Genomic DNA, 46490 nt, shown 5'->3' with positions numbered 1-46490 from the left:
GGCCGCGCCGCCGGCCCCGCCCGAGCCGGCCGCCGAACCGCGTCCCGAGCCGCGCGCCCTGCCGCCGCGACCGCTCCCGCCGCGCCCCCCGGCCGCCGAGATGCGCGCCGAGCCCGTCCGCCCCGTCACGCCGCGCGGCACGACCGTGCCGGAGGAGGCCCTCGTCGCCGCCTTCGAGGGCGAGGGGCTCGAGGTGCATCTCCAGCCCGTCGTGACGCTGCCCCAGCGCAAGGTCGTCGCCTACGAGGCCCTGGCGCGGCTGCGCGCGGGGGCCGACCTCTTGGAGCCCGAGGCCTTCCTGCCCGTGCTGGAGCGGCACGGCCGCACCACGGAGCTCGACCGGCGCATGCTGCAGCGGGTGCTGACCATCGCGCGGCATCTCGGCGGGCGTGGCAGCGAGGCGAGCATCACCTACGGCCTGTCGCCGCTCTCCCTGTTCGAGCCGGGCTTCCTGCGCTGGCTCGCCCGGCTGCTCGGCGACGAGACGGGGCTGGGCGGCCGCATCGTCCTCGCCTTGCCGCAGGCGAGCTGGCGCGGCCTCGATGCCGAGCAGGCCGCCGCGCTCGCGGGGCTGCGCGGCCGGGTCGGCTTCACCCTCGACCGGCCGGGCGACCTGCGCTTCGACGCCGCCGCGCTCGCCGCCCGCGGCGTCGGGCAGGTCAAGGTTCCGGCGGGCCTGCTCCTGCGGCCCTCCCGCGCGGATCTCGCCGACATCGCGCCGGAGGATCTCGTCACCGCGCTCGCCCGTTCCGGCATCCGGCTGGTCGCCTGCGGCGTCGAGGCCGAGGCGGACGTGCCGGACCTGATCGACCTCGACGTGGCGCTGGCGCAGGGGGCGGTCTTCGCCGCGCCGCGGCCCGTGCGCGCCGAGGTGCTGGCGAGCCCGGTCTCCGAGCCGGGCCCGGACACCGACCCCGAGCCGCCGCAGCGCAAGCCCTTCCGCTCCTTCCTGCGGCGGGCGGTCTGAGCGACGCCCTCGATCCGGCCCCCGGGCCGCCGGGCGGATTCGGCAGGCGCCCCGGGGCGTTGCCTTCGCCGCCGCCTCCGCCTAGAGCCGTGCCCGATCGCGTTGCAATCGAGATCGGCTCTCAGTCTTTGTTTTGACGCGCTCTCTTTCGCCGAACCGGTGTCCACGTCGGCGGAGCGCGCTCCAGGCTCTTGATGGCGCGCTCCTTTGCGCCGAACCGGTAACCCCTTCGGCGGGGAGCGCTCTAACCCGGCGCGCGACGCCGCGCAGGACCCCGCATGACCTCTGACCACGCCTCGATCCCCACGCTAACCGGCATCAGCGGGATCGCCGACGCCTACGACGTGATCCTCTGCGACGTCTGGGGCGTCCTGCACGACGGGTCCAAGGCCCATCCGGGCGCGGGCGACGCGCTGATCCGCTTCCGCGGCCTGCCGGCGGCCGGGCGCCCGCGCCGGGTCGTGCTGGTCTCGAACGCGCCGCGGCCGGGCGCGGGCGTGCAGCGCATCCTCGACCGGCTCGGCGTGCCGCGGGAGGCTTACGACGCCATCGTCACCTCCGGCGACCTCACCCGTGCCCTCGTGGCCGAGACGCCCGGCATCCGCATGTACCATCTCGGGCCGGAGCGCGATTCCGGCATCTTCGAGGGGCTCGACGTGGCGCTCGCCGGCCCGGAGGACGCCGATCTCGTGCTCAATACCGGCCTGTTCGACGACCGCACCGAGACGGCCGAGGATTACCGCGGGACGCTGGCCACCTTGCGCGAGCGCGCCGTGCCGATGATCTGCGCCAATCCCGACCTCGTGGTGGAGTTCGACGGCCGGCTCATCCCCTGCGCGGGCCTGCTCGCTGCGGCCTACGAGGAGCTCGGCGGCTCGGTCGTCTATGCGGGCAAGCCGCACCGACCGGTCTACGAGGCCGCCCTCGCGCGGGCCGGCGCCCTCGACGGCCTGCCCCCGCCCGACCGGACCCGCGTGCTCGCGGTGGGCGATGCCATCCGCACCGACGTGGCGGGCGCCCGCGGCGTCGGCATCGCGAGCCTGTTCGTCGCCCGCGGCATCCACGCGGAGGAACTCGGCCTCACCGCCGAGCATCACCGCATCGGCGAGATCGCGGCGTGGCTCTCCGCCCAGGCCGTGCACCCCGACGCGGTGATCGAGCGGCTGGTCTGGTAGGAATTCGGGAGCCAGAAACGGGAGGATCCCGCGACGTCTCCCGTGCTCTCCTGACGGCCTGCAGGGGAGGTCCGTCATGCCCGCCATCCTTCGGTCCGCGGCCGCCGGCCTCGTGCTGGCCTGTGCGCCCGCGGCCGCCTTCGAGGGCGGCGCCTACGCCGTCGCGGTGCGGCTCGAATTGCCGCATCTGGAGGAGGCCGCCACCGCCCGGCAGGTCGATCTCTGCCTCGACCCGGCGCGGGAGGGCTACGGCCTCGCCGTGCTCAGCGCCAACAACCCGCTCGCCCGCTGCCCGCTCTCGGAGATCCGCCAGGAGGGCGAGGCCCTGACCTTCGCGATCCGCTGCCCGGGCCGCAACGCCGCCGAGGCGAGCGCCGTCTACCGCCTCGGCCCTTCCGGCTTCACCGGCCGCATCGCCATGCGCATGGGGGCTAAGAACATGACCATGACCGAGGTCCAGACCGGCCGCCGCACCGGCCCCTGCGGTCCGGGCGAGGCGCCGCGGCCCTGACGCGAAGCGGGGACGGTCGTGCCGCGGGATTCGGGAGCAAGGCTCGGGATGCGGCGGCGGGCGGCCAGGACGAGGATGCCGGCGACGGGAGGCGAGCTCCCAGAGCCGACGAGGAACGCCATGTTCATCCCCATGACCGAATCCTTCCGCCCGGACGCGGCACTTCTCGCCGCCGTCGTCGCCCGCGATGCGGCGGCGGATGGCCGCTTCGTCTACGCCGTGCGCTCGACCGGCGTGTATTGCCGCCCGAGCTGCCCCTCGCGGGCGGCGCGGCCGGAGAACCTGCGCTTCTTCGCCACCTGTGCCGAGGCCGAGGAGGCGGGCTTCCGGCCCTGCCGCCGCTGCCGCCCGAACGAGCCGGGCCTCGAGGAGCGCCGCCGCGCGGCGGTCGCCCGCGCCTGCCGGCTGATCGACGCGTCCGAGGACCCGCCCGGCCTCGAAGCGCTCGCCGACGCCGCGGGGATGAGCCCCCACCACTTCCACCGGATCTTCCGGACCGTCACCGGGATCACGCCCAAAGCCTACGCAGAAGCCAAGCGCGCGGCGCGGGTCGCCGAGACGTTGCGTGCGGCGGGCTCCGTCACCGAGGCGATTTTTGACGCCGGCTACAACGCGTCGAGCCGCTTCTATGCGGGCGCGGCCGAGCGGCTCGGCATGAGCCCGGACACCTATCGCCGCGGCGCCCCCGGCACCCGGATCCGCTTCGCGGTGGGCGCCTGCTCCCTCGGCGCGGTCCTGGTCGCGGCGACCGGGCGGGGCGTCTGCGCGATCCTGCTCGGTGACGATCCCGACGCCCTCGTGCGCGACCTGCAGGACCGCTTCCCGAAGGCCGAGTTCGAGGGCGGGGATCCGGATTTCGAGACGCTGGTCGCCCGCGTGGTCGGCCTCGTTGAGGCGCCGGCCGAGGGCTTCGACCTACCCCTCGACATCGGCGGCACCGCCTTCCAGCAGCGGGTCTGGGAGGCGCTGCGGGCGATCCCGCCCGGCCGCACCGCGAGCTACGCGGACATCGCCCGGGCGGTCGGGGCGCCGGCCGCCGTGCGCGCCGTGGCCCAGGCCTGCGGCGCCAACGCGCTTGCCGTGGCGATCCCCTGCCACCGGGTCGTGCGCTCCGACGGCGCGCTCTCGGGCTATCGATGGGGCGTCGAACGCAAGCGCGTCCTGCTCGACCGGGAAGGGGCCTGATACGGCGTCCGGTTGATCAGACCGGACGCGGTCTCGGCCAAGCCCGCGCGGCGCCTGAGCGAAGACGACATCCGCCATCCCGAAGGGATCACCCGGATGTCGTATGAGATCGGGTTTCCAAAGGCCTCAGGCCTTTGGCGGGTCCAGGGCGGAGCCCTGGTCGGCGAAGCCACCCTCAGGGCTTCGCCCCGAGACCCCACCAAAGGGATGATCCCTTTGGAATCCTCTCAGTCCACCGCCAGGCGGTAGCCGACGCCGCGGACCGTCTGGAGCAGGAGGGGGTTGGCCGGGTCGACCTCGATCTTGCGGCGCAGGCGGTTGATCTGCACGTCCACCGCCCGCTCGGCCGCTAGGCCGCCGCTGCCGGCGAGCTGCTCGCGCTCCACGTTGGCCCCCCCGGCGCCGGCCAGGATCGTCAGGATCTCGCGCTCGCGCTCGGTGATGCGGATGACCTCCTCGCCGCGGCGCAATTCGCCCCGGTCGGCCCGGAAGGCGAAGGGCCCGAAGGTCACGGCCTCGGGCGCGTCGGGCCGCGCGGGAGCCGCCCGCTTGATGATGTTGGTGAGCCGGAGCGTCAGCTCGCGCGGCTCGAAGGGCTTGGGCAGGTAGTCGTCCGCCCCGATCTCGAGCCCCATCACCCGGTCGTTGGTGTTGGAGCGCGCGGTGAGCATCAGGATCGGCACGCGCGAGGTCTCGCGCACGCTGCGGGCGTAGTCGAAGCCGCTCTCGCCCGGCATCATCACGTCGAGCACCATCGCGTCGAACAGGATGCTCTGGGCCTTGGCCCGGGCCTCCGCCGCGCAGGCGGCGCTGGTCACGCGAAAGCCTTGCTCGGTGAGGTAGCGCGAGAGCAGCTCGCGCAGGCGCCGGTCGTCGTCCACCACGAGGACGTGCGGCGCCGTGTCGGGCAGGTCCGCGCGGAGCGCCGGCGCGGCGGCCATCAGGCGGCGCCCTGCTGGCCGCGCCGGGCCATGAGCCGGCTCACCGCCGCGCGCTCGTCAGGCTCGATCATCGCGAGGAGGAAGTTCTCCGGGGAGGCGGCGGCGGCGGGCGCGGCGAGCGCCCGGGTCAGGCGCCGGGTCTGCACCCGGGTCAGGTCTCCGGCGAGCGCGGCCCCGGTCTGCGTGCAGTAGAGGAGCCGTTGGCGCCGGTCGCTCGTGCCGGTCTTCTGCGCGATGTAGCCCTGCTCGATCAGGTCCTTCAGCACGCGGTTGAGGCTCTGCTTGGTGATGCGCAGGATGTCGAGCAGCTCGGCGATGGTCAGGCCCGGATAGCGGTCGACGAAGTGCAGGACGCGGTGATGCGCCCGTCCGAAGCCGTACTCGGCCAGGATCCGGTCCGGATCGCCGACGAAGTCGCGGTAGGCGAAGAACAGGAGCTCGATCAGGTCGTCGCTGCTGCAGGGCGGGGCACCGGCCCCCTCGGCGAGCATGTCGGGGGAGGGCAGGGTGCGTGCGGCGGGGCGCGCGGCGGAGCGGGGCACGTCTGCGGTCGATCCCGATTACGTCAGTTTCGTTGACATATTTCAGCCCGGTTGGTACCCGTCAACCCTCCTGGGCGGCCCCTTGACGGCCGCCCCGGCGAGGCGCACCCCCGCGCCCTTCACGACCAAGCCCGCCTCCGGCCGGAGGCGCCACCGGAAAGATTCGAGCGATGTCCGTCATCCCGTTCGACCAGCGCGAAGGCACCATCTGGTTCGATGGCGCCATGGTGCCGTGGCGGGAGGCGAAGATCCATGTACTCAGCCACGGTCTCCACTACGGATCCTCGGTGTTCGAGGGCGAGCGGGCCTATGGCGGGCGCATCTTCAAGAGCCTGGAGCACACCAAGCGCCTGCACCGCTCGGCGGAACTCCTCGACTTCAAGATCCCCTTCACGGTTGAGGAGATCGAGGCGGCCAAGGAGCTCGTCCTGAAGACGAGCGGTCTGCAGGACGCCTATCTGCGCCCCGTCGCCTGGCGCGGCTCGGAGATGATGGGCGTCTCGGCGCAGGGCAACACCATCCATCTCGCCATCGCCGCCTGGGAATGGCCGAGCTATTTCGACGCGGCCACCAAGATGAAGGGCATCCGCCTCGACATGGCCGAGTACCGCCGGCCCGACCCAGCGACCGCCCCCTGCGCCTCGAAGGCGGCGGGCCTGTACATGATCTGCACGATCTCGAAGCACCGGGCCGAGAACAAGGGCTATGCCGACGCCCTGATGCTCGACTTCGAGGGCAACGTCGCCGAGTGCACCGGCGCCAACGTGTTCTTCATCAAGGACGGGGTGATCCACACGCCGATCGCCGACCGCTTCCTCAACGGCATCACCCGCCAGACCGTGATCGAGCTGGCCCGCCGCCGCGGGGTCGAGGTGGTCGAGCGCCGCATCCACCCCGAGGAGATGACGGATTTCTCCGAGTGCTTCATCACCGGCTCGGCCGCGGAGGTGACCCCGGTCTCGGAGATCGGGCCCTACCGCTTCACGCCCGCGAGCCTGACCAAGACGCTGATGGACGACTACCTCGCCGAGGTGCAGCCCAAGGCCCAGGCCGCCTGAGCCCGTTTCCCGCCCCGCCGGTTTCCGCCGGCGGGGAATCCCGGCACGGCCGGATGTCCATGGGAACTGCCGCCGGGGCCGGGCGTTGAAAGGAACATTTCAAGAACGAAAGGTTCCGTCATGGCGAAGGCAGCCGCGAAGCGCGACGGCGCGAATCCGAAGGTCGATCCGAAGGAGTCCTCGAACCGGATCAAGGATCCGGATCAGTGGACCACCGGCGACGAGCCGATGACCGGCGCGCAGGCCTCCTACCTCAAGACCCTGGCCGAGGAGACGAAGGAGCCGAAGGCCTTCGATCCCGATCTCGACAAGGCCGAGGCCTCGAAGCGGATCGACGCCCTGCGCAAGGAGGCGGGCCGGGACTGATCCCGGCACCCGCCCCGGCTGCGAAGCGGATCTTAAACCATCCTGAAGGGAATGCCGCCTATACAGGCTTCCGCTGCCATGTCGGCGGGAATACGGTCACCATGGCGTTCACCGAAGACAGGAAACCGGCCGAGCGACGGCCCTCCGCCCTGCGGCGCTTCCTCGGCGATGCGCGCGGCAGCACGGCGATGGAATACGCGATGATCGGCGCGCTGATCTTCGCGGTCGCCGCCGGGACGATCCGCCTCTACGGCTCGAAGATGAACGACGTCTACGCCCGCATCGGCAGCGCCGCGGCGCAGATCAACTGATCGAACCCCGGGGCGGCCGGGCTGGCCCGGTCATCCGCGGCTCTTGCGTTCGCCCCGTGCCTCGGGCGACACAGCGTCCTGTCCGGCGGCCGGGATCTCGGCGGCCTTGTCGGCGTCGCGGCCGCTCTCCTTGCCGGCCTCGGTCCAGAACGCGTCGAACAGGCCCTGCATCGCCTTCACGTTCTGCTCCTGGACCTCGGCACCCGTCTTGAGGAGCTGCTGTAGCATCTCCCGCCCGGCGTTGGCCTGCGGCTCGGTGGCCTGCGTCTTGGGGCGCGCTTGACCGGCCGGCGCGCTCCGGCCGGCGGCCCCGGGCTTGGCGGCCTGGGGCGCCTCCGGGGGCAGGAACAGCTTCATCATCTCGACCCAGGCCGGGCTGAACGGGAAGGCGCCGGCCGCCGGCTGCGCGGGCTCGACCGGGGGCGGCGGGTTCAGGAGCATGTGGACGATGCTCGCCACCACCGCGCCGGCCATGGCGGGCAGCATCTGGCGCAGCACCTGGGCGCCCACGCCGCTCGTCATCGCGGCCTGCTGCAGCACCGCCTGCGTCAGCATCGGCGAGCCGAAGAGCTGGCTGAGCCCGGTCGGGTCGGTGGGGGTGTTGCGCTGGAGCCCGATGGCGAAGGCCGGCAGCAGCGCCTCCATCGCGCGGCGCGTCTGCTCCGGGCTGAGGCCGAATTGCTGGGCCATGGTCTGCATTCCGGCGCCGCCCTGCGCTTGCAGCATGTCGATCGGGTTGAACATGGCCGGGGCCTCACGCGCGTCGATGGGATCCGAGGATCCGCTCCGGTGGCCCGAGAGCTCCGCCGGAGGTGCAAGTCTGCCCTCTCACAGGGAAAATGACCAGTTCCGGCCCTTGCATTGCGGGACGATCGGTCGATTTCCGGTGCGTAGGGCGGCGCGGGCGCTCACACGAGGGCGCTGGAGCGGGCCGGGGCCGTCTCCAGGCCCGCGCCCGCCTCGGCCGCCGCACGGACCCGCTCGGCGGCCGGGCTCGCGGCCGCCTCCCGCTCGAGCCGGCCGACCGCCCGGAAGGCCAGGACGAGGCCGAGGCCGCCGAACAGCACCGAGCCGAGCCCGGCCCCGGCGATCACCCCGGGCGGCCCGTAGAGCGCCGCCCCGAGGAGGGCGGGCGGCACGGTGCCGAGCGTCGCCCGGCCCCAGTTGAGCAACGTCGAGCGGAAGGGGAAGCCGAGGTTGTTGAAGGCGGCGTTGCCGAGGAACAGCAGGCCGTTGAACAGCCAGATCGCCCCGCTCGCGAGGCAGAAGAAGCCGAACAGCTCGGCCGCGACGCCGTCGAGCTCGAACAGCCGCGTCAGCGGCGCCCGGCAGAGCGCCAGCGCCAGCCAGACGACGAGGACGTAGAGGAGCGCCACGCGGGCGCCGTCGCGCAGCACCAGCCGCATCCGGTCGAACCGGCCCGCGCCCCAGTTCTGGCCGAGGATCGGGCCGATCGCGCCCGACAGGGCGAACAGGCCGCCGAAGGCCACCGGCGTCAGCCGGTCGATCACGGCGTTGCCCGCGACCGCGGCGGCGCCGTAGCGCGCGAGCAGATGGGTGGTGATCGCGCTCGCCACGGAGGGGGCGAGGTTGGTGAGCACGGCCGGCACGGCGATGCGGATCAGGGCGGGCGCGTCGGCGAGCACCGCCGCCGGGTCCGGGCGCCCGAGGAGGCGCAGGCGGTGCACCCCGTGCCAGCCGATGGCGAGGAAGGTGGCCCGCGCGACGCAGGTGGCGATCGCCGCGCCGTCGACGCCGAGGCCTGCGCCGAAGATCAGGAGCGGGTCGAGCCCCACCGTGACGAGGGCGCCGCCCAGCGTCACCCACATGGCCCGGCGCGCATCGCCCGCCGCCCGCAGGATGCCTGAGAACAGCATGCCCGGCGCCATGAACAGGTTCGAGGGCAGGGCGATCCAGACGAAGCGGTCGGCGACGCGCAACGCCTCGCCGGACGCCCCGATCAGCCGGAGCAGGGGGTCGGAGAGCGGCAGCAGCGCGGCCACGAGCAGGGCCGCGGCGGCGAGCCCGAGCACCGTCGCCGAGGCGGCGAGCCGGCGCGCGCCCGGACGGTCCCCGGCGCCGAGCGCCCGCGAGACCACGGCGCCCGCCGCGATCATCAGCCCGATATTGATGGCGATGGCGAAGAACTGGACGATCGCCGCGAAGCCCACCGCCGCCGTGAGCGCGGGGTCGCCGAGCTTCGACACGTAGAGGAGCGAGAGCAGGTCCACCACGAAGACCGCCATCAGCCCGACCGAGCCGGTGGCGCTCATCACCACGACGTGGCGCAGGATCGAGCCGCTGACGAAGCGGCCGGCATCCGGGCCCTCAGCCATGCCTTCAGCCATTCGCGGCGTCCGCCCGCCGCCCGGCGGCCGGCTGCACCGTCTCGTCGGTCTCCTCCTCGTCCGCCGCCTCCGCCGCATCCTCCTCCGGCTCGGCGGCGGGGGTCGCGAGCAGGCGCTCGGCCGCCTCGCGGCGGTCGTGGCCGATGATGTCGCGGGTCTCGGCGCTGAGCGCCCGGGCGGGGCGCTGGGGGGCGGTCAGCGGCTCGGGCTTCAGCTCGGGCTGCACGCTGCGCAGCCAGCCGGCCTCGGGCGCCGCGCCCGCCTGCTGCAGGACGAGGCGGGCGACGTCGCGCTTGCGCACGTCCGCGATCCGGGCGGCGGCGGCCTCCGGCGCGAAGCCGAGCCCCTCCAGGGTGGCGCGGCCGAACTGGAGGGCCGATTCCGAGGTCTCGCGGAGCTGGAAGTCCACGTCCCGGTTCATCAGCTCGACGGCATGCATGCGGTCGTAGGCGCGCACATAGGTGCGCACGGCCGAGAATTCCTCGTGCACGATGTCGACGATCTTGAGCGCGGCCTCCGCGTCGTCGACGCAGATGCAGACGAGCTCGACCCGGCCGATGCCGGCGGCGCGCAGCACGTCGAGGCGGGTGCCGTCGCCGTAATAGATCCGGAAGCCGAAGCGCGAGGCGGCGCGGATCTGCTCCACGTCCTTGTCGATCACGGTGACGGGGATGCCCTCGGCCAGCAGCACCTGGGTCAGGATCTGGCCGAAGCGGCCGAAGCCGATCACCAGGACGCGGGCCTCGGCGCTCTCCACCACGTCGGTCGCGGGCTCCTCGGCCACGTCCTCACGGGCGCGGCGCGCCTCCAGGAGCTTGTCGAGGCCCTTGGCGGCGACGGGGCCGACCAGCATGGTCAGCGCCGCGAGCGCGATGGCGAAGCGCGTGCTCGTCGCGTCGGTGAGGCCGAGCCCCTCCGCCTGGGGCAGCAGCACGAAGGCGAACTCGCCGGCCGGCGCCAGCACCGCGGCGCCGCGCAACGCGTCGAGGGTGCCGGAGCCGAACAGGCGGAACAGGGCGGCCACCAGCGCGACCTTCACGAGGATCGCCGCCACGGTGGCCCCGAACAGCGCCGGCCAGACCGCCTTCACCAGGCCGCCGTCGATCGACATGCCGACGCTCATGAAGAACAGGCCGAGCAGCATGCCGCGGAAGGGCTCGATATCGGCCTCGAGCTGGTGGCGGAAGTTCGATTCGGCGAGGAGGATGCCGGCGAGGAAGGCGCCCATCGCCATGGACAGGCCGACCTCCTGCATGGTCAGCGCGGTGCCGAGCACCACGAGGAGGGCGGCGGCCGTCATCACCTCGCGGGCGCCCGAGGCCGCGAGCAGGCGGAAGAACGGGTTGAGGCCGTAGCGGCCGACCAGCACCACCGCGACGATGGCGCCGAGCGCCTTGGCGGTGGAGGCGGCGGCCTGGCCGAGCCAGGGCGCGTCGCCCCCGCCGCCGGCCGAGGCCATCAGCGGCATCAGGGCGAGGATGCCGACCACCGAGAGGTCCTGGAACAGCAGCACCGCGAAGGCGCGGCTGCCGTAGGGCGTGCCGAGGTCGCCGCGCTCCTCCAGAAGCTGCAGGGCGACCGCGGTGGCCGAGAGCGCCAGCGCGATGCCGATCACGGCGCTCGCCGCGAGCCCGGTCCCGAACAGGATGCCCGCGCCGCCGAGCAGGAGGGAGCAGAGGACGAGCTGCGCCGTGCCGAGGCCGAAGATGTCGCGCCGCATCGAGACGAGCTGCGACAGGTGCAATTCGAGCCCGACGATGAACAGGAGCAGCACCACGCCGATCTCGGCGACGCTCGCCGCGGTCTCGGGCTCGGCGATGAGCGAGAGGCCGGAGGGGCCGATCAGCACGCCCGCCACGAGATAGCCGAGCACGGCGCTCTGCCCGGCGAGGCGGAACAGGGGCACGCCGATCACCGCGGCCGACAGGAAGGTCAGGACGGGCGGCAGGAAGCTCGCATGTTCGGCAGGCGTGGCCATGGCCGGCGGGAGACCTCGGAGCTGGCTCGGAACGCCTTCCCCCTTAGCCCGCCGCAGCCGTCAGCGCGAGCGCCGGGCGCGTGCCGTTCGGCACGCCGGAGGACGGCCCGTCCTCAGCCCAGCCGGAAGGCGACGAGGGTCATGTCGTCCCGGCGCGGCTGGCCGCCGCGATAGGCGGCGAGGTCCCGCTCCAGCCCGGCGACCTGCTCGGCCAGGGGCTCTCCGGCGCGGGCGGCGAGGCGCTCGGTGACGCCGCGCTGGCCGAGGAGGCGGGGGCGCTGCCCGGGGGCGGGCTCGCCCATCTGGTCGGTGACGCCGTCGGTCATCAGGTAGAAGGTGGTGCCGGGCTCCACCGGCACGAAGCTGTCGGCCTCCGGCGGGGCCTCGCGGCCGGTGCGGGGATAGCCGAGGCCGCGCCGGCTGCCGCGGACGCGGGCCACGGCCCCGTCGCGGATCGCGGTGAGCGAGAGGCCGGCCCCGGCGAAGCGCAGGCTGCGGTGCCCGGGGTCCCAGACGCAGATGCCGCAATCGAGTCCGTCGTCGGATTCCGCGCCGCGTCCGTCCTGGCGCAGCTGCGTGCGCACCATCGCGTCGAGCCCGGCGAGGATGGCGGCCGGCGAGCGCAGACCCCGCTCGTGCAGCAGCCGGTCGAGCGCGGTGGCGACGATGAGCGTGAGGAAGGCGCCCGGCACGCCGTGGCCGGTGCAATCGGCCACCACGATCACGGACAGGCCGTCGATCTCCTCCAGCCAGTAATAGTCGCCGCCGACGAGATGGAGCGGCTCCCAGAGCACCGCGAGGTCGACCCCCGCGGGCGTGAGCGCCGCCGGGTCCGGCAGGACGGAGGCCTGGATGCGGCGGGCATAGCCGATGCTCTCGATCACCTGGCGGTTGGCGGTCTCCAGCTCGGCATGCGCCCGCTCCAGGGCCTGGAGGAGCTGCTTGGCCTCGTCGCCCGAGCGCAGGCCCTCGACCATGCTGTTGAAGGCCTGCGAGATCGCGTCGATCTCGTTGCTCGGGCGGTAGGCGCCGCCGAGATCGACCGTGGTCCAGTGCTTGTGCTCGACCTTGCGCATGGCGACGAGCAGGCGCTGGACCGGCGCCACCACGTGGCGGCGCAGGTTGAGGTGCAGGGTCGCCACGAAGGCCAGCATCAGGACGACGCTGGTGCCGAGCGCGAGCAGCGCCTGGCTGCCGGCATTGTCGCGCAGCTCCTCCGCCGAGAGCACGAGCGCGAGCGTGCCGGGGCTGCCGGCGGATTCGAGGGCCGCGCTCACCTGCACGAGGTCCCAGGGCTTTCCGCGCGGCGTCTCGCCGGCCGTGCCGACGATCCGGCCCTGGCCGTCCTTCAGCGCCGCGTAGCGGAAGGCGGGGTCGCGCGCGAGCGCCTGGAGCTGCGGCCCGAAGGTCCCGGCCGCCCGCTCCCAGCCCGGCCGGTCGATGGCCGAGGCGGTCAGCGCGGCGAGAAGGTTCGCCCGCTCGGTGTAGAGGCGGAGCTGGTCGGCATAGTTCACCCAGGCGATGCCGGCCTGGGTGAGCAGGACGACGATGGCGATGACCGGGTAGATCCGCAGGAACAGGGTGCGGGTCAGGCTGTCGAGGTCGCGCCCCCGGGCCGCGCCGCGCAGCGCCCCGGGCTTCATGATCCGGTCCGTCTCCGCGGCCTCGGCGAAGGGGGCTGCGGCGCGCAGGTCCTCCCGGCGCATCGGCCCGGCGCCGCGCAGCGATCCGCCGCGCCGGGGGGCGGCCGGCTCGGCGACCTCCTCGAAGCCGAGGCCGGCCACGAGGGGCTCGCTCCCCGGGCCGGCTCCCGTCGGAGCGTCGTCCTGCCGGATCGCCACAAGCGTGGTCTCGGCTCCGCTCATCACGTCGCTCCTGCCTTGGTTCCGGCTTCCGGCCGCGTCAGGCGCCATCCGTCTCCGGGCTCGACACGCGGTTGCGGCCGACCGTCTTGGCCTCGTAGAGCGCCGCGTCCGCGCGCCGGAGCGCCACGGCCAGGGGCTCCCCCGCCCGGGAGGCGGCGAGCCCGATGCTGACCGAGATCGACAGGCTGCCCCTCTCCAGGGGAACCGGGGCCTCGGCCACAGCCCGGCGCAGGGTCTCGGCGAGGGCGCGGCCCGCCGCCGCATCGGTCTCCGGCAGGAAGGCGGCGAATTCCTCGCCGCCCATGCGGCCGAAGGCGTCGCACGGGCGCAGGCTGGCGCGGCAGACGGCGGCGAAGACGACGAGGGCGGCGTCTCCCGCCGCGTGGCCATGGCCGTCGTTGACGTGCTTGAAATGGTCGAGGTCGAGCATCAGCAGGCAGGCCGGCCCGCGGGCCCAGATCCGCTCGCCGATCTCCAGCAGGCGCCGCCGGGTCAGCGAGCCGGTGAGGTGGTCGGTATCGGCGAGGCGGCGCAGCTCCGCCTCCAGGCGGGTGCGGTGCTCGATCTCGCCGGAGAGCGCCTCGTTGAGCGTCTGCAGCTCGCGCTGCTGCTCGGCCATGCGCTGGTTCACCCGCTGCAATTCAAACTGCATGCGGTCGCTCATGCGCACCAGCCGGCGCTGCTCGCGCGTGCCGCGGCGATAGGCGCCGGCCAGCTCCTGCACGCCCTCCGCGACCTCCGAGAGACGCGCCAGCATCACGTCGGTGCGCCCGATGATCGCCTCCTCGGCGTCGAACAGGCTGAAACTGTCCTCGGCGGCGCGCTTGATGCCCGTGGCGGTGCGATGCGGCATCAGGCGTGCCCCTCCGCCACCAGCTCGAAGCGGGCGTGGTCGAAATCGGCCGCGAAGTCCTCGCCCGCCTCCGCGATGGTCTCGTCGCCCTCCGCGTAGAGCCAGCGGATGGTGACGGGGCGCCCCTCGGCGGCCGCGTCCTCCAGGGGCATGAACAGGTTCATCAGCGCCTTGGCGCTCGACGAGTTGAAATAGGCGAGGCCCACCTCGAAGGTGATCGCCTCCGGCTCGGAGGCGCCGAGATGGCCGCGCAGCGCCTGCAGCAGCGGCCCGAAGAAGGCGGCGGCGTCCTCGGGGTAGGATTCGCCGCGCAGGCACAGGCGCCCGCTCGCGAAATCGAAATCCACCAGCGGGGAGCGCTCGGTGGCGGCAATCTGGATGCGGCTCATCGGGCGGCTCTCAGATATAGGCCTTGAGGCAGAACAGGCTGCGCTCGGCGGCGATCTCCTTGAAATCGTACTCGACCGGCGCGCTGGAGCGCCGCGCGATCTCGATCAGGCCGATGCTCCCGCCGAGGCTGCCCTCGTCCGGCGGCTGGCGCAGCTTCTCCCGGTAGTGCCGCTTCAGCTCCTCGCTCGACAGGCCGGCGAGGTGGTCGAGGCGCTCGCGCAGGCGGGGCACCTCGTCACGGCCGACCTCGTTGCCGCAGACCACGAAGAAGCGCCCGCCCTCGGTGCCCACCACGATCATGCCGCTGCTGAGGCGGGCGCTGTCGGGCTTGCCCTCCGGCACGATGCGGTCGGCGGAGTAGCGGATCACGTTCTGGGCCTGCTCGACGAAGATCGAGAACACGCGCTTGGCCACGCCCGCGTCGGTCTCGTCCTTCTGCATGCGCATCTTCAGGACCTCGCCCAGCGAGTAGAGCACGCTCTCGGAGAGGTCGCCGCCGAAGGAGAGGATCACGCCGTTCCGCCGGGACGCCTCGCGGAATGCCATGAAGTCGTGCGCGAGCAAGGACGCCTCCCGTGGACCCGGCCCGGGCAGGTATCCCGGGCACCGCCGAACGGATGAGTCGGTCTTTAAGTCCGGGCCCTCAACAGAGTCTTACCGGGCGCTGCGCGAGCCCGAGAAATCTCGATCCATGAAGGGGTTACCGCATCCGTGAATCGCCCAAGCGGCAGGCAGGATGCACAGTTTGGAGGCGATTCCGGCTGCGCATCCCGGCCTCGAGCGCCGTCTCGCGCGAGAGCAAGCCAAACGCGCGCAAGTGTGTTATGCGAAAGCACCGCACAGTCGGTTTCGACCACGCGCCCTGTTGACAGGGCGGGCCCGCCCTCGCCACATCCGCCCCCATGAGCGCCGACATCACGAATCCCGTCGTCTCCGACGCCGCCCCGGCTGCCGATCGGAAACCCCCGCTCGAGATCCTGCTCGCGGCACCCCGCGGCTTCTGCGCCGGCGTGGTGCGCGCCATCGACGTGGTCGAGCGGGCGTTGGCGATCTACGGACCCCCGGTCTACGTCCGCCACGAGATCGTCCACAACAAGTACGTGGTCGAGAGCCTGAAGCGGAAGGGCGCCGTGTTCGTGCGCGAGCTCGACGAGGTGCCCGACAGCGGCGCGCCCGTCATCTTCTCCGCCCACGGCGTCGCCAAGACGGTGCCGGCCAACGCCGTCGAGCGCGGGCTCACCACCATCGACGCCACCTGCCCGCTGGTGACCAAGGTCCACCGCGAGGCCGAGATCCACCACAAGCGCGGGCGCCACGTCCTGCTCGTCGGCCATTCGGGGCATCCCGAGGTGGTCGGCACGATGGGCCAGCTCCCCAAGGGCTCGATCACGCTGGTCGAGGACCTCGACCAGATCGCCGCCCTCGAGCCCGAGAACCCGAACAACCTCGCCTGGGTGACGCAGACCACGCTGTCGGTGGACGATACCCGCCACATCGTGGAGGCGCTCAAGCGGAAGTTCCCGAACATCACCGGGCCGCACAAGGACGACATCTGCTACGCCACCACCAATCGCCAGGAGTCGGTGAAGCAGATCGCGCCGCTGGTCGACGCGCTGATCGTGGTGGGCTCCTCGAACTCCTCGAACTCGCAGCGCCTGCGCGAGGTCGCCGAGCGCGTCGGCTGCCCGATCACCCGCCTGGTGCTGCGCGCCGAGGAGATCGACTGGCCGGCCTTCGCGGGCGTGCGCAAGCTCGGCCTCACCGCCGGCGCCTCCGCGCCCGAGGTGCTGGTCGAGGAGATCATCGACGCCTTCGCGGCCCGCTACGACGTCACGGTCGACACCGTCTCGACGGTGGTCGAGGACATGGTCTTCCCGCTGCCGCGGGAGCTGCGCAACGAGGCCGCCGAGTAGGGGCGGTTCCGGCCCGAAGGCTTCCGGCCGGGCCTGGAAATCGCTAGACCGTGTTTCCCGAAGGGGCGCCCGACCGGCGCCCCTTGACGCATCAGCTTCAGATCCGAGCGCGACACGTGGCCGTCTACACCGAGGTTCCCGATTCGGCCCTGAGCGCCTTCCTCGACGCCTACGATCTCGGCACGCTGCTCTCCTACAAGGGCATCGCCGAGGGGGTCGAGAACACCAACTTCTTCCTGCACACGGCGGCGGGCAACTTCATCCTCACCCTCTACGAGAAGCGGGTGAACGAGGCGGACCTGCCCTTCTTCCTCAACCTGATGGAGCATCTGGCCCGGCGCGGCCTCGCCTGCCCGCAGCCGGTGCGGAACCGGCAGGGCGAGGCCCTCGGCCGCCTGTGCGACCGGCCGGCGGTGATCGTGAGCTTCCTGGAGGGCGTCTCGGTGAAGGTGCCGGGCGTCGACCATTGCCGGGCGCTGGGCGGCGCGCTCGCCGCGCTGCACGCGGCGGGCCGCGACTTCGGCATAACCCGCGAGAACAGCCTCTCGGTCTCCGCCTGGCGCCCGCTCTTCGCGCAGGCCGAGCACCAGGCCGATTCGGTCTCGCCGGGCCTGGCCGAGCGCACCCGCGCCGACCTCGACCTGCTCGAATCCGCCTGGCCGACCGGGCTGCCGGGGGGCGTGATCCACGCCGACCTCTTCACCGACAACGTGTTCTTCATCGGCGATGCGCTGTCGGGCCTGATCGACTTCTACTTCGCCTGCACCGACGCCTTCGCCTACGACCTCGCGATCTGCCTCAACGCCTGGTGCTTCTCGCCCGACGGCAGCTTCCACCGCGACAGGGCGGCGGCCATGATCGCCGGCTACGAGGCGGTGCGCCCGCTGGAGGCGGCCGAGGTCGAGGCCCTGCCGATCCTCGCCCGCGGGGCGGCGCTCCGCTTCATGCTCACCCGCCTCGTCGACTGGCTGAACGTGCCGCCCGGCGCCCTGGTGCAGCCGAAGGACCCGCGCGAGTACGACCGCCGGCTCGCCTTCCACCGCCAGGCCCGCGACGCCCGCGATTACGGGCGCGCCTGAGATGGCGGCGGCGCCCGTGAGCGTCCGCATCTACACGGACGGCGCCTGCTCGGGGAATCCGGGCCCGGGCGGCTGGGGCGCCATCCTGCTCTACGGCGACACGGAGCGGGAGCTCTCCGGCGGCGAGGGCTTCACCACCAACAACCGGATGGAGCTGCTCGCGGCGATCGAGGCGCTGGAAGCGCTGAAGCGGCCCTGCCGCGTCGACCTGTTCACGGATTCCCAGTACCTGCGCCAGGGCGTCACCGCCTGGATCCATAACTGGAAGGCCCGCGGCTGGCTCACCGCGGACAGGAAGCCCGTGAAGAACGAGGACCTGTGGCGGCGCATCGATGCCGCGCGCCAGCGCCACGACGTGACCTGGCACTGGGTGAAGGGCCATGCCAGCGACCCGCTCAACAACCGGGTCGACGCCCTCGCGGTCGCCGCGATGGCCCCCTTCCGCAAGCGCCGCTAATCCGGGATCCTAAAGGGATCATCCCTTTGGCGGGGTGCCGGGGCAGAGCCCTGGCCTGAAAGCCCCAGGGCTCTGCCCTGGCACCCCGCGAGAGGGATGGATCCCTCTCGACACCCGGACTCAGCCCAGGGGGCCGGGGATTGCGGCCTCGGCCTGGGCGAGGAGCCGCGCCTCGTGGCGGCGCACGAACAGCCAGAGGGCGAGGCCGCCGAAGATCACGACGGCGAGCAGCGCGAGGCCGACGGGCCCGGCGATCTTCTCGATGGAGCGGCCGCAAAAATACGAGCCGAGCCCCATGCTGCCGGCCCAGGCGAGGCCGCCGAGTCCGTTGAACAGCAGGAAGCGGCGCGCATCGAGACGGTTCACGCCGGCGAGGAGCGCCGCGTAGGCGCGCAGCATCGCGGTGAAGCGGCCGAAGAAGACGATCTTGCCGCCGTGCTCGCGGAACAGGTACTGGCCGAGCTTCAGCCGGCCGTGGTCGAGGGCGATCAGGTGGCCGTGGCGCAGGAGCAGCGGCATGCCCCAGCGGCGCCCGGCCCAGTAGCCGAGATTGTCGCCGAGGATCGCGGCCGAGGCCGCCGCGGCGATGATCAGCCCGATGTTCAGCTCGCCCGTGCTGCCGGCATAGACGGCCGAGGAGATCAGCGCCGTCTCGCCGGGCATCGGCACGCCGGCGCTCTCCAGGGTGATGATCAGGAAGATCGCGAGGTAGCCGTAATGGGCGATCAGGTCCGCGATCGGCAGGTCGTGGAGAAAGGACAAGCGGTCGATCCTTGGCCGTGAAGGTTCGACCGCACGTCGCATCGCGAACGTGGCCGGAGAAGGGCGACCCGGTGGCGGCCGGGTGCCCGAGACGGGTCCGGCCCGTGCCGGGGCGCGCCCTCGCCGGCGAAGGCGCTTAGATCACCTTCAGAAGGGCCTCGGCGCCCGACGCTTCCGCCTTCGAGGGCGATTCCTCGACGTTGAGCACGCGCACCACGCCGTCCTCGACGAGCATGGAATAGCGCTTCGAGCGGGTGCCGAGGCCGAAGCCCGTCCCGTCCATGTCGAGGCCGATCGCCTTGGCGAAGTCGGCATTGCCGTCGGCCAGGAACTCGATGCCCTCGGCGCCGCTCGCCTTGGCCCAGGCGTCCAGCACGAAGACGTCGTTGACCGCGGTCACCGCGATCGCGTCGATGCCGCGGGCCAGGATCTGCTCGCGGTTGGCGACGAAGCCCGGCAGGTGGTTGCGGTGGCAGCTCGGGGTGAAGGCGCCGGGCACGCCGATCAGCACCACGCGCCGGCCCTTGAACACGTCGTCCGTGGTCCTGGCCTGGGGGCCGTCGGGGCCGTTCACGCGGAACGTCGCCTGGGGCAGGTGGTCGCCGACCTGAATCATCGCCGTCTCCGTCGTCACGCGACGCCGTTCGCGGCGCCGCCGGCCTGGAAGTCGTCTTACGGAACCGCCACGCTTGTGCGGCCCGCCGTTCAACTAGGGCCTGCCGCCGGGGCTGTCGAGCGGGGCCCCTGTCACCCCGTCGCGACCCGACGGCGCCCGTCACCGTCCGCGCGCTTTGTCCGCTGGACAAAGGCCGGACGCGGCGTAGCATGGCGCCATGCAGATGCCTCCGTCCGGCGACCCCTCCTATCTCGACGGCCAGTTCCTCGTGGCGATGCCGGGGATGGCGGACGAACGTTTTGCCCGCTCCGTGATCTATGTCTGTGCCCATTCGGCGGATGGGGCGATGGGCATCATCGTCAACAAGCCGGTCACCGACCTCTCGATGCCCGACCTGCTGCTGCAGCTGGACGTGGCGCAGGAGGCCGACGCCATCCGCCTGCGCGAGCGCGTCGGGCACATGCCGGTGCTGATGGGCGGGCCCGTGGAGGGGCGGCGCGGCTTCGTGCTGCACACCGACGACTTCCACATCGACCAGTCGACGCTGATCATCGACGACGGCATCTGCCTTACCGCCACGGTCGAGATCCTGCGCGCCATCGCGAGCGGGGAGGGGCCGGCGAGCGCGGTGCTGGCCCTGGGCTATGCCGGCTGGCAGGCGGGCCAACTCGAGAGCGAGATCATGGCCAATGGCTGGCTGAACTGCCCGGCTGACCCGGCGCTGATCTTCCACGCCGACCTCGACGCCAAGTACGAGCGCGCGCTGCGGGGCATCGGCATCGACCCCGCCATGCTCTCGGGGAGCGTCGGGCGGGCCTGACATCGCCTGTGCTTGGTCATGTCCGATTGACGCTGATCCTCTCTCCCCGCGTGCGGGGAGAGGGCTTCATGCCCCCTTGCCGGGGCATGAAGCGAGGCGGCGATTCCGAAGGAGCCTCTTCCTGAGGCACCCCCTCACCTCCGCTTCGGCTTCGCCTGCGCTTCCCGCAGGCACGGCAGGGTGCCTGCGGGCCTCTCCCCGCCCGGCGGGGAGAGGGGGTGTGTCCGGTTTCAGCTCTTCTTGCGGAACGCGTCGAGGCTGACCACCTCGGCGCCGGTCTCCTCGCCCTCGCCGTCCTTGCGGGGCGCGCGGGCGGCCTTGTCCTCGGCCTTCGCAGCCTGCGTGGCCGGGGCGGGCAGCACCTTCGGCGTGCCGCCGGGCGAGAGGGCGGCGAGGCCGGTGCCCTTCGGCTTGATCTCGCTCGGCTCGGAGGCGGCGCCGCGCGGCCCGGCCTTGAGGCCGGGCTGGTCCTCGCCGGTGACCTCGGCCTCGGCGCCCTCGCTGAGATCGAACTTCAGGCCGAACTGCACGGAGGGGTCGAAGAAGCCGCTGAGCGCGTCGAAGGGCACGAGCAGCCGTTCGGGCACGCCCGAGAAGGACAGGCCGACCTCGAAGGCGTGCTCGGTGACGCCGAGATCCCAGAATTGATGCTGGAGGACGATGGTCATGTCCTGCGGGTACTTCTCGCGAAGCGCCTGCGACATGCGCACGCCCGGGGCCTCGGTGCGGAACGAGACGTAGAAATGGTGCTCGCCCACCAGCCCGTCCCGGGCCGCGTCGGTCAGCACCTTGCGCACGACGCCTCGGAGCGCTTCCTGCACGAGGAGGTCGTAGCGGATCAGGTCGTCTGCCATCTGCGGTCGTTCTGTCCGGTCTGTCCGACGTCACCTGCCCGATAGACCTGACCGCGGAAACGTCACGGACGGGGTCCTTGGGGGAAATTCGAGTGGAGGCTTCTGTTGCCAGGTGCCTCCGAACCCCGCCTATGCGGTGCTACCCGCTAGGACTTTAGGTCGGTATTGGGGACCGCTTACGCGGCCACCGCCACCGGAGCAAAGTTGTCGTTGGCAACTATTGCAATGGCCCGATAACGGCGGAACCATGCCGAGCGAAAGCTCAACCTTTACGCCCTCGTCGATCCTATTTCGCCCCCGCCGAAGCCCAGTCTGCACGTCACGCGCCTTGCGGCAGCATGTCCTGGGCTCGGGTGGAGGCGCCGGGTACCGCCCCCGGGTCCGATAGGTTTATTCCGAAGAACGTTTATCGCCATAGCCGGCCTTGCGACCGGCAAGGGGAATATAGTGGGGATCGCCCCGGTTTTGAAGCCCGATCCTGAGGCTACCGCACCGGAGCCCGAGGCTGTTGCCGGAAGCGCGCAGCCCCCGCGCCGGACCGGGCCCCGCCGGGCGGGTGCGGTGGCGCTCCACCTCGCGGGCCTCGCCGCCCTCGTCCTGCTCTATCTCGGTGCGGCGAGCCTGATGGCGCTGGCGGCGGTGCGGGTGGGCGCCGACCTCCTGGCCGGGATCGACCCCTTCCTGCCGCCGTCCCGCCGGCCCTTCGTCGGGGCGGTGGCGCTGGCCCGGCGGGAACTCGCCGTCGACATCCTGCGCCAGGTCTTCCTCGCGGGCCTCCTGCTCGCCACGGCGGCGTGGTGGGGCGGGACTGGCTGGCGCAGCCGCCTCGCCCTCGACCGCGCCGAGCCCAACGGGATGCGGGCGCGTGATCTCCTCCTCGTCCTCCTGCTCTGGCCGGTCGTGCACATCGCCTGGGTCAGCCTCACCGCGGACCTGTTCGGCGCGAGCTTCGGCCAGGGCACCCGGCTCTCGCCGCTGCTCACGCCGGGCGCGGTCGCGGCCTGGCTCGCCTACGTGGTGGTGCTGGCGCCCGCCGCCGAGGAGCTGCTGATGCGCGGCGAGGTGTTTTGCCGCGCCCGCGCCGTGCTCGGCCCCCTCGCCACGATCCTGGTCACGGCCTTGCTCTTCTGCGCCGTCCACGTCACGGGCTGGGGCCTCGCCCGGCCGGTCTCGCTGCTGCCCCTGGCCCTCGCCCTCGGCACCCTGCGCTGGCGCACCGGCCGCCTCTGGCCCTGCATCGCCCTGCACGGCTGGAGCAATCTCGCGCTGATCGCCTACGTGCTCTGGCCGCGGTGAGGCGCTCATCGCTGAGGCGCTCATCCAGACCTGTCCACACCCAGGCCCCGTGCGTTCGGGGGCAGCCTGCTTATGATCACGCCGCGAGAGAGGGACCGTGCACGCCTAACACGACCTGCTGCGCTGCATCCTCGACGAGGGCACGCCGAAGGACTGCACCGGCACCCTCTCGGTGTTCGGCCACCAGATGGGGTTCGATCTGGCCGAAGGCTTCCCCCCTCGTCACCCCCCTAGCGCCTGCACCTGCGCGCGATCATCCACGAGCTGCTCTGGTTCCTCGCCGGCGACACCAACATGCGGGCGCGGCGCGAGAATGGCATCACCATCCGGGACGAGTGGGCCGACGCGAACGGCGATCTCGGCGCCGTCCACGGCAAGCAGTGGCGCTCCTGGGAGAAGCCCTCGGCGGCACCGTCGACCCGATCGCCTGGGTCGTGGACGAGATCCGCCGCAACCCGGATTCCCGCAGCCTCATCGTCTCGGCCTGGAACCCGGCCGATCTCGACCGGATGGCGCTCGCGCCGTGCCACTGCCTGTTCCCGTTCTCCGTGGCGGAGGGGCGGCTCTCCTGCCAGCTCTATCAGCGCTCGGCCGACGCCTTCCTCGGCATGCCGTAATTTTTCGGCACAGCACTCGGCTTCGCGCCAGGATCTCCGACCAGCTGAGCTATTTGCAGAGCCACACGTCCCATAGCGCTATGATGGATGATCGAGCGAATTTCGGTGCACTCTCCGCTTGGCATCCCCGTGAGCCGCACGTCCCAAGGCCTCCAGCGGAAGCGATGGTGGTGCGACATCGTGACGCTTAACGGGGCGGAAAACTCTTTGCTTCATGAGGGAGAAAGAGGCTGTAGCGAGCTGCCGCAACCTAGGCCGACCGGGGTATGTCTTGGCACGATCGTCGAGAAAACCGCCAGACTCGCCTCGATAGCTGCGGCAACTCGTTTCGGAGAAGCGCGCGATGATCCGCCTAGGTGAGTACCAGTACCTTGAGCTTCTTGACTATGTTCTCACACACGGTGACGAGCGAGTCGATCGGACCGGGGTTGGGACCCGCTCGATCTTCGGATCCATGCTTCGTTTCGATCTATCAGACGGAAACGTACCAGTATTAACCACAAAACGAGTATACTGGAAAACAGCCGTCAAGGAAATGCTCTGGTTCCTTACAGGCGAAACCAATATCCAGACATTGCTTCGCTCGAACGTCACAATATGGACTGATTGGCCGCTTGCTAGATATCGCAACGCAACGGGCGAGCAAGTAACGCAGAAGGACTTCGAGCAGAGAATAATAAACGACGATGCTTTCGCTCAGCAATGGGGCGATCTCGGCCCGGTCTATGGCAAACAATGGCGACGGTGGGCTGGACCGGATGGAAAGCAGTACGACCAAATCGCCGGGTTGATCGAAACACTGAAGCTCAATCCAACCAGCCGTCGGATGTTGTTCCACGGCTGGAACGTAGCTGATATTGGTGACATGGCGCTACCGCCATGTCATATGGTTTATCAATATCATGTAACTTCCCAGAACCGACTCAACTGCTTGCTGTATCAACGATCCGCTGACTTATTGCTGGGAGCTCCGTTCAATTTTGTAGGAGCGTCCGCGCTCCAGCTGATGATCGCACAGCAGACAGGCCTCAGCCCAGGAGAGCTCGTATGGGTAGGGGGAGATGTGCATCTATATCGCAACCATTTCGACCAAGCTCGGCAACAGCTAGAACGCGAGCCGCAGCATCCGCCACAGATGAAGCTTGTGCGCCATCCTGGTAGCATAGATGAGTACCATATAGACGATTTTGTTCTTGAGAACTACGCGTCACATCCTGCCATCAGGGCAGAAGTAGCGGTCTGATGTCATATGCCGCGTCGTACAGCCTCCGAAAGCGACCTAAGAAACCTGCTTGAGCGAGATCGGGTGAACCCATGCATCATCGCTGAAAGAGGGAGGAAGGTCAGACGGACTCGCTACGCAAAGCTTCTAGGATTTCACAAATCAGCGCTCAATCGATTCAAGGATGTATTTTTTGAATACGAACAAGCGCTTGAGATGGTGTCTGCACCTCCTCGGCATCGTCCAGCAGGCCGACTGTGGCTTTCAACATCCATAGAATCGGGTACTCTCATAGTCTGCAACGGTAAGATCGCAGGGCTAGGTTAGAAGAACATCTCGGCTGTAATGTTGAGATATTTGTAAGGCTATACGTGTAGCATCGAGATTTGTTTCGAGAGACGGCGCGCTGGGTGTGCGAGCAGGCCCACCCGCAGCTCAAGGAGGAACGTGGCCTCGACCACTTCGAGGGCCGCTCCTGGACCGGCCTCCACTGGCACGCGCTGATGGCGTGCATCGCCTGCGCTTGGCCGGGCTCGACCGGACGGGTCGGGGAAAAGGTGGCCGGCCTACCGGGGCCCTCGCCGTCTCCGAGCCTGCCAGCCGTGCGTCAGGCCATCATCGGCCGGCTGTTCGCGACGCTTATCCCGCCCGTGCGATGTCCGCACTGTCGGTGCCGCTTCCGGCTGCCATCTGACCTCAAAGTGCCCAGGTAGTGATAGGTTAAGAGGCCTCGGGATCTGGCCGACGAAGCAAGGCTCGGAGCTGCCGGGCAGGGACGACACGCCGGCCCTTCCGTGCACGATTTGTCTGCGCCCGGTGGCTGCAGCGGCAAAAGCAGAGCTATAATGCATAAGGCGCCGCTTGAGGACGATTGCGATGTTCCCGAACGTCGTGCGCGAATTCGATTTCGGCCTCGGCGAAGCTGCCGATGCCGTTCGGAGCAGTGCGCGGGCATTCGCGAGCAGCCGGATAGCGCCCCGTGCGGACCAGATCGATCGTAGCAACGCCTTCCCAAGGGACCTATGGCCCGAAATGGGCGCACTCGGTCTCCATGGAATGACCGTGGAGGAAGAGTTCGGAGGGCTTGGTCTCGGCTATCTCGAGCATTGTGTCGCGATGGAGGAAGTCTCGCGTGCCTCTGGCGCGGTCGGTCTTTCGTATGGTGCACACGCGAACCTGTGCATCAACCAGATTCGCCGCAACGGCACCCCCGCACAGAAGCACCGATACCTGCCGCCGCTGATCTCCGGAGATCACGTCGGGGCGCTCGCCATGTCCGAGCACGAGGCCGGATCGGATGTCGTGAGCATGCGCATGCGGGCCGAGAAGCACGGCGATCGATTCAGGCTCAACGGCTCCAAGATGTGGATCACGAACGGACCCGTCGCAGACGTCGTCGTCGTCTACGCGAAGACCGATCCGCAGGCCGGCCCGCGCGGGATAACGGCGTTCCTGGTCGAAAAGGGCTTTCCCGGCTTCTCGACGGGACCGAAGCTCGACAAGCTCGGCATGCGGGGATCGGACACCTGCGAGCTGATCTTCGCGGATTGCTGGGTTCCTGAGGAGAACGTCCTCGGCGCGGTGGGCGGCGGCGTCGGCGTCCTGATGTCGGGCCTGGATTACGAGCGCGTCGTCCTGGCGGCCGGCCCGCTCGGCATCCTGCAGGCCTGCCTCGACGTGGTGACACCCTATGTGCGCGAGCGACAGCAGTTCGGCCAGTCGATCGGCGCATTCCAGCTCGTCCAGGCCAAGCTCGCCGATCTCTACGTGACGGGCAATGCCGCGCGCGCCTACGTCTATGCGGTGGCTCGGGCGTGCGACGCCGGAAAGACCACCCGCGAGGATGCCGCAGGCGCGATCCTGTTCGCGGCAGAGCAGGCCACGCGTGGCGCGCTCGACGCCATCCAGCTCCTGGGCGGTAACGGCTACACCAACGACTACCCGTCCGGTCGCCTTCTGCGCGACGCCAAGCTCTACGAGATCGGAGCGGGCACGAGCGAGATCCGGCGCATGCTGATCGGACGCGAGGTGTTCGCCCGGGCCTCGGGCTGAGGCGGCCCATGGCGGTCCTGCGCACGAGCGCCGATCTCTTCTCCGAGGCAGCCACCGAGAACCGTGCGGCCTGGGCCGCGCTGCGCGACACGCTGAGGGCTCGACGCGCGGCTGCGGCCGCGGGCGGCTCCGAGAAGGCCCGCGCCCGGCACCTTGAGCGGGGTAAATTGCTGCCGCGCGATCGGGTGGTCCAGCTGCTCGATCCGGGCTCGCCCTTCCTGGAGATCGGGGCTCTCGCCGCCTACGACCTCTATGGTGGCGACATCCACGCGGCCGGGATGATTGCCGGGATCGGTCGGGTCCGCGGCCGCGAGGTCATGGTCGTCTGCAACGACGCAACCATCAAGGGCGGCACCTATTTCCCGTTGACGGTCAAGAAGCACCTGCGGGCGCAGGAGATCGCGGGCGAGAACCGCCTGCCCTGCCTCTATCTCGTCGATTCGGGCGGAGCGAACCTGCCCCAGCAGGCCGAGGTCTTTCCTGACCGCGACCACTTCGGCCGCATCTTCTACAACCAAGCCCGGCTCTCGGCGGCCGGCATTCCCCAGATCAGCTGCGTGATGGGCTCGTGCACGGCCGGGGGCGCCTACGTGCCGGCCATGTCGGACGAGAGCGTGATCGTGCGCGGCCAGGGCACGATTTTCCTCGGCGGCCCTCCGCTCGTGAAGGCGGCGACCGGCGAGATCGTGACGGCCGAAGACCTCGGCGGCGCGGAGATCCATACCCGGCATTCCGGGGTCGCCGACCACGAGGCCGCCGACGACGCGCACGCGCTCGCCATCCTGCGCCGCATCGTCGGCACCCTGAACACGCGCAAGCAGCCGGACCTCGACATCCTGGCGCCCGTCGAGCCTCGCCTCGATCCAGGCGATCTCGACGCGATCGTGCCGGTCGACCTGCGCAAGCAGTACGATGCGCGGGAGTTGATCGCCCGGATCGTCGACGGGTCGGAATTCGACGAGTTCAAGCGGCTCTACGGCACCACGCTCGTCTGCGGCTTCGCGCGCCTCTGGGGCATGCCGGTGGGGATCCTGGCCAATAACGGAATCCTCTACTCGGAGAGCGCGCTGAAGGGTGCGCATTTCATCGAGCTGTGCTGCCAGCGGCGCATTCCCTTGATCTTCCTGCAGAACATCGTCGGCTTCATGGTTGGGCGAGAGGCCGAGGCCGGCGGGATCGCGCGCAACGGCGCGAAGCTCGTCACGGCGGTGGCGAATGCCGCGGTTCCGAAGCTGACGCTCCTCGTCGGCGGGTCCTACGGCGCCGGCAATTACGGCATGTGCGGACGCGCCTACGCGCCCCGCTTCCTCTTCTCCTGGCCGAACGCACGCATCTCGGTGATGGGGGCGGAGCAGGCAGCGAGCGTGCTCGCCACGGTGCGGCGGGACAATATCGAGGCCTCCGGCGACACGTGGGATGCTGCGGACGAGGAGGCGTTCAGGCAGCCGATCCGCGCGGCGTTCGAGGGGGAAGGCTCACCCTACTACGCGACGGCCCGGCTCTGGGACGACGGCCTCATCCTGCCCGAGGAGACCCGGCGGGTGCTTGGGCTGGCCTTGTCGGCCTGCCTCAACGCACCGATCGGCGAGACGCGCTTCGGCGTGTTCCGGATGTAGGAGGCCCATCGATGATCCGGCGCCTCGATTCCGTCCTCGTCGCCAATCGCGGCGAGATCGCCTGCCGGATCATGCGCACGGCGCGGCGCCTCGGGATGCGCACGGTCGCGGTTTATTCGGAGGCCGACCGCACCGCGCTGCACGTGGCGCTCGCCGACGAGGCCTACCCGATCGGGCCGGCGCCGGCCGCCGAGTCCTACTTGCGGATCGACCGCATCGTCGAGGCCGCAGCGCGGGCCGGGGTCGATTGCCTCCATCCGGGATACGGCTTCCTGTCCGAGCATCCGGGCCTCGCCGAGGCTTGCGCGCAGGCCGGAATCGTCTTCGTCGGGCCGCCCGCTGCCGCGATTCAGGCCATGGGCCTCAAGCACCGCGCCAAGGCGCTCGTGGCGGCAGCCGGCGTGCCCGTCATCCCTGGCTATCAGGGCGAGGACCAAGGGAGCGATCACCTGCGCGCCGCGGCTGAAACCGTCGGCTATCCGCTGCTGATCAAGGCGGTGGCCGGCGGGGGCGGGAAGGGGATCCGGCGCGTCGATGCGCCGGCGGCGTTCACGGAAGCACTCGAAAGCGCACGGCGCGAGGCCGCGAGCGCCTTCGGCAACCCGCAGGTCCTGATCGAGCGGTACGTGCCGAACCCGCGCCATATCGAGGTTCAGGTCTTCTGCGACGCGCAAGGCGGGGCGGTCCACCTGTTCGAGCGCGACTGTTCCCTGCAGCGCCGCCACCAGAAGGTCCTCGAGGAGGCGCCGGCACCGGGTATGAATCCGACGGTGCGCGCCGCAATGGGCCGGGCTGCGATCGAGGTGGCCCGGGCGTGCAGCTATGTCGGCGCCGGGACGGTCGAGTTCATCGCCGCCGGGGATCGGGCGCTCGCGCCCGAGAATTTCTGGTTCATGGAGATGAACACCCGTCTCCAGGTGGAGCATCCGATCACCGAGGCGATCACCGGCCTCGACCTCGTCGCGTGGCAGTTCCTGGTCGCGGCCGGACAGCCGCTTCCCATGAGCCAGGACGACCTGCGGATCGACGGGCACGCGATCGAGGCGCGGCTCTATGCCGAGGATCCGGCGGCGGGCTTCCTGCCATCCACAGGCCGCCTCTACGCGCTGCGGTTGCCCCAGGACGTGCGCGTCGATACGGGCGTGCGGGCCGGCGACGTCGTCGGTCCCTGCTACGATCCCATGATCGCCAAGCTCGTCGCGCACGGGCCGACCCGCGCCGAGGCGGTGACGCGCCTGCGTCGGGCGCTCGACGCGACATTCGTGGCCGGGCCGCGGACGAACCTCGCCTTCCTGCGACGCCTGACCGCCTCCGAGACCTTCCGGGCCGGCCGCTACGACACCGATGCGATCGAGCGCGAGCGCGACACTCTCGTGAGCGAGCCGGACATCGATCCGGCCTGCATCGGTCTCGGGGTGCTGGCGATGCTCGGGCTCGACCAGGCACAACCGGCGGGCGGCACGGCCTCACCCTGGGATGTCGCCGACGGCTTTCAGCTCGGCGCGCCGCGGCGGCAATCCTGGCCGCTCCGGATCGACGGCCGGCACGACGCGGTCACACTGATCTGGCCTGAGGCCGGCACGAGCAGCCCGCCACGGGTCCTGTACCGGGGGAAGGCCTGTCCGACCCGGGCGGCCGACCGGACGATCGAGATCGTGCCTGCCGGGGGCGGCATCCTCGTCCTTCACGAGGGGCGTCAGGTCAGCCTCGAAGCGCCGGATCCGGCCGAGAGCGCGTCCGCGCATGCGGACCATGCGGGCGATATCACCGCACCGATGCACGGCCGGATCGTTGACGTCTTCGTCGCCCCCGGCGACCGTGTCACGCGCGGCCAGCGCCTCGGCATCATCGAGGCGATGAAGATGGAGCACACGCTCACCGCCCCCGTCGCCGGCTCGGTCGTCGCGGTGGCGGCCGAGCCCGGCCTGCAGGTAGCCGAGGGCGCCAGCCTCTTCACCCTGACGCGAGAGGAAGCCGGATGAGCCCGACCGTCTCCCACACGTCCCATCCGCGAGGCGGCCTCTACTACGAGGATTTCGAGATCGGCGTGGTCGTCTCCCACCGCCTCACCCGCACGGTGACGCAGATGGACAACGTCCTGTTCTCGAGCCTGACCCTCAATCCCCAGCCTCTCCACATCGACGCGCATTTCTGCGCGACCGAAACCGAGTGGGGCCGGCCGCTGATGAACTCGCTGTTCACGCTCGGGCTGATGATCGGCATCTCGGTCAACGACCTGACGCTCGGCACGACGATCGGCAATCTCGGCATGAGCGAGGTGCGCTTCCCGGCCCCGCTCTTCGAGGGCGACACCGTCCACGCGACGACCGAGGTGGCGGCCAAGCGCCTCTCGCGCTCCCGCCCCGATGCGGGGATCGTCGACTTCATCCACCGAGCCTACCGGCAGGACGAGGTTCTGGTCGCCGAGTGCCGCAGGCAGGCCTTCATGTGTCGCCGGCCCGCGGCGAGCGGGGCATGACGGCGATGCGCTCGCTCCTGTTCGTTCCCGGCGATGCGCCGCACAAGCTTGAGAAGGCGCTGAGCTCGGGCGCCGACGCCCTCATCGTCGACCTCGAGGATTCGGTCGCCGTGAGCGGGAAGTCGGCAGCGCGACGTCATGCCGTCGCCTTTCTGGAGCAGGCCGGGAGGGAGGCCGAGCGCCCACGCCTTCTCGTGCGCGTGAACGCGTTCGGGACGGGCCTGGCGGACGACGACCTTGCGGCGGTGATCCCGACCCGCCCACACGGCGTCGTTCTGCCCAAGGCCGTTCTCGGCGCGGACATACAGGCTCTCGACGCGCGGCTCCGCCGGCTCGAGGCTGCCAATGGTATCGCTGCCGGCACGACCCGGATCCTGCCCATTGCGACCGAGACGGCCCGCGCCGTCCTGGCTCTCACGAGCCTGTCCGAGGGGCATCCGCGCCTCTGCGGGATCACCTGGGGTGCGGAAGACCTCTCCGCGGATCTCGGCGCCGAGACGAACCGCGACGGGTCCGGGGCCTGGACCAGTCCTTATCGCCTCGCGCGTGACTTGACCCTTCTGGCGGCGGCCGCGGCAGGGGCCGACGCGATCGATACGGTCCATCTCGCCTACGGAGATCTCGCAGCGCTCGAACGGGAATGCCGAGAGGCGCGCCGGGACGGGTTCACGGGGAAGTTGGCCATCCACCCGGCTCAAGTCCCGATCATCAATGCCGCCTTCCGCCCCTCGGAGGCGGCGTTGACGGAGGCGCGGGCCGTGGTTGCGGCCTTTGCGGGCTCGCCCGGGGCAGGGGTGATCGGGCAGGCCGGCGCGATGCTCGATCATCCCCATCTGCGCCGGGCCGAGCGGCTGCTGGAGCGCTTCGACCGAGGGTCAGCGCAGCGCAAGTCGTGAGGACGGGATGGCGCGGGAGATGGACGGCCTTCGTGGCGTCCGCTCCGGTGTGGCGCCTCAAGCGTCCACGAAGAGCAGAGCCGGACTTTCCAGAAGCGTCTTGATGCGCTGGATGAACACAGCCGCATCCCAGCCGTCGATGACGCGATGGTCGAAGCTCGACGACAGGTTCATCATCTTGCGCGGGATGAACGCCGCCCCGCTCCAGACCGGACGCACCGCGATCCTGTTGACGCCGATGACGGCGACTTCGGGGTGGTTGATGATCGGCGTCGAGGCGATGCCGCCGAGGGCACCGAGCGAGGTGACGGTGATCGTCGAGCCGGCCAGTTCCTCACGCGTGGCTGCGCCCGCCCTGGCCGCCTCCGAGATGCGGCTCAATTCGGCGGCGCAATTCCAGAGATCCCGCGTCTCCGCATGCCGGATCACGGGAACGACGAGGCCCGAGGGCGTCTGCGTTGCGATGCCGATATGCACGCCGCCGTGCCGGTGGAGGATGCCGGCTTCGTCGTCATAGAGCGCGTTCAGATTCGGCTGGTCCGCGATGGCCTTCACCATGGCCAGCATCAGGAGCGGGAGCAGCGTCAGCTTCGGTCGGTCTGCACGCCTGTTCGCGTTCAGATTGGTCCTGAGTTCCTCGAGCGCCGTGACGTCGACTTCCTCCACATAGGTGATGTGTGGAATGCGTGAGGCGGCGAGCGCCATCTTCTCCGCGATCTTGCGGCGGATACCGGTGACCTTGACGGGCTCGACCGATGTGTTCCGAGAGATGTCCGCTGTTCCGGTCTCTCGCGCGTCACGGACGAGATAGGCGTCGAGATCCTCGTGGACCACGCGGCCGGAGGGACCCGAGCCGGGCACCCGCCCGAGATCGATCCCGGCCTTCCGGGCCCGCAGTCTCACGGCGGGCGAGGCCAGTGCCGTCTCGTCTGCGCGACGCGGGGCGCCCGCGTCGTCGCCCTGCACCATGGCGGCCTGATCCGCGTCCCGTGCCGCGCGCGGTTCCGCATGCGCGGCGGGCTGTGCGTCCGCGTTCCGATCTCCGTCGAGACGGCCGGCACCGCCCTCAGGCTCGACCGCGAGGCGGATCAGCGGTGCGCCGACGGCGACGACGTCGCCGATCTCGGCCCCGAGCCACACGACCTGTCCCGTCACCGGCGAGGGTATCTCCGCTGTCGCCTTGTCGGTGGTGACGGCGGCCAGCACGGCGTCCTCACGGACGCGATCACCCACTTTCACGAACCACTCGGCCAGCTCGGCCTGGGCAATCCCCTCGCCGACATCGGGCATCGTGATCAGGTGATCGCCCATGTCAGGCCTCCACCGTCTCGGCGAGGGCGCGCCCCACCCGGGCCGGCCCGGGGAAGTAGTCCCATTCCTGCGCGTGGGGATAGGGCGTATCCCATCCGGCAACGCGTGCGATCGGCGCCTCGAGGTGGAAGAAGCAGGTCTCCTGGACGAGGGCCGCGAGTTCCGCGCCGAACCCGGAGGTCAGCGTGGCCTCGTGGACGATCACGCAGCGACCGGTCTTGGCGACGGAGGCCGCCAGCGTGTCGAGATCGAGCGGGATCAGGGTGCGCAGATCGATGATCTCCGCGTCGATGCCCGTCTCCGCGGCGGCCGCCTGCGCCACATGCACCATCGTCCCGTAGGCCAGCACCGTAACGGCTGTGCCGGCGCGGACGACCGAGGCCTTGCCGAGCGGGAGAGCGAAGTGGCCCGCCGGTACGTCGCTGGCCTCGTGCTGCGACCAGGGCGTGATGGGACGATCGTGATGCCCATCGAAGGGGCCGTTGTAGAGACGCTTCGGCTCGAGGAAGATCACGGGGTCCGGATCCTCGATCGCGGCGATGAGGAGCCCCTTGGCATCGTAGGGGTTCGAGGGCACGACCGTCTTCAGCCCGGAGACGTGGGTGAAGAGCGCCTCCGGGCTCTGGCTGTGGGTCTGTCCGCCGAAGATGCCGCCACCCGTCGGCATCCGGACGACGAGGGGGCAGGTGAACTCGCCGTTCGAGCGATACCGCAGCCGCGCGGCTTCCGACACGATCTGATCGTAGGCCGGATACACGTAATCGGCGAATTGGATCTCGACGCAGGGCCGGAGACCGTAGGCGGCCATGCCGACAGCCGTTCCCACGATCCCGGATTCGCTCACGGGCGCGTCGAAGCAGCGCGTCGTTCCGTATTTCTGCTGAAGGCCATAGGTGCAGCGGAACACGCCGCCAAAGTAACCGACATCCTCCCCGAAGACCACGACGGTCTCGTCGCGCGCCATCATCACGTCCATCGCGTCCCGGATTGCCTCGACCATCGACATGCGCGGCATGACTTATACTCCAGCCCGCTGGCGTTGCCGGAGCAGGTGTGGCGGCATCTCGGCATAGACGCCCTCGAACATCTCCCGTGCCGAAGGCTTCTCCCCGGAATGGAGCGTCCCGAAGCTCTCCGCCTCCTTCTGAGCTGCGATCACCGTCTCGAGGATCTCGGCTTCCGCCTGCTTGTGCCGCTCCTCGGACCACGCGCCCTGCAGAATCAGGTGGTTCTTCAATCGAATGATCGGATCGCCGAGCGGCCAGGCGTCGGATTCGGTTTTCGGGCGATAGGCCGAGGGGTCGTCCGAGGTCGAGTGGGCCCCGACCCGGTACGTCACGTATTCGACGAGCGTCGGCCCGAGATTGCGCCGTGCCCGCTCGATCGCCCATTGGGCCACCGCGTGAACGGCGAGGTAGTCGTTGCCGTCGACCCGCAGCGCGGGGATGCCGAACCCCAGGCCTCGCGCCGCGAAGGTTCCTGCCCCACCTCGGGCGATGCCCTGGAAGGTCGAGATCGCCCACTGGTTGTTGACGATGTTGAGCACCACGGGCGCCTTGTAGGTCGAGGCGAAGACGAGGGCGGCGTGAAAGTCGGATTCCGCCGTCGAGCCATCCCCGATCCATGCCGCTGCGATCTTCGTGTCATTCCGGATCGCGGAAGCCATCGCCCAGCCGACGGCCTGGACATATTGCGTGGCCAGGTTGCCGGACACGGTAAAGAACCCATGCGGCTTCGACGAATACAGGACAGGCAGCTGACGGCCCTTCAGAGGGTCCCGAATATTCGAGTAGATCTGACATATCATCGCCGCGAGCGGGTAGCCGCTCGCGATCAGGAGGCCGGCTTGCCGATAAGTCGGGAAGTTCATGTCCCCGGGAGAGAGCGCCTTCTGAAAGGCGCAGCTTATCGCCTCCTCGCCAAGGTGCTGCATGTAGAAGGAGGTTTTGCCCTGCCTCTGGCTGAGGAGCATCCTTGCGTCGAAGGTGCGCAAGGTCAGCATATGCCGCAGGCCGTCGCGAAGGTCGTCATCGGTGAGCAAGCCGGACCACGGCCCAACGGCCTCGCCATTCCTGTTCAGAACGCGAATGATGGAGAAGGCCAGATCCCGGATCGCTTCCGAGCCGATGTCGACTTCGGGACGCGGCACTGCTCCGGCTTTGGGGATCTTGACGCTGGAGAAATCTGGCACGCCGCCCGGCCGGACAGCAGGCTCTGGAACGTGGAGCGCCAAAGGCATGATGTCAGCCATTGCGTGTTCGCTCTCGCAAAGGATTACATGGGGGCAGGCCGAGCCTTGCACGCGGCAAAATTAGACCGCATGCCCGAAATCCAGATCTCGCTTTGACAGCGCTCCTCTTGCGCCGCCGCGACCCTGGCGGGCATAGCTGCGGTCCCATAAGGCCCAGTATTGGATAGAGGCCGTGTGAGCCTTGGTGCCGGATGTCCACCAAGGGCAGATGGATCGACAACCGGCGGAGAGAGCGAAAACCTTGCAGAACTCGCCAGCACGACACAATTTCATGCGTGCTCTCGAGTGATTGCAGCAGAAATCATGAAGGATAAGATTTAAAAAATCAATTATAACGCAAAATAATAAAAGAAAAAATGACGAACGATTGGCGTATTCGGTGCTTCCCGTCTCGTGTGACAGTCTTGGCAGGCAGGCATCCGGAACGCCGCAATAGCAGACAGCATCTTGCGCACCGGCACGCATAGCAGTCCCTCGGAGCATGAGAGGGTAGGAACGCGGAGACGACGATCCAGCTAGGATCGAACCTACTCTCGTCGTAGAGCACCGTCCATCCTGGAATGCCTGCGATCACCCGCTGATATTTCCGAGACGTCACCGCGTTCGGTGAGAGACGATGAGAAAAGCTTGCCGCGGCGTGAGCGTCCTTTGCAGGACCGTTACCCCCATGCCGGGATCTGGCCCAAGCGAGCGCCGAAGGCACATCCGCGGTGTTCAGCCAAGATTCGCGAGAGCCTCCGCCAGATCGGCCACGAGGTCGTCCGGATGCTCGATCCCGATCGACACGCGAATCGTCGAGTCCGTGATGCCGAGGCGGTCGCGGACCGCCTTGGGCACGCCCGAATGTGTGGTCGAGGCCGGGTGGCTGGCGAGCGACTCGGTGCCGCCGAGGCTGACGGCGAGCTTGAACAATTGCAGGGCATTCAGAACCCGGAACGCCTCGGCCTCGCCGCCCACCACGTCGAAGGAGAAGGTCGACCCCGGTGCCGCGCATTGCTCGGCATAAACGCGCGCCTGATCGGAGCCCGGCGCCAGATGGGCGAGATGGTGGAGGCGCGAGACCTTCGGATGCTCCGCCAGCATCGCTGCGACGATCTCACCGTTGCGGTTCGCGGCACGCATCCGGAGCGACAGGGTCTCGAGCGAGCGCCCGAGCATCCAGCAGGAATGCGGATCGAGCCCCGTCCCGATCGCCGAGCGCAGCATCCGCACCGGCCGTATCCGCGCCGCTGCGCCGAGGGCGGCGCCCGCGATGAGATCCGAATGACCGCCCACATACTTTGTCAGGGAGTAGACCGAGATGTCGGCGCCGTGGCGCAGCGGGTGCTGAAACAGGGGACCGAGCAGGGTGTTGTCGCAGACGACCACGGGGGCCTCGCCACCCTGACGGGCGCCGATCTCGTCGGCAACGACACGGATCAACCCGAGATCGACCAGGGTGTTCAGCGGGTTGGACGGCGTCTCGACCATGATGATGCTGACGCGTCCCATTTCGGCTGCGCGCGCGGCCGCGCCGCGGACGCTTGCCGGATTGGCACCATCGGCAAAGCCGACCGAAGCGATGCCGAAGCCCGCCAGGGTCTTGGCAATCAGCGTCTCGGTGCCCCCGTAAAGCGGCTGCGAGTGCAGGATCACGTCACCGGGCCTGGCAAAGGCCAGGATCGTCGTGGCGATCGCCGACATGCCGGAGGAGAAGACCAACCCGGCCTCGGCCTCCTCGAACACGGCGAGCCTGTCCTCGACGATCTCGCTGTTGGGATGGTTGAAGCGCGAATAGACCAACCCCGCCGCCTCGCCTGCCGGCGGCTCGCGCCGCCCGGAGACGTAGTCGAAGAACGCCTTGCCGTGCTCGGCCGAGGTGAACACGAAGGTCGAGGTGAGAAAGACTGGCGGCTTTACGGCGCCTTCCGACAAGGCCGGATCGTAGCCGTAGCCCAGCATCAGGGTCTCGGGGTGAAGCGGGCGGTTGCTCAACGACTTCTTGTGGTAGCGATCGTCAGACATCCTGGCCTCTGGGGTGTCGCGCCGGTCCGGGATCGCGTGTCCCGGCTACGGATCGAGCCGGGTTTCGCACCGGAGGGGCAGGTCCTCGCATTCCGCGAATCCAGCCCCTCGTACGTAAACGGTCGCGGGCCGGGAACCATGCTCGACCGTCAATCATGCTGGAGCCGTCGCTTCGATCTGCCTCCGGATTCTCGGTCCAGATCGGGCAGAGCCTCACGATCGATGCAACACAGCATCCGCGGGCGGGCCGGTCAGCTCGGCCATATGGCTGAAATGCGCTGAGAAGCCGCCGATTCCGGCCGTCAGCGAGCGCAGCTCCACGATGAGGTCCGACGTTTCCGCCTCCGGGATCAGGGCATCCACCACGTCCCAGCCCGGCCAGTCGGGTCGAGCATCGTAGCCCAGGATCTGCCCTCGGCGTCCCGTGACGAGGCCCGTCACCTTCGCGGTCGAAGCTGACGGGTTCAGGATGGTCACGACCAGCACGGGTTCGAGCAGCACCGGCTCCGCTGCCGGCAGGGCTTCGTCGAGCGCAAGTCGCGCCGCACCTTGAAAGGCGGCATCGGAGGAATCGACCGTGTGTGCGGACCCGTCCGTCAAGGTGACGGCGATATCCTCGACCGGGAAGCCCAGGGGACCCCGGCGGATATAGGCGCGGGCCCCTGCCTCGACGGAGGGGATGAACTTGCGCGGCACCGCACCGCCAACGACCGCATCTTCAAACACGAAGCCCTGTCCACGTTGAAGGGGCCGGACTGAAAGCCGTACATCCGCGAACTGACCGTGGCCGCCGGTCTGCTTCTTGAGCCGCCCGTGCCCGGTCGCCGTCTCCCGGATCGTCTCTCGGTAGGCCACCTTCGGACGCGCATGGTCCACGCTCACGCCGAAGCGCTCAGAGAGCCGCTCCACCGCGACCCTCAAGTGCATCTCGCCCTGACCCAGGAGGCGGATCTCGTCGGGATCCGAACGGTGCTGCACGCTCAACGACGGATCTTCCTCGACGAGCTTGGCGAGGGCGGCGGTCAGACGCACGTCGTCCTTACGATCACGGACCCATATCGTCCTGGCAAAGACCGGCGGCAGCGAAGACGAAGCGCCTGCGGTGAACGTCGCATCCGTCGCGAAGCGGGATCCCGTGCCAATACCCTCCAGCTTTGCGAAGCTCGCGATCGTGCCCTCGCTCGCGATGGCTACGCGCTCTGCTTGGGGGTTCAGGGCTGGAACGATTCCCCCGATCCGAGTCGTCACGCCCCCTGCGCCGGCGACTGTATCGCCCTCGTGGAAGTTGCCGTTGAGGACGCGGGCGACCGAGACCTTGCCGCCGAAGCCTGAATGCCGTGTGAGGAGAACCTGAGCGACGGCAGGTCCCTCATCGGGCAGTCCGAGGCGTCGCCGCGTATCGGCCAGCCGAGGCGCTTCGTGGCGCAGAGCTTTGAGCAATCGGGTGAGGCCGTTGCCCTGCAGGGCCGAGCCGATCAGCACCGAGACCGCCTGACCCGATCGAAGCTCGCGCGCGAGGTCGGCCATGATGCGGTCGCGCGAGGGCTCGGCGTCGGTGACGAGCTGCTCCATGAGGACGTCGTCATGGTCGGCGAGGCGCTCCAGAAGTGTGAAGCGGTCCTCCTTTTCGCGCGGCAGCTCGCCATCGGGCAGCGCGATGATCGTGCTCGGAGCATGGTTGCGGTAGACGAAGGCGCGCTCGAGAGCGAGATCGATGAAACCCGTCGCGTTCCCGCCGTCCCAGATCGGGATCTGCCGCATGAGCAGCGGCGGACGAGAGACGGTCTGAAGTGCTGCCAGGGTATCGCGCAGGCCCTGCGTTGCAGTGTCGATCTTGTTGACGAACAGCAGACGCGGAACGCCTTGCTCTTCAAGCTCCCGCAGCACCAGCTGCAGGGCGGGCAGCCGGCGCTCGTCGGCCTCGCACACGACGACGGCCGCGTCGCAGGTCGTGAGGGCGGCGCTGCTTGCGTGTGCAAACTCCCGGGATCCCGGACAGTCAATAAAGGTGAAGGTGTCATCAAGGTAGTGCAAGGTGGCGAGGTTCAGCTCCATGCTCATCGCATGGGTGCGGGATGCAGCCGCCTGCGCCGATCGGCTTCCGTTGTTGGCGTGGTTCTCGCCCGACCGGCACCGCCGCTGCAGCGCCTCGAGCAGGAGGGTTTTGCCGCTCTGAGACGGGCCCACGAGAGCGATGCAGCGCGGTTGTCCCACCATGCGACGCACCCTCCGTTCTCGCTGCCCGGGGGCTCGATACTGACCCTCGTTCAGATCCGGGACCATCGGAGCTCGGGCAAGGTAGATTGGTCGGTGACAGTATGCAGGGTCAAGTCCCGGAGATCTGCGCGATCTGCTCAAACAGGCACTCAATAACCGCGCGCGACGTCGACGGCTGCCGGCACGCGTCTTGTCTCCCGGTACGCGCGTAGGTTGCTCGCGACGACGGCCGCGGCGCTGCCGTGGTTCGTCGGTCCGGTCACATGCGGAAGGACGGTGATTTTGGGATGCCGCCACAGGGGCGATGCGGTCGGGAGCGGCTCGGTCTCGAACACGTCGAGCACCGCGTGTTCGAGGTGGCCGGTATCGAGGGCCGCGATCAGGGCGTCGGTGACGACGATCGCGCCGCGGGCGACGTTGATCAGGGCGGCGCCCGGCTTCATCGCGGCCAGGCGGCCCGCATCGAGAAGCCCGTGCGTCTCGGCCGTCAGCGGAAGCAGGCAGACGACGATGTCGCTACGCCCGAGGAGATCCGGAAGGCCGTCGGGGCCGAAGGCGGTCGCGACACCGGCCAGGGATCCGTCCTCCGCCGGAGCCGAACGGGTCCAGGCCGCGACCCGGAAACCCGCCTGCACGAGGCGCTGCGCGGCCGCCTTGCCGAGGGCGCCGAGCCCGAGCAGGCCGACCGTCGTGTCGGCGGGCGCGCGGTATGGCCGCTGGCGCCACAGGCCCGTCTCCTGCTGGCGCCGGTAGGCCGGCATGTCGCGCTGGAGATAATAGGTCCAGGCGAGGACCGCTTCCGCCATGGTGCGGGCGAGTTCGGGATCGACCAGCCGCACGATCGGCGGCGCCCCCGGGCCAAGATCCCGCACGAGGCGCTCGACGCCGGCCCACAGGCTCTGGATCCAGGCGAGGCGCGGGAGCTGCGCCACCTCGGAGGGGTCGGGATTGGCGACGATCGCGATCTCGACCGCGGCGCGTTCCGCCTGGGTCAGCATGCGGAACGGGCGTACCACCTCCTCGGGCATCGCCGCGGAGAGGGCCGCGCGATAGCGCTCCTCCTCCGCTGCATCGAGGCTGCCGAGAAATGCGATGGGGGTGCGCTGCATGCCCTGACCTGATCGACGTTCGGCGCGTTGCGCTGACCCGGGGTGCTGCCGCGCGACGAGGCCCCGTCACCCTGCCCGCATCCAGGCGAGACCCGCTTCGGTGGTGGTCGCCGGATGGTACTCGCAGCCGACATGGCCGGCATAGCCGACCTCTTCCAGGGCGCGGAAGATCGGCCCGAACGCGATGGTGCCGGTGCCCGGCTCGTGCCGGCCGGGATCGTCGGCGATCTGCACGTGGGCGATCAGCGGGGCATGCGCGCGGATCAGCGCCGCCGGGTCCTGGCCGAGGCAGACGCAGTGATAGGCGTCGAACAGGAGCTTGACGTTGTCCCGCCCGATCAGGCGGATCGCCTCGACGGCCATCAGCGGGTCGTCGATCACGTAGTTCGCGATCGAGCCCGGTCCGATCGGCTCGACGATCACCGTCATGCCGCGCCGCGCCGCCGCATCCGCCGCGAAGGCGAGGTTCTCGAGATAGGTGTCCCAGAGGCGCTCGCGGGCGATGCCGGCGGGCCGGACACCGGCCATCGGGTGCACCATGCGGCAGCCGAGCTCCTCGACGAAGTCGAGGGTCGGCTCGATCGTCGCCCGGTACTGCGCCACCCGGTCCGGCAGGGCGGCGAAACCCTTCTCGCCCTTCGCGGCGTTCCCCGCCGGGAAGCCGGTCTGCACCAGCGGGACCCCGGCCTGCTCCAGCCAGCCCGCGACTTCACGGGCGGGGGCGGCGAACAGGTTCGGGTGCTCCACCGCCGTGAAGCCCGCCCGGGCGGCCGCCGCGAAGCGCTCGGAGAGCGGCAATTCGGTGAACAGGAAGCCGCAATGGCCGCTGAGACGGCCAGCGAAGGCGCCGAGGCCGAGGGGCAGGATGCTCATCTCAGGCGCCTCCCTCGACCATCGCGCGCATCCGATCGACCGCCGCGTGGGGTGCGGTGAGAACCGGAACGTCGACGGCCGCCCGCACGGCCTCGGCCGCCCGCGAGGTCGAGAAATGGGCGAGCATGATCGCATCGCACTCGGCGAGTTCGGGCGCGCGCGCCGCGACCAAGCGGTTGTGCGTCTCGGCGTCACCCGCGCGCAGCCGCGCCATCGCGTCGTCGACGAGGATTGTCCGTAATCGGGCGGGGCGCCCGGCCTCATGGACGAAGTCCTCGAACTCGTCGGTCATCGTGCCGACGGAGGGCCCGAAGGTCGCGAGCATGCCGACGCGCTCGCCCTGCGCGATCGCCTCCCGGAACATCGCCTCGTTCGGCTTGAGGACGGGCACCGGCACGGTCTCGATCAGCCGGTCGATCGCCGGGCCGAAGGCCGAGCAGGTGATCAGGATGCCCGCCGCGCCCATGTCGTGGCCGTAGCGGCCGAGCCGGACGAAGCGCGCGATCATCGCCTCCGAGATCGGGCCGGGCTCGCGAGCCCGGTCGAGCGACAGGCCGTCGTCGAGGAGGTTGACGGTCTCGGCCTCGGGCCAGCGTTCCGTGAAGGCGGCCTGGATCGGGGCCATCGCGACCGGCGTCGCGTGGAGGAGCACGATGCGGGGCGCCATGCCTCGTCCTTTCTCACATCTCCGAACCTGGCCGGGACAGCCGAATTGTAAGCGCTTTCAGATTGCCGCATCGCGGCTTCCTGCACAATAGATCCGGTCACCTAGGGGGCGATGCGCCGCGGCGGCGCGGTGCTGGCGCGGACGATCAGCTCGGCGGCGATCTCGGTGACGCGCAGGGCCGGGCGGCCGGTGATGCGGGCGACAAGCTGGTCTCCGGCCGCCCGGCCGATCTCGGCGGAGTGGATCCGCACGGTGGTCAAGGCCGGGGTGAGAAAGGGGGCGATGTCGGAATCGTTGTAGCCGATCACCGAGAGGTCGCCCGGCACGTCGAGGCCGCGGGCGCGGGCCTCGACCATCGCCCCGAAGGCGATCTGGTCGGTGCCGCAGATGATCGCCGTCGGCGGCGGCCCGCCCGCCATGATCTGCCGGAAGCCGTCGCGGCCGCCACCGATACCGTAGGAGATCTCGATGTCGTGCTCGGGGGCGAGGCGCAGCCCGCGCGCGGCGAGCGCCCCCGCGACGCCGCGGACGCGGGCGCCGCCGCGGTCGTTGTCCTTGCGCAGACCCGAGATCACCCCGATCCGGCGATGGCCGAGATCCATCAGGTAATCCGCCGCGCGCGCCGCCGAGGCGGCGTTGTCGAAGCCGACGCAAGGGCGCTCCTGCGAGAGCGTGAAGGCCTGCACCATCGGGATGCCGTGGCGGGCGATGCGGGCGTGGAGGGCGGGATGGTGGATGTCGCCCACCAGCATCAGCCCGTCGATGCCGCGCTCGAGCAGGAAGGTCGCCTCGCGCAGCTCGTCCTCCAGGTCGTAGCCGGCATTGGCCGCCACCAGCGTGTAGCCCGCCTGCCGCAGCCGCTCCTGGAAGCTCGACAGGAGGCGGACGAACGCCTCGTTCTCGATGTTGGGCACCACCGCGCCGACCGCCATGAAGCGGCGCGTCGAGAGTGCGCGGGCCGCGCCGTTGGCCACGAAGCCGAGATCCTGCGCCGCGCGCATCACCGCCGCGCGTTTGTCGGCCCGCACCCCGGCCGAGCCGTTGAGCACCCGCGAGACAGTCGCGGTCGAGACGCCGGCTCGGCGGGCCACGTCCTGGGCCACCGGGCTCCGCGGTGCATCGACGGCCGGTTCCTCCTGCACGGTTGTCACCTCGTCTCGACCGGATCAGCCGGGTCAGGAATTAGAAATATTATGCATATTCGTGCGGCCTGCCATATTGACCGCGCCGCCGCCGGATGGCTATCTGAAACCGCTTTCAACACGCTGGCAATGGGCTTCGAGCCCTTCGCAGGCGCGGGCTCCGGGGAGGGGCGGATGGCAACGCTCGACCATCCCGCGGCCGGCGTCGCGGGGCACGAATCGGATCCGGTGCCAAGGCCGGACGTCGAGCGCGAGGCCGCGACCTCCGGGCAAGCCGACGCGGCCGCCCCCGGAATCGCGGCGCCGAACACCCTCGTCACCAGCCTGAAGCGCAGCGCCGCGGTCACGCCGTACCGCTTCCGCGATCTCCTGGCGCTCGACGATTTCGAGCGCCACGCCCGGCGCTTCCTGCCGCCGATGATCTTCCAGTACGTGGCGGGCGGGGCCGAGACCGGCTCCGCGCTCCGCCGCAGCCGCGACGCCTACGCGGACTACGCCTTCCTGCCGCGGATGATGCGCGATACCGCCGGCCGCGACACCGCGGTCGAGCTGTTCGGCCGCCGCTACGCGGCGCCCTTCGGGATCGGGCCTCTCGGCGGGGCCGCGTTCATCGCCTATCGCGGGGACCTCGTGCTCGCCGAGGCGGCCCGGCGGATGGCGGTGCCGATGATCCTCAGCGCCTCCTCGCTGATCCGGCTGGAGGACGTGCACGCCCAGAACCCGGACGCGTGGTACCAGGCCTATCTGCCGGGCGACCAGCGCCGGATCGACCGGCTCGTCGACCGGGTGGCGGCCGCCGGCTACCGCACCTTCGTGGTCACGGCCGACACGCCGACCCTCGGCAACCGCGAGCACAACATCCGCACCGGCTTCTCGATGCCGATGCGCATCACCCCGAAGGTGATGTGGCAGAGCGCCACGCATCCGCGCTGGCTTCTCGGCGTGGTCGCGCGGACCTTCCTGAAGCACGGGGCGCCGCATTTCGAGAACACCGAAGCCGAGCGCGGGCCGCCGATGCTGTCGCAGGGATCGGTGCGCAACAGCATCGACCGCGACAGGCTCTCCTGGACGAACCTAGAGGCGATCCGGCGGCGCTGGCCCGGCAACCTGCTGGTGAAGGGCCTGCTCGCCCCCGAGGATGTCGAGATCGCGCGGGGCTGCGGCGCCGACGGGGTGATCCTGTCGACCCATGGCGGGCGCCAGCTCGACCACGTGGTGGCGCCGCTCGACGTCCTGCCCGAGATCGCCGCGCGCAAGGGCGACCTGAAGCTCATCGTCGACAGCGGCATCCGCCGGGGCACCGACGTGATCAAGGCGCTGGCGCTCGGGGCCGACTTCGTCCTGCTCGGGCGCCCCTTCATGTTCGCGGCCGCGCTCGGCGGGGCGGCGGGCGTCGCGCACGCCATGCGGATCCTCAAGGAGGAGATCCACCGCGACATGGCCTTCCTCGGGGTGAACCGCCTGTCCGAGCTCGGCCCCGAATTTCTGCGGCACCTGCCGCCGCGGGGCTGAGACGCCGAAGCCGATCCGCCGACATCGAGAAGACCGCGATGGACCAAAGGTTCGAGAGGAGCCGCCCATGACCCCGGCGCAGGACGTGAAGACCCCGGCGCAGGACGTGAAGACCCCGGCGCAGGACGCGAAGACCCCGGCGCAGGCCCCGCTGCACGTGATGTGCGCCCTGGTGGTGCGCGGCGCCTTCGACGCGCATGTCGTGCCGGCCTGCGAGGCGGCGGGCGGGCGGCTGGCGATCGACTGGGCGCCCACCACGGTGATCATGGAGCGGATCGCCGCCGGGGCGAGCGCCGACGCGGTGCTGGTTCTCTCCGACGCCATGGACCGCCTCGTCGCCGAGGGGCGCGTGGAGGCGCAGGACCGGGTCGCCGTGGCGCGCTCGCGCTACGGGATCGCGGTGCGGGCCGGGGCGCCGCCCCCCGAGATCGGCAGCGTCGAGGCGCTGAAGGCCACGCTCACGGGCGCGCGCTCGGTGGCCTACTCGCGCACCGGCGCCAGCGGCATCTGGTTTGCCGGCCTGCTGTCGCGGCTCGCCATCGCCGAGGCGGTGAACGCGCGCGCCACGATCATCCCGCAGGGCTTCACCGCGGAGAAGCTCGTCTCCGGCGAGGCCGACCTCGCCGTCCAGCAGATCAGCGAGCTGATGGTGGTGTCCGGCATCGAGGTGGTCGGGCCGTTCCCGGACCCGGTCCAGGAGGAGACGGAATTCTGGGCGGCGCCGATGCGGGGCCGGGGTGCGGCGGCCGCGCGCTTCCTCGCCTCGCTGACCACGCCGGAGGCCGCGCAGGCCTACCGGGCCAGCGGGCTGACCCCAGCCTTCTGAGCCGTTTTCGTCGAGATGATCCGGCGCGCGCGAACTGCCGGGCGAGGGAGGACGAAGGATGGATGCATCGCGGAACGTGCGGGGCTGGCTCGCCGCGCTGGGAATGGCGCTCGCGGCGCTTGCCGCCGCGGCACCGGCGGCCCGGGCGGATGACGCCCGGGTACGGATCAGCCGGCAGCCGGGCTTCGTCTACCTGCCGGCGGTGCTCGCCGAGCGGCTCAAGCTGATCGAGAAACAGGCCAAGGCGGCCGGGCTCGGCGACGTGACCGTCGAGTGGGTGAACCTGACGAGCGGCGCCGCCGGCAACGACGCGCTCCTGTCGGGCAATGTCGACATCGTCGACAGCGGCTCGACCAACATGATCCTGATCAACGACCGCACGCGCGGCGACGTGAAGGGCCTGAGCGGGGTCGGCGCCACGCCGATGCTGCTCCTGACCCGCAATCCCGACGTGAAGACGCTCAAGGACTTCTCCGGCAAGGACAAGATCGCCATGCCGAGCGTGAAGGTGTCCTCGCAAGCGGTTCTCCTGCAGATCGCGGCCAAGAAGGCATTCGGTCCCGGCGAGGCCACGCGCCTCGATCCCCTGACGGTCCAGCTCGGCCATCCGGACGCGGTGGCGGCGCTGGCGAGCCCGCAGAACGAGGTCAACAGCCACTTCTCGCTGCCGCCCTTCCAGCAGCGCGAGCTGCAGGACCCGGCGATCCGGACCGTGCTCAACTCCTACGAGATGGCCGGCGAGCCGGTGAGCAACGCGATCCTCTACGCCCGCACCGCCTGGTTCAACCGCAACCCGAAGCTCGCCGCCGCGATCGTCGCCGCCATCGACGAAGCGAACGCTCTGATCGCCCAAGATCCGCTCCAGGCCGCCAAGGACTACGTCGCGGCGACCAACGAGAAGACACCGCCGGAGCAGCTCGTGGCGATCATGAAGGAGCCCGGCACGGTATTCTCCACGACGCCCTACGGAATCATGCTCCAAGCGCGGCACTTCCACGAGCTGAAGGTCATCAAGACCGAGCCGAAGGATTGGAAGGACTACTTCTTCCCGATCGTGCACGGGCTGCCCGGGCGCTAGAGCCGTTCCCGATCGCGTTGCAATCGGGAACGGGTCCAAGTCCTTGTTGTGGCGCGCGCTCTTGCGCCGAACCGGGATCCACTTCGGCGGAGAGCGCTCCAATCCAGGGGCCTCGAGATCCCTGGCAAGCAACAGGACGATCCGGCCGCCGGAGGCCGGACGACAGGGGCCTTGGTCGACAAGCACCGTCGAACGTTCAGCGTGGAGGAGGCGATCAATGGATGACCACGGGCCACTCCTTGAGGTCGACGGCGTCACGCTTCAGTACAAGACGCCGCACCACCTGATCACCGCGACCTACCGGGTCGACTTCGCGGTCCTGCCGGGCGAC

42 protein-coding genes, 1 other RNA gene and 3 pseudogenes are annotated in these 46490 nt (G+C 70.0%); 24 read left to right on the top strand and 22 right to left on the bottom strand.

The window, feature by feature from the left end; genetic code table 11:
- From MTDSW087_RS23920 to ada, 4 genes are all read left to right on the top strand, one after another.
- Positions 1-967, top strand: a 967-nt coding sequence (locus MTDSW087_RS23920) for an EAL domain-containing protein (RefSeq protein ID WP_144767365.1), incomplete at its 5' end; no start/stop codon positions are given.
- A 278-nt stretch (positions 968-1245) separates the two neighbouring features.
- Positions 1246-2142, top strand: coding sequence for a TIGR01459 family HAD-type hydrolase (locus MTDSW087_RS23915; protein WP_144767364.1), 897 nt, complete (start codon positions 1246-1248; stop codon positions 2140-2142).
- A gap of 76 nt (positions 2143-2218) precedes the next feature.
- Positions 2219-2653, top strand: a complete 435-nt coding sequence (locus MTDSW087_RS23910; RefSeq protein WP_144767363.1) for a DUF3617 domain-containing protein — start codon at positions 2219-2221, stop codon at positions 2651-2653.
- A gap of 120 nt (positions 2654-2773) precedes the next feature.
- Positions 2774-3838 carry a bifunctional DNA-binding transcriptional regulator/O6-methylguanine-DNA methyltransferase Ada gene (ada, locus tag MTDSW087_RS23905; RefSeq protein WP_238179357.1) on the top strand — a complete coding sequence of 355 codons (1065 nt, stop codon included), beginning with the start codon at positions 2774-2776 and terminating at the stop codon, positions 3836-3838.
- A 227-nt stretch (positions 3839-4065) separates the two neighbouring features.
- Here ada and MTDSW087_RS23900 read toward each other — a convergent pair whose 3' ends face one another.
- Positions 4066-4779 carry a response regulator gene (locus MTDSW087_RS23900; protein ID WP_144767361.1) on the bottom strand — a complete coding sequence of 238 codons (714 nt, stop codon included), beginning with the start codon at positions 4777-4779 and terminating at the stop codon, positions 4066-4068.
- On the bottom strand, positions 4779-5270 hold the full coding sequence (locus MTDSW087_RS23895; RefSeq protein ID WP_144767372.1) for a MarR family winged helix-turn-helix transcriptional regulator: 492 nt from the start codon (positions 5268-5270) through the stop codon (positions 4779-4781). Before MTDSW087_RS23895 ends, MTDSW087_RS23900 begins: the two co-directional genes overlap by 1 nt.
- 221 nt (positions 5271-5491) lie before the next feature.
- On the opposite strand from MTDSW087_RS23895, the gene MTDSW087_RS23890 reads away from it, so the two are divergent.
- From MTDSW087_RS23890 to MTDSW087_RS23875, 3 genes are all read left to right on the top strand, one after another.
- Positions 5492-6379, top strand: a complete 888-nt coding sequence (locus MTDSW087_RS23890; RefSeq protein ID WP_144767360.1) for a branched-chain amino acid aminotransferase — start codon at positions 5492-5494, stop codon at positions 6377-6379.
- A 120-nt stretch (positions 6380-6499) separates the two neighbouring features.
- Complete coding sequence (locus tag MTDSW087_RS23880) at positions 6500-6745, top strand: DUF3072 domain-containing protein (protein WP_144767359.1); 246 nt, start codon at positions 6500-6502, stop codon at positions 6743-6745.
- A 101-nt stretch (positions 6746-6846) separates the two neighbouring features.
- Positions 6847-7056 (top strand): Flp family type IVb pilin, encoded by a 210-nt coding sequence (locus MTDSW087_RS23875; protein WP_144767358.1) that lies wholly within the window; start codon positions 6847-6849, stop codon positions 7054-7056.
- Between the two features lie 30 nt (positions 7057-7086).
- Here the strand turns inward: MTDSW087_RS23875 and MTDSW087_RS23870 are convergent, their stop codons facing one another.
- The 7 genes from MTDSW087_RS23870 to MTDSW087_RS23840 form a co-directional block, all read right to left on the bottom strand.
- Positions 7087-7800 (bottom strand): DUF937 domain-containing protein, encoded by a 714-nt coding sequence (locus MTDSW087_RS23870; protein WP_144767357.1) that lies wholly within the window; start codon positions 7798-7800, stop codon positions 7087-7089.
- 164 nt (positions 7801-7964) lie between these two features.
- Positions 7965-9392 (bottom strand): MATE family efflux transporter, encoded by a 1428-nt coding sequence (locus MTDSW087_RS23865; protein WP_144767356.1) that lies wholly within the window; start codon positions 9390-9392, stop codon positions 7965-7967.
- 4 nt (positions 9393-9396) lie between these two features.
- Complete coding sequence (locus tag MTDSW087_RS23860; RefSeq protein ID WP_144767355.1) at positions 9397-11382, bottom strand: monovalent cation:proton antiporter-2 (CPA2) family protein; 1986 nt, start codon at positions 11380-11382, stop codon at positions 9397-9399.
- A gap of 113 nt (positions 11383-11495) precedes the next feature.
- Positions 11496-13247, bottom strand: coding sequence for a SpoIIE family protein phosphatase (locus MTDSW087_RS23855; protein WP_144767354.1), 1752 nt, complete (start codon positions 13245-13247; stop codon positions 11496-11498).
- A 37-nt stretch (positions 13248-13284) separates the two neighbouring features.
- Positions 13285-14100, bottom strand: coding sequence for a GGDEF domain-containing protein (locus MTDSW087_RS23850; protein ID WP_144767353.1), 816 nt, complete (start codon positions 14098-14100; stop codon positions 13285-13287).
- The gene (locus MTDSW087_RS23845) at positions 14100-14489 is read right to left on the bottom strand and encodes a DUF1987 domain-containing protein (RefSeq protein WP_144767352.1); all 390 of its coding nucleotides are present in this window, start codon (positions 14487-14489) and stop codon (positions 14100-14102) included. Before MTDSW087_RS23845 ends, MTDSW087_RS23850 begins: the two co-directional genes overlap by 1 nt.
- 10 nt (positions 14490-14499) lie before the next feature.
- On the bottom strand, positions 14500-15054 hold the full coding sequence (locus MTDSW087_RS23840; RefSeq protein WP_144767351.1) for a SiaB family protein kinase: 555 nt from the start codon (positions 15052-15054) through the stop codon (positions 14500-14502).
- Between the two features lie 338 nt (positions 15055-15392).
- On the opposite strand from MTDSW087_RS23840, the gene ispH reads away from it, so the two are divergent.
- The 3 genes from ispH to rnhA all read left to right on the top strand — a co-directional run bounded on the left by ispH (position 15393) and on the right by rnhA (position 17939).
- On the top strand, positions 15393-16403 hold the full coding sequence (gene ispH / locus MTDSW087_RS23835) for a 4-hydroxy-3-methylbut-2-enyl diphosphate reductase (protein WP_144767350.1): 1011 nt from the start codon (positions 15393-15395) through the stop codon (positions 16401-16403).
- Positions 16404-16519: 116 nt separating this feature from the next.
- Positions 16520-17482: a homoserine kinase gene (locus tag MTDSW087_RS23830; protein ID WP_144767349.1), complete on the top strand. Its 963-nt coding sequence runs from the start codon at positions 16520-16522 to the stop codon at positions 17480-17482.
- A gap of 1 nt (position 17483) precedes the next feature.
- Positions 17484-17939: a ribonuclease HI gene (gene rnhA / locus MTDSW087_RS23825; protein ID WP_144767348.1), complete on the top strand. Its 456-nt coding sequence runs from the start codon at positions 17484-17486 to the stop codon at positions 17937-17939.
- A gap of 120 nt (positions 17940-18059) precedes the next feature.
- Here the strand turns inward: rnhA and MTDSW087_RS23820 are convergent, their stop codons facing one another.
- Together MTDSW087_RS23820 and MTDSW087_RS23815 are read right to left on the bottom strand one after the other, a co-directional pair.
- Positions 18060-18701 carry a DedA family protein gene (locus tag MTDSW087_RS23820; protein WP_144767347.1) on the bottom strand — a complete coding sequence of 214 codons (642 nt, stop codon included), beginning with the start codon at positions 18699-18701 and terminating at the stop codon, positions 18060-18062.
- A 136-nt stretch (positions 18702-18837) separates the two neighbouring features.
- Positions 18838-19317, bottom strand: a complete 480-nt coding sequence (locus tag MTDSW087_RS23815) for a peroxiredoxin (protein ID WP_144767370.1) — start codon at positions 19315-19317, stop codon at positions 18838-18840.
- Between the two features lie 217 nt (positions 19318-19534).
- On the opposite strand from MTDSW087_RS23815, the gene MTDSW087_RS23810 reads away from it, so the two are divergent.
- Positions 19535-20137: a YqgE/AlgH family protein gene (locus tag MTDSW087_RS23810; protein WP_186383975.1), complete on the top strand. Its 603-nt coding sequence runs from the start codon at positions 19535-19537 to the stop codon at positions 20135-20137.
- 230 nt (positions 20138-20367) lie between these two features.
- On the opposite strand, the gene MTDSW087_RS23805 is transcribed toward MTDSW087_RS23810, so the two are convergent.
- Positions 20368-20991, bottom strand: a complete 624-nt coding sequence (locus MTDSW087_RS23805) for an SspB family protein (RefSeq protein WP_144767346.1) — start codon at positions 20989-20991, stop codon at positions 20368-20370.
- Positions 20992-21082: 91 nt separating this feature from the next.
- Positions 21083-21465: a transfer-messenger RNA gene (ssrA, locus tag MTDSW087_RS23800) on the bottom strand.
- Here ssrA and MTDSW087_RS23795 point away from each other — a divergent pair.
- The 9 genes and pseudogenes from MTDSW087_RS23795 (at position 21457) to MTDSW087_RS23755 (ending at position 31169) form a co-directional block, all read left to right on the top strand.
- Complete coding sequence (locus MTDSW087_RS23795) at positions 21457-22287, top strand: CPBP family intramembrane glutamic endopeptidase (protein ID WP_373322067.1); 831 nt, start codon at positions 21457-21459, stop codon at positions 22285-22287. The two genes, ssrA and MTDSW087_RS23795, sit on opposite strands and share 9 nt — an antisense overlap.
- A gap of 115 nt (positions 22288-22402) precedes the next feature.
- Positions 22403-22901 (top strand): annotated as a pseudogene (thyA, locus tag MTDSW087_RS23790) (thymidylate synthase); the annotation flags it as partial.
- A gap of 346 nt (positions 22902-23247) precedes the next feature.
- Positions 23248-24147 carry a thymidylate synthase gene (gene thyA, locus MTDSW087_RS23785; RefSeq protein ID WP_210248308.1) on the top strand — a complete coding sequence of 300 codons (900 nt, stop codon included), beginning with the start codon at positions 23248-23250 and terminating at the stop codon, positions 24145-24147.
- Positions 24148-24527: 380 nt separating this feature from the next.
- Positions 24528-24820, top strand: a pseudogene (locus MTDSW087_RS31470) (IS701 family transposase); the annotation flags it as partial.
- 182 nt (positions 24821-25002) lie between these two features.
- Positions 25003-26178, top strand: a complete 1176-nt coding sequence (locus MTDSW087_RS23775) for an acyl-CoA dehydrogenase family protein (RefSeq protein ID WP_144767345.1) — start codon at positions 25003-25005, stop codon at positions 26176-26178.
- 8 nt (positions 26179-26186) lie between these two features.
- A complete protein-coding gene (locus tag MTDSW087_RS23770; protein ID WP_144767344.1) occupies positions 26187-27794 on the top strand; it encodes a carboxyl transferase domain-containing protein in 1608 nt (535 codons plus the stop codon).
- Positions 27795-27805: 11 nt separating this feature from the next.
- Positions 27806-29776, top strand: a complete 1971-nt coding sequence (locus MTDSW087_RS23765) for an ATP-binding protein (protein ID WP_144767343.1) — start codon at positions 27806-27808, stop codon at positions 29774-29776.
- Positions 29773-30273 carry a MaoC family dehydratase gene (locus MTDSW087_RS23760; RefSeq protein ID WP_144767342.1) on the top strand — a complete coding sequence of 167 codons (501 nt, stop codon included), beginning with the start codon at positions 29773-29775 and terminating at the stop codon, positions 30271-30273. Before MTDSW087_RS23765 ends, MTDSW087_RS23760 begins: the two co-directional genes overlap by 4 nt.
- 5 nt (positions 30274-30278) lie before the next feature.
- Positions 30279-31169 carry an HpcH/HpaI aldolase/citrate lyase family protein gene (locus MTDSW087_RS23755; protein ID WP_144767341.1) on the top strand — a complete coding sequence of 297 codons (891 nt, stop codon included), beginning with the start codon at positions 30279-30281 and terminating at the stop codon, positions 31167-31169.
- 57 nt (positions 31170-31226) lie between these two features.
- On the opposite strand, the gene MTDSW087_RS23750 is transcribed toward MTDSW087_RS23755, so the two are convergent.
- The 9 genes from MTDSW087_RS23750 to MTDSW087_RS23710 all read right to left on the bottom strand — a co-directional run bounded on the left by MTDSW087_RS23750 (position 31227) and on the right by MTDSW087_RS23710 (position 42743).
- Complete coding sequence (locus MTDSW087_RS23750) at positions 31227-32480, bottom strand: dihydrolipoamide acetyltransferase family protein (protein ID WP_144767340.1); 1254 nt, start codon at positions 32478-32480, stop codon at positions 31227-31229.
- A 1-nt stretch (position 32481) separates the two neighbouring features.
- Positions 32482-33495 carry an alpha-ketoacid dehydrogenase subunit beta gene (locus tag MTDSW087_RS23745; RefSeq protein ID WP_144767339.1) on the bottom strand — a complete coding sequence of 338 codons (1014 nt, stop codon included), beginning with the start codon at positions 33493-33495 and terminating at the stop codon, positions 32482-32484.
- Between the two features lie 3 nt (positions 33496-33498).
- Positions 33499-34731 carry a thiamine pyrophosphate-dependent enzyme gene (locus MTDSW087_RS23740; RefSeq protein ID WP_144767338.1) on the bottom strand — a complete coding sequence of 411 codons (1233 nt, stop codon included), beginning with the start codon at positions 34729-34731 and terminating at the stop codon, positions 33499-33501.
- 714 nt (positions 34732-35445) lie between these two features.
- Positions 35446-36735, bottom strand: a complete 1290-nt coding sequence (locus tag MTDSW087_RS23735; protein ID WP_144767337.1) for a cystathionine gamma-synthase family protein — start codon at positions 36733-36735, stop codon at positions 35446-35448.
- A 213-nt stretch (positions 36736-36948) separates the two neighbouring features.
- Positions 36949-38952, bottom strand: coding sequence for an elongation factor G (locus MTDSW087_RS23730; protein ID WP_144767336.1), 2004 nt, complete (start codon positions 38950-38952; stop codon positions 36949-36951).
- A gap of 149 nt (positions 38953-39101) precedes the next feature.
- Complete coding sequence (locus MTDSW087_RS23725; RefSeq protein WP_144767335.1) at positions 39102-40061, bottom strand: 2-hydroxyacid dehydrogenase; 960 nt, start codon at positions 40059-40061, stop codon at positions 39102-39104.
- Positions 40062-40127: 66 nt separating this feature from the next.
- Positions 40128-40934 carry a hydroxypyruvate isomerase family protein gene (locus tag MTDSW087_RS23720; protein WP_144767334.1) on the bottom strand — a complete coding sequence of 269 codons (807 nt, stop codon included), beginning with the start codon at positions 40932-40934 and terminating at the stop codon, positions 40128-40130.
- Between the two features lies 1 nt (position 40935).
- Entirely contained in the window at positions 40936-41601 is a 666-nt protein-coding gene (locus MTDSW087_RS23715) for an aspartate/glutamate racemase family protein (RefSeq protein WP_144767333.1), read from the bottom strand.
- A gap of 101 nt (positions 41602-41702) precedes the next feature.
- Positions 41703-42743: a LacI family DNA-binding transcriptional regulator gene (locus MTDSW087_RS23710; RefSeq protein WP_144767332.1), complete on the bottom strand. Its 1041-nt coding sequence runs from the start codon at positions 42741-42743 to the stop codon at positions 41703-41705.
- A gap of 174 nt (positions 42744-42917) precedes the next feature.
- Here MTDSW087_RS23710 and MTDSW087_RS23705 point away from each other — a divergent pair, with 174 nt between their 5' ends.
- The 4 genes and pseudogenes from MTDSW087_RS23705 to MTDSW087_RS30995 all read left to right on the top strand — a co-directional run.
- A complete protein-coding gene (locus MTDSW087_RS23705; RefSeq protein ID WP_144767331.1) occupies positions 42918-44255 on the top strand; it encodes an alpha-hydroxy acid oxidase in 1338 nt (445 codons plus the stop codon).
- Positions 44256-44415: 160 nt separating this feature from the next.
- Positions 44416-45081, top strand: coding sequence for a molybdate ABC transporter substrate-binding protein (locus MTDSW087_RS23700; protein WP_144767366.1), 666 nt, complete (start codon positions 44416-44418; stop codon positions 45079-45081).
- Positions 45082-45139: 58 nt separating this feature from the next.
- Complete coding sequence (locus MTDSW087_RS23695) at positions 45140-46159, top strand: ABC transporter substrate-binding protein (RefSeq protein WP_144767330.1); 1020 nt, start codon at positions 45140-45142, stop codon at positions 46157-46159.
- Positions 46160-46376: 217 nt separating this feature from the next.
- Positions 46377-46490, top strand: a pseudogene (locus tag MTDSW087_RS30995) (ABC transporter ATP-binding protein); the annotation flags it as partial.

The sequence above is a fragment of the Methylobacterium dankookense genome (assembly GCF_902141855.1).
Classification (GTDB): domain Bacteria; phylum Pseudomonadota; class Alphaproteobacteria; order Rhizobiales; family Beijerinckiaceae; genus Methylobacterium; species Methylobacterium dankookense.
Note: the sequence above shows the minus strand (reverse complement) of the source record. Positions and strands in the feature narration are given on the sequence as shown.

What these genes read in the sequence shown, in the direction of transcription:
- MTDSW087_RS23705 (WP_144767331.1), top strand. Translation starts at nt 42,918, where the DNA reads ATGGCAACGCTCGACCATCCCGCGGCCGGCGTCGCGGGGCACGAATCG.
- MTDSW087_RS23725 (WP_144767335.1), bottom strand. Translation starts at nt 40,061, where the DNA reads ATGCAGCGCACCCCCATCGCATTTCTCGGCAGCCTCGATGCAGCGGAG.
- MTDSW087_RS23855 (WP_144767354.1), bottom strand. Translation starts at nt 13,247, where the DNA reads ATGAGCGGAGCCGAGACCACGCTTGTGGCGATCCGGCAGGACGACGCT.
- MTDSW087_RS23860 (WP_144767355.1), bottom strand. Translation starts at nt 11,382, where the DNA reads ATGGCCACGCCTGCCGAACATGCGAGCTTCCTGCCGCCCGTCCTGACC.
- MTDSW087_RS23760 (WP_144767342.1), top strand. Translation starts at nt 29,773, where the DNA reads ATGAGCCCGACCGTCTCCCACACGTCCCATCCGCGAGGCGGCCTCTAC.
- MTDSW087_RS23765 (WP_144767343.1), top strand. Translation starts at nt 27,806, where the DNA reads ATGATCCGGCGCCTCGATTCCGTCCTCGTCGCCAATCGCGGCGAGATC.
- MTDSW087_RS23910 (WP_144767363.1), top strand. Translation starts at nt 2,219, where the DNA reads ATGCCCGCCATCCTTCGGTCCGCGGCCGCCGGCCTCGTGCTGGCCTGT.
- MTDSW087_RS23770 (WP_144767344.1), top strand. Translation starts at nt 26,187, where the DNA reads ATGGCGGTCCTGCGCACGAGCGCCGATCTCTTCTCCGAGGCAGCCACC.
- MTDSW087_RS23715 (WP_144767333.1), bottom strand. Translation starts at nt 41,601, where the DNA reads ATGGCGCCCCGCATCGTGCTCCTCCACGCGACGCCGGTCGCGATGGCC.
- MTDSW087_RS23870 (WP_144767357.1), bottom strand. Translation starts at nt 7,800, where the DNA reads ATGTTCAACCCGATCGACATGCTGCAAGCGCAGGGCGGCGCCGGAATG.
- MTDSW087_RS23845 (WP_144767352.1), bottom strand. Translation starts at nt 14,489, where the DNA reads ATGAGCCGCATCCAGATTGCCGCCACCGAGCGCTCCCCGCTGGTGGAT.
- MTDSW087_RS23775 (WP_144767345.1), top strand. Translation starts at nt 25,003, where the DNA reads ATGTTCCCGAACGTCGTGCGCGAATTCGATTTCGGCCTCGGCGAAGCT.
- MTDSW087_RS23695 (WP_144767330.1), top strand. Translation starts at nt 45,140, where the DNA reads ATGGATGCATCGCGGAACGTGCGGGGCTGGCTCGCCGCGCTGGGAATG.
- thyA (WP_210248308.1), top strand. Translation starts at nt 23,248, where the DNA reads ATGATCCGCCTAGGTGAGTACCAGTACCTTGAGCTTCTTGACTATGTT.
- MTDSW087_RS23850 (WP_144767353.1), bottom strand. Translation starts at nt 14,100, where the DNA reads ATGCCGCATCGCACCGCCACGGGCATCAAGCGCGCCGCCGAGGACAGT.
- MTDSW087_RS23900 (WP_144767361.1), bottom strand. Translation starts at nt 4,779, where the DNA reads ATGGCCGCCGCGCCGGCGCTCCGCGCGGACCTGCCCGACACGGCGCCG.
- MTDSW087_RS23750 (WP_144767340.1), bottom strand. Translation starts at nt 32,480, where the DNA reads ATGGGCGATCACCTGATCACGATGCCCGATGTCGGCGAGGGGATTGCC.
- MTDSW087_RS23730 (WP_144767336.1), bottom strand. Translation starts at nt 38,952, where the DNA reads ATGGTGGGACAACCGCGCTGCATCGCTCTCGTGGGCCCGTCTCAGAGC.
- MTDSW087_RS23810 (WP_186383975.1), top strand. Translation starts at nt 19,535, where the DNA reads ATGCAGATGCCTCCGTCCGGCGACCCCTCCTATCTCGACGGCCAGTTC.
- MTDSW087_RS23740 (WP_144767338.1), bottom strand. Translation starts at nt 34,731, where the DNA reads ATGGCTGACATCATGCCTTTGGCGCTCCACGTTCCAGAGCCTGCTGTC.
- MTDSW087_RS23915 (WP_144767364.1), top strand. Translation starts at nt 1,246, where the DNA reads ATGACCTCTGACCACGCCTCGATCCCCACGCTAACCGGCATCAGCGGG.
- MTDSW087_RS23815 (WP_144767370.1), bottom strand. Translation starts at nt 19,317, where the DNA reads ATGATTCAGGTCGGCGACCACCTGCCCCAGGCGACGTTCCGCGTGAAC.
- rnhA (WP_144767348.1), top strand. Translation starts at nt 17,484, where the DNA reads ATGGCGGCGGCGCCCGTGAGCGTCCGCATCTACACGGACGGCGCCTGC.
- MTDSW087_RS23700 (WP_144767366.1), top strand. Translation starts at nt 44,416, where the DNA reads ATGTGCGCCCTGGTGGTGCGCGGCGCCTTCGACGCGCATGTCGTGCCG.
- MTDSW087_RS23720 (WP_144767334.1), bottom strand. Translation starts at nt 40,934, where the DNA reads ATGAGCATCCTGCCCCTCGGCCTCGGCGCCTTCGCTGGCCGTCTCAGC.
- ispH (WP_144767350.1), top strand. Translation starts at nt 15,393, where the DNA reads ATGAGCGCCGACATCACGAATCCCGTCGTCTCCGACGCCGCCCCGGCT.
- MTDSW087_RS23745 (WP_144767339.1), bottom strand. Translation starts at nt 33,495, where the DNA reads ATGCCGCGCATGTCGATGGTCGAGGCAATCCGGGACGCGATGGACGTG.
- MTDSW087_RS23880 (WP_144767359.1), top strand. Translation starts at nt 6,500, where the DNA reads ATGGCGAAGGCAGCCGCGAAGCGCGACGGCGCGAATCCGAAGGTCGAT.
- MTDSW087_RS23875 (WP_144767358.1), top strand. Translation starts at nt 6,847, where the DNA reads ATGGCGTTCACCGAAGACAGGAAACCGGCCGAGCGACGGCCCTCCGCC.
- ada (WP_238179357.1), top strand. Translation starts at nt 2,774, where the DNA reads ATGTTCATCCCCATGACCGAATCCTTCCGCCCGGACGCGGCACTTCTC.
- MTDSW087_RS23735 (WP_144767337.1), bottom strand. Translation starts at nt 36,735, where the DNA reads ATGTCTGACGATCGCTACCACAAGAAGTCGTTGAGCAACCGCCCGCTT.
- MTDSW087_RS23865 (WP_144767356.1), bottom strand. Translation starts at nt 9,392, where the DNA reads ATGGCTGAGGGCCCGGATGCCGGCCGCTTCGTCAGCGGCTCGATCCTG.
- MTDSW087_RS23805 (WP_144767346.1), bottom strand. Translation starts at nt 20,991, where the DNA reads ATGGCAGACGACCTGATCCGCTACGACCTCCTCGTGCAGGAAGCGCTC.
- MTDSW087_RS23895 (WP_144767372.1), bottom strand. Translation starts at nt 5,270, where the DNA reads ATGCTCGCCGAGGGGGCCGGTGCCCCGCCCTGCAGCAGCGACGACCTG.
- MTDSW087_RS23755 (WP_144767341.1), top strand. Translation starts at nt 30,279, where the DNA reads ATGCGCTCGCTCCTGTTCGTTCCCGGCGATGCGCCGCACAAGCTTGAG.
- MTDSW087_RS23890 (WP_144767360.1), top strand. Translation starts at nt 5,492, where the DNA reads ATGTCCGTCATCCCGTTCGACCAGCGCGAAGGCACCATCTGGTTCGAT.